37 protein-coding genes and 1 pseudogene (1 of these 38 running past the window's edge) are annotated in these 57671 nt (G+C 70.9%); 20 read left to right on the forward strand and 18 right to left on the reverse strand.

Annotated elements, in window-relative coordinates; all coding sequences use genetic code 11:
- Together SY2F82_RS05490 and SY2F82_RS05495 are read right to left on the reverse strand one after the other, a co-directional pair.
- Positions 1-1737 (reverse strand): type I polyketide synthase (locus tag SY2F82_RS05490; protein WP_200417828.1); only part of this gene is annotated, 1737 nt, incomplete at its 3' end.
- Positions 1738-1779: 42 nt separating this feature from the next.
- Positions 1780-15513, reverse strand: a complete 13734-nt coding sequence (locus SY2F82_RS05495; protein WP_236041201.1) for a type I polyketide synthase — start codon at positions 15511-15513, stop codon at positions 1780-1782.
- A 231-nt stretch (positions 15514-15744) separates the two neighbouring features.
- Between SY2F82_RS05495 and SY2F82_RS05500 the strand changes: the two genes are divergently transcribed.
- Together SY2F82_RS05500 and SY2F82_RS05505 are read left to right on the forward strand one after the other, a co-directional pair.
- The gene (locus SY2F82_RS05500; RefSeq protein WP_200417830.1) at positions 15745-16134 is read left to right on the forward strand and encodes a nuclear transport factor 2 family protein; all 390 of its coding nucleotides are present in this window, start codon (positions 15745-15747) and stop codon (positions 16132-16134) included.
- A 107-nt stretch (positions 16135-16241) separates the two neighbouring features.
- On the forward strand, positions 16242-17732 hold the full coding sequence (locus SY2F82_RS05505) for an aldehyde dehydrogenase (RefSeq protein ID WP_200417831.1): 1491 nt from the start codon (positions 16242-16244) through the stop codon (positions 17730-17732).
- Between the two features lie 77 nt (positions 17733-17809).
- Here the strand turns inward: SY2F82_RS05505 and SY2F82_RS05510 are convergent, their stop codons facing one another.
- The gene (locus tag SY2F82_RS05510; protein ID WP_308437747.1) at positions 17810-18973 is read right to left on the reverse strand and encodes a cytochrome P450; all 1164 of its coding nucleotides are present in this window, start codon (positions 18971-18973) and stop codon (positions 17810-17812) included.
- A 340-nt stretch (positions 18974-19313) separates the two neighbouring features.
- Here SY2F82_RS05510 and SY2F82_RS05515 point away from each other — a divergent pair, with 340 nt between their 5' ends.
- From SY2F82_RS05515 to SY2F82_RS05525, 3 genes are all read left to right on the forward strand, one after another.
- Positions 19314-20081 carry an SDR family NAD(P)-dependent oxidoreductase gene (locus tag SY2F82_RS05515; RefSeq protein WP_200417833.1) on the forward strand — a complete coding sequence of 256 codons (768 nt, stop codon included), beginning with the start codon at positions 19314-19316 and terminating at the stop codon, positions 20079-20081.
- Positions 20082-20353: 272 nt separating this feature from the next.
- Positions 20354-21538 (forward strand): acyl-CoA dehydrogenase family protein, encoded by a 1185-nt coding sequence (locus tag SY2F82_RS05520; RefSeq protein WP_200417834.1) that lies wholly within the window; start codon positions 20354-20356, stop codon positions 21536-21538.
- Positions 21539-21795: 257 nt separating this feature from the next.
- Positions 21796-23241, forward strand: a complete 1446-nt coding sequence (locus SY2F82_RS05525) for an NAD(P)/FAD-dependent oxidoreductase (protein WP_236041203.1) — start codon at positions 21796-21798, stop codon at positions 23239-23241.
- 57 nt (positions 23242-23298) lie between these two features.
- On the opposite strand, the gene SY2F82_RS05530 is transcribed toward SY2F82_RS05525, so the two are convergent.
- Entirely contained in the window at positions 23299-23820 is a 522-nt protein-coding gene (locus SY2F82_RS05530; protein ID WP_236041205.1) for a flavin reductase family protein, read from the reverse strand.
- Positions 23821-24161: 341 nt separating this feature from the next.
- On the opposite strand from SY2F82_RS05530, the gene SY2F82_RS05535 reads away from it, so the two are divergent.
- Together SY2F82_RS05535 and SY2F82_RS05540 are read left to right on the forward strand one after the other, a co-directional pair.
- On the forward strand, positions 24162-25748 hold the full coding sequence (locus tag SY2F82_RS05535; protein WP_236041206.1) for an aspartate aminotransferase family protein: 1587 nt from the start codon (positions 24162-24164) through the stop codon (positions 25746-25748).
- A 160-nt stretch (positions 25749-25908) separates the two neighbouring features.
- Positions 25909-26235 carry a helix-turn-helix domain-containing protein gene (locus SY2F82_RS05540; RefSeq protein WP_200417835.1) on the forward strand — a complete coding sequence of 109 codons (327 nt, stop codon included), beginning with the start codon at positions 25909-25911 and terminating at the stop codon, positions 26233-26235.
- A gap of 428 nt (positions 26236-26663) precedes the next feature.
- Here the strand turns inward: SY2F82_RS05540 and SY2F82_RS05545 are convergent, their stop codons facing one another.
- Positions 26664-29081, reverse strand: coding sequence for a BTAD domain-containing putative transcriptional regulator (locus tag SY2F82_RS05545; RefSeq protein ID WP_236041208.1), 2418 nt, complete (start codon positions 29079-29081; stop codon positions 26664-26666).
- Positions 29082-29846: 765 nt separating this feature from the next.
- Here SY2F82_RS05545 and SY2F82_RS05550 point away from each other — a divergent pair.
- From SY2F82_RS05550 to SY2F82_RS05580, 8 genes and pseudogenes are all read left to right on the forward strand, one after another.
- Entirely contained in the window at positions 29847-30248 is a 402-nt protein-coding gene (locus SY2F82_RS05550) for a DUF4440 domain-containing protein (RefSeq protein ID WP_200417837.1), read from the forward strand.
- Between the two features lie 384 nt (positions 30249-30632).
- Positions 30633-30755: a hypothetical protein gene (locus SY2F82_RS39480; protein ID WP_268980372.1), complete on the forward strand. Its 123-nt coding sequence runs from the start codon at positions 30633-30635 to the stop codon at positions 30753-30755.
- Between the two features lie 3 nt (positions 30756-30758).
- Positions 30759-32564 (forward strand): fatty acyl-AMP ligase, encoded by a 1806-nt coding sequence (locus tag SY2F82_RS05555; protein WP_236041210.1) that lies wholly within the window; start codon positions 30759-30761, stop codon positions 32562-32564.
- Complete coding sequence (locus tag SY2F82_RS05560) at positions 32561-33556, forward strand: beta-ketoacyl-ACP synthase 3 (RefSeq protein ID WP_200417838.1); 996 nt, start codon at positions 32561-32563, stop codon at positions 33554-33556. The genes SY2F82_RS05555 and SY2F82_RS05560 overlap by 4 nt, the downstream gene beginning before the upstream one ends.
- Positions 33553-35118 (forward strand): acyl-CoA carboxylase subunit beta, encoded by a 1566-nt coding sequence (locus SY2F82_RS05565; protein WP_200417839.1) that lies wholly within the window; start codon positions 33553-33555, stop codon positions 35116-35118. Before SY2F82_RS05560 ends, SY2F82_RS05565 begins: the two co-directional genes overlap by 4 nt.
- Before the next feature lie 62 nt (positions 35119-35180).
- Positions 35181-35411 carry an acyl-CoA carboxylase epsilon subunit gene (locus SY2F82_RS05570; RefSeq protein WP_200417840.1) on the forward strand — a complete coding sequence of 77 codons (231 nt, stop codon included), beginning with the start codon at positions 35181-35183 and terminating at the stop codon, positions 35409-35411.
- A gap of 14 nt (positions 35412-35425) precedes the next feature.
- Positions 35426-35723: pseudogene (locus SY2F82_RS05575) on the forward strand (biotin/lipoyl-containing protein); the annotation flags it as partial.
- Positions 35724-36126: 403 nt separating this feature from the next.
- Positions 36127-37836, forward strand: coding sequence for an MFS transporter (locus SY2F82_RS05580; RefSeq protein ID WP_236041212.1), 1710 nt, complete (start codon positions 36127-36129; stop codon positions 37834-37836).
- Positions 37837-38280: 444 nt separating this feature from the next.
- Here the strand turns inward: SY2F82_RS05580 and SY2F82_RS05585 are convergent, their stop codons facing one another.
- The 9 genes from SY2F82_RS05585 to SY2F82_RS05625 form a co-directional block, all read right to left on the reverse strand.
- Complete coding sequence (locus SY2F82_RS05585; protein WP_200417841.1) at positions 38281-39306, reverse strand: aminotransferase class I/II-fold pyridoxal phosphate-dependent enzyme; 1026 nt, start codon at positions 39304-39306, stop codon at positions 38281-38283.
- On the reverse strand, positions 39300-40316 hold the full coding sequence (locus SY2F82_RS05590) for a 3-oxoacyl-ACP synthase III family protein (protein WP_200417842.1): 1017 nt from the start codon (positions 40314-40316) through the stop codon (positions 39300-39302). Before SY2F82_RS05590 ends, SY2F82_RS05585 begins: the two co-directional genes overlap by 7 nt.
- A complete protein-coding gene (locus SY2F82_RS05595) occupies positions 40313-40963 on the reverse strand; it encodes an SRPBCC family protein (protein ID WP_200417843.1) in 651 nt (216 codons plus the stop codon). Before SY2F82_RS05595 ends, SY2F82_RS05590 begins: the two co-directional genes overlap by 4 nt.
- Positions 40938-42815: a thiamine pyrophosphate-binding protein gene (locus tag SY2F82_RS05600; protein WP_200417844.1), complete on the reverse strand. Its 1878-nt coding sequence runs from the start codon at positions 42813-42815 to the stop codon at positions 40938-40940. The genes SY2F82_RS05595 and SY2F82_RS05600 overlap by 26 nt, the downstream gene beginning before the upstream one ends.
- Positions 42791-43807, reverse strand: a complete 1017-nt coding sequence (locus SY2F82_RS05605) for a GlxA family transcriptional regulator (protein WP_200417845.1) — start codon at positions 43805-43807, stop codon at positions 42791-42793. The genes SY2F82_RS05600 and SY2F82_RS05605 overlap by 25 nt, the downstream gene beginning before the upstream one ends.
- A gap of 531 nt (positions 43808-44338) precedes the next feature.
- Complete coding sequence (locus tag SY2F82_RS05610; RefSeq protein ID WP_236041213.1) at positions 44339-44809, reverse strand: ATP-binding protein; 471 nt, start codon at positions 44807-44809, stop codon at positions 44339-44341.
- A 266-nt stretch (positions 44810-45075) separates the two neighbouring features.
- The gene (locus SY2F82_RS05615) at positions 45076-45480 is read right to left on the reverse strand and encodes a DUF779 domain-containing protein (protein ID WP_200417846.1); all 405 of its coding nucleotides are present in this window, start codon (positions 45478-45480) and stop codon (positions 45076-45078) included.
- Entirely contained in the window at positions 45480-46997 is a 1518-nt protein-coding gene (adh, locus tag SY2F82_RS05620) for an aldehyde dehydrogenase (RefSeq protein WP_200417847.1), read from the reverse strand. The genes SY2F82_RS05615 and adh overlap by 1 nt, the downstream gene beginning before the upstream one ends.
- A gap of 134 nt (positions 46998-47131) precedes the next feature.
- Positions 47132-48370, reverse strand: a complete 1239-nt coding sequence (locus tag SY2F82_RS05625) for a GAF domain-containing protein (protein WP_200417848.1) — start codon at positions 48368-48370, stop codon at positions 47132-47134.
- 224 nt (positions 48371-48594) lie between these two features.
- Between SY2F82_RS05625 and SY2F82_RS05630 the strand changes: the two genes are divergently transcribed.
- The 3 genes from SY2F82_RS05630 to SY2F82_RS05640 are packed head-to-tail and all read left to right on the forward strand — an operon-like array spanning position 48595 to position 51911.
- Positions 48595-49869: an iron-containing alcohol dehydrogenase gene (locus SY2F82_RS05630; RefSeq protein WP_200417849.1), complete on the forward strand. Its 1275-nt coding sequence runs from the start codon at positions 48595-48597 to the stop codon at positions 49867-49869.
- Between the two features lie 10 nt (positions 49870-49879).
- Positions 49880-51256, forward strand: a complete 1377-nt coding sequence (locus SY2F82_RS05635) for a histidine kinase (protein ID WP_200417850.1) — start codon at positions 49880-49882, stop codon at positions 51254-51256.
- The gene (locus tag SY2F82_RS05640) at positions 51246-51911 is read left to right on the forward strand and encodes a response regulator transcription factor (protein ID WP_200417851.1); all 666 of its coding nucleotides are present in this window, start codon (positions 51246-51248) and stop codon (positions 51909-51911) included. The genes SY2F82_RS05635 and SY2F82_RS05640 overlap by 11 nt, the downstream gene beginning before the upstream one ends.
- Positions 51912-51974: 63 nt before the next feature.
- On the opposite strand, the gene mftM is transcribed toward SY2F82_RS05640, so the two are convergent.
- The 4 genes from mftM to mdo all read right to left on the reverse strand — a co-directional run bounded on the left by mftM (position 51975) and on the right by mdo (position 57053).
- Positions 51975-52901: a mycofactocin oligosaccharide methyltransferase MftM gene (mftM, locus tag SY2F82_RS05645; RefSeq protein WP_200417852.1), complete on the reverse strand. Its 927-nt coding sequence runs from the start codon at positions 52899-52901 to the stop codon at positions 51975-51977.
- 43 nt (positions 52902-52944) lie between these two features.
- Complete coding sequence (locus SY2F82_RS05650; protein WP_200417853.1) at positions 52945-54480, reverse strand: VWA domain-containing protein; 1536 nt, start codon at positions 54478-54480, stop codon at positions 52945-52947.
- 15 nt (positions 54481-54495) lie between these two features.
- Positions 54496-55686: a MoxR family ATPase gene (locus SY2F82_RS05655; protein ID WP_200417854.1), complete on the reverse strand. Its 1191-nt coding sequence runs from the start codon at positions 55684-55686 to the stop codon at positions 54496-54498.
- Positions 55687-55760: 74 nt separating this feature from the next.
- Complete coding sequence (mdo, locus tag SY2F82_RS05660; RefSeq protein ID WP_200417855.1) at positions 55761-57053, reverse strand: NDMA-dependent methanol dehydrogenase; 1293 nt, start codon at positions 57051-57053, stop codon at positions 55761-55763.
- Positions 57054-57498: 445 nt separating this feature from the next.
- Here mdo and mftA point away from each other — a divergent pair, with 445 nt between their 5' ends.
- Both mftA and mftB read left to right on the forward strand, forming a co-directional pair.
- Positions 57499-57606 carry a mycofactocin precursor MftA gene (gene mftA / locus SY2F82_RS05665; RefSeq protein WP_200417856.1) on the forward strand — a complete coding sequence of 36 codons (108 nt, stop codon included), beginning with the start codon at positions 57499-57501 and terminating at the stop codon, positions 57604-57606.
- 11 nt (positions 57607-57617) lie between these two features.
- A protein-coding gene (gene mftB, locus SY2F82_RS05670; protein ID WP_236041215.1) for a mycofactocin biosynthesis chaperone MftB crosses the window boundary here: on the forward strand, positions 57618-57671 show its 5' portion. The gene runs 273 nt beyond the window's last position; only the first 54 of its 327 coding nucleotides appear in the window; the start codon lies at positions 57618-57620; its stop codon lies off the right edge, out of view.

Consider the following 57671-nt stretch of genomic DNA (forward strand, 5'->3'; position numbering starts at 1 on the left):
CCCCATACCCGGCCGTTGCGCCCCCTGACCGGTGAACACGAACGCCAACCCACCACCACGCCCCACCGAGCCCCGCACCAGGCTCCCGGCCCTCTCACCACCGGCCACAGCCTCCAGACCGGCCAGCAGATCCTCACGACCGGACCCGATCACCGCCGCCCGCTCCTCCAACTGCGCCCGACCCACGGCCAGCGAGAAACCCACATCCACCGGGCCCAGCTCCGCCCGCCCGGCCAGATGGTCCCGCAGCCGGACCGCCTGCGCGCGCAGCGCCGCCTCGTCCCGGCCCGAGACGAACCACGGAACGACCGGCAACGGCCGGGTATCCGTCGGCGGCTCGTCCGTCGCCTCGGTCACCGCCTCCTCGATGATGAGGTGGGCGTTGGTCCCGCCAAAGCCGAAGGAGGACACTCCCGCGCGGCGCGGACGGCCCGCCTGCGGCCAGGGCCGGGACTCGGTCAGCAGCCGCACCGCCCCCGCCTCCCAGTCGACATGCGGGGACGGCTCCTGCACATGCAACGTCCGCGGCAACGTGCCATGCCGCATCGCCTCGACCATCTTGATCACACCACCGACACCCGCGGCGGCCTGCGCATGCCCGATGTTCGACTTCAACGACCCCAACCACAACGGCCGATCCACCGGCCGGTCCCGCCCATACGTGGCCAACAGCGCATGCGCCTCGATCGGATCACCCAGCCTCGTGCCCGTCCCATGCGCCTCCACCACATCCACATCAGCCGAAACCAGCCCCGCATTGGCCAGCGCCTGCCGGATCACCCGCTCCTGCGACGGACCATTCGGAGCCGTCAACCCATTGGACGCACCGTCCTGATTGACCGCCGAACCACGCACCACCGCCAACACCCGATGACCATTGCGCCGCGCGTCCGACAACCGCTCCACCAGCAGCAGCCCCACACCCTCCGACCAACCCGTACCGTCCGCCGCCGCCGAGAACGACTTGCACCGCCCGTCCCGCGCCAGACCACGCAGGCGGGAGAACTCGGTGAACGCCACGGGGGTGGACATGACGGTGACACCGCCGGCCAGGGCCAGGTCGCACTCGCCCCGCCGCAGCGCGTTGGCCGCCAGATGCAGCGCCACCAGCGACGAAGAACACGCCGTGTCCACCGTCACCGCAGGCCCTTCGAACCCGAAGGTGTAGGCCAGGCGCCCGGCCGCGATGCTGCCCGCGCTCCCGCTGAACAGATAGCCCTCGAAGCCGTCCGGCGGCAGGAAGGCGCGCGAGCCGTAGTCGCTGTACATCACCCCGGTGAAGACGCCGGTGGCCGAACCGCGCAGGTCGGCCGGGTCGATGCCGGCGTTCTCGAGGGTCTCCCAGGCCGTCTGGAGCAGCAGCCGCTGCTGCGGATCGGTCGCCACCGCCTCACGCGGCGACATCCCGAAGAACTCCGGATCGAACCGGTCCGCGTCATACAGGAAGCCACCCTGCCGCGTGTACGACGTACCCACACGCTCCGGATCCGGGTCGTACAACCCCTCCAGATCCCACCCCCGATTGTCCGGGAACTCCCCCACCGCATCCACACCATCGGCCACCAACCGCCACAACCCCTCAGGCGAACCCACCCCACCCGGAAAGCGGCACGCCATACCGACGATCGCGATCGGCTCGTGCTCTTTCTCCTCGACCTCCTGCAGGCGCCTGCGCGCGTCGCGCGCGTCGGCGATGGCCCGCTTGAGGTAGTCGCGAAGCTTGTCTTCGTCAGCCACGTGCTCTCAGCTCTCCGGGATGGGATGGACGGCGGGTCAGGGTCAGTCGAGATCGTCGACGAGGGCGAACAGCTCCTCGTCGGTGGCGGAGTCCAGGTCATGGCCGGACTCGGTCTTCCCTGCGGTGCCGGGGTCGCTCGCCTGGGCGATGCCGATCAACTCCCGCAGCCGTGCGGTGATCTGTTCCTGGGACCCGTTGCGGTCCCCGTCCGCGACGGCTCGCAGTGCGGCCTCCAGCCGGTCGATTTCCTTCAGGACGACCGTGACCCCGGAGTCGGAGGACGTGTCGTCCGGTGTCAGTTCCGCGGCGAGATGGGCGGCGAGCGCGGCGGGGGTGGGATGGTCGAAGGCGAGCGTGGTGGGCAGCCGCAGTCCGGTTGCCGCGCCGAGCTGGTTCCGCAGTTCCACGGCGGTCAGGGAGTCGAAGCCGAGGTCCAGGAAGGACCGGTCGTCGTCGAGGTCGCCCGGGTCGCCGTATCCGAGTACGGCCGCCACCTGGTTCCGTACGAGGTCCGCCAGCGCCCGTTCCCGCTCGGCGGAGGACAGCCCGGACAGACGCTGCGCCGGCGGTGCCTCGGCAGGCGCGACGGCCTGCGCGGCGCGACGGCGCGACGGCGCGCGGACCAGGCCCCGGAGCATGGGTGCCGGCTCCTCGTGTCGCCCCAGGGCGGTCGTGTCCAGCCGGGTGACCACCACGGCCGCCTCGCCCGCGGTGAGGCTCGCGTCGAAGAGTTCCATCGCCTCCTCGGAAGCCAGCGGGCGCAGACCCAGCCGGGCCAGCCGCCGCAGATCGGTGTCACCGAGGTGGCCGGTGAAGTCGCTGGCCTGGTCCCACAGTCCCCAGGCCAGCGACAGGGCCGGCAGCCCCTGACCGGCACGGTGGGCGGCCAGCGCGTCCAGGAACGCGTTCCCCGCCGCGTAATTGGCCTGCCCCGCCGTCCCCAGCACACCCGCGACGGACGAGTACAGGACGAAGGCCGACAGGTCGTGCCCGCGGGTCAGCTCGTGCAGGTTCCACGCCGCGTCCACCTTCGGCCGCAGCACCCGCTCCAACTGCTCCGGCGACATCCCCGCCACCACACCGTCATCCAGCACACCCGCCGCATGCACCACCGCGACCAGCGGATACTCGGCGGGAACACCCTCCAGCACCCCCGCCAACGCCTGCCGGTCAGCCACATCACACGCGGCGAACACCACCCGCGCACCCAACCGCTCCAGCTCCGCACCCAACTCCCGCGCACCCGGCGCCCGGGACCCACGACGACTCACCAGCAACAGACGACGCACCCCGTGCTCCACCACCAGATGCCGCAGCAGAACAGCCCCCAGCGCACCCGTCGCCCCGGTCACCAGCACCGTGCCCCGATCCCACGAAGCAACCGCACCACCCTGCCGCGCCACCGGGACCAGCCGCGGCACCAGCAACCGCCCCTGGCGCACCGCCACCTGCGACTCCCCACAAGCGACCGCCCCACCCAACAGCCGCTCATCGACCACATCCAGATCCACCAGCACGAACCGGCCCGGATTCTCCGTCTGCGCCGACCGCACCAAGCCCCATACGGCGGCCTGCGCGGCATCGGTGACGCCCTCCGAGCCCGCGGCCACCGCACCCCGCGTCACCAGCACCAGCCGCGAACCGGCGAACCGCTCCTCGGCCAACCACCCCCGCACCAGGCGCAGCACATCGTCCACGACCGCTCGGGTCCGCCCGGCCACGTCGGGGGCGTCCGCCGACGACGGCAACCGGACCACCACCGTGTCCGGCACGTCCTGCGGCAGCGCCGTCATGTCCGGGACCGTGTCTGCGTCGCCCACCACCGTCCACCGCGGCCTCTCGTGCGCGTCGGGCGCCGGCAGCGCGGACCACTCCACCCGCAGCAGGCCGTCCCGCACGTGCTGCGCGGCGGCGACCGCCTCACGCAACGTTTCTTCCCGCAGCGGCCGCAGGACCAGCGCGTCCACGGAGGCGACCGGCGTGCCGGCTCCGTCCGCGACGGTCAGCGTCACCGACTCGGTGCCGGTGGCCGACATCCGCACCCGCAGAGCCGTGGCACCCACGGCGTGCACACGTACTCCCTCCCAGGCGAACGGCACGACCGCCGGCCCGTCCCCGCCCGTCACCGCGGGAAGCAGCGCGTGCAGTGCGGCGTCCAGCAGCGCGGGGTGCACCGCGCAGCCGGCCGTGTCGTCGGGCAGCGCATCCTGCGGCGCCACCTCGGCGTACAGGTCCGCTCCGCTGCGCCAGAGCCGGCGCAGTCCGCGGAACGCGGGTCCGTAGCCGTAGCCCGCCTGGTCGAGCCGCTCGTAGGCTCCGCTCAGGTCCACCTCGACCGCGTCGGCGGGTGGCCACACCACCAGAGGGCCGGACGCAGGTTCGGGAGCGGTCTCGGGGGTGAGGAGGCCCGTCGCGCAGCTGGTCCAGGATCCGTCACGGTCCGCCTCTCCTTCGTGCCGGGCATGGATCTCCAGCGGGCGGCGGCCGTTCGCGTCCGGTTCGCCCACGACGACCTGCACCTGCACGCCGCCGCGCTCGGGCAGCACCAGCGGCGCGGCCAGGTCCAGTTCCGCGACGACCGGGCAGCCGACCTCGGTGCCCGCCCGTACGGCGAGTTCCAGCAGGCCCGTGCCGGGGAGGACCGCCACACCGTGCAGGGCGTGGTCGGCCAGCCACGGGTGGGTGTCGAGCGAGAGCCGACCGGTCAGCAGGCAGGCGTCGCGGTCCGCGACGGCGACGGCGGCGCCCAGCAGCGGGTGGTCCGCCGCGTTCAGACCGAGTCCGGCGGCGTCGGCGGCCGGGGCCGGCGACGGCAGCCAGTAGCGCTCGCGCTTGAAGGCGTAGGTGGGCAGGTCGACACGCCGTCCGCCGGGGAACACCGCCGTCCAGTCGAGGCGGTGACCGGCGAGGCTGAGGCCGGCGAGGGCGGCGGCGACGGTGCGGGTCTCCGGCCGGCCGGCGCGCAGGACAGGGGTCAGGGTCGCGCCGTCCTGGGTGAGGCATTCCTGTGCCAAGGCGGTGAGCACTCCGTCGGGGCCGAGTTCCAGGTATGTGGTGACACCGGCGGCCTCGAGGAACCGTACGCCGTCCTGGAAGCGGACGGCCTCACGGATGTGGCGGGCCCAGTAGGCGGGCGACCTCAGCTCGTCGGGGGTGGCGAGTTCCCCGGTGACGTTGGACACCACCGGGATGCGCGGCCCCCGGAACGTGACGCCGGACAGGGCCGCCCGGAAGTCGTCCAGTACGTCGTCCATGTGGGGGGAGTGGAAGGCGTGGCTGACCGACAGCCGTGTGGTCTTCCTGCCGCGGGAGCGCCACAGGGCGACGAGGGCATCGACGGCCTCGGCGTCCCCGGAGACGACCGTGGAGCGGGGGCCGTTGACGCCGGCGACGGCGACCGCGTCGCCGTGGCGCGTCAGCGTTTCGCGGACTTCCGACTCGGCGGCCTGGAGCGCCGCCATCGCCCCTCCCTCACGGGCCGCCTGCATGAACCGGCCGCGTGCGGCGACCACGGCGCACGCGTCGGCCAGATCCCACACTCCGGAAAGGTGCGCCGCCGTGACCTCGCCGATGGAATGGCCGAGCAGGTAGTCGGGGACGGCTCCATGGTGTTCGAGCAGCCGGTACAGGGCCGTCTCGACGGCGAACAGCGCGGCCTGGGTGAAGGCCGTCTGGTTCAGCAGCTCCGAGTCCGCGGAGTCCGGCGGGGCGAAGAGGACCTGCTGGAGGGGGCGGGACAGCACCGGGTCGAGGTGTGCGCACACGGCGTCGAAGGCGGCTGCGAACACCGGCGAGTTCCGGTACAGGTCGCGGCCCGTGCCGAGGCGCTGACTGCCCTGCCCGGTCAGTAGGAAGGCGGTGCGCCCCCGCAGTGGGCCGGCTCCCGCGCCGCGCGGCCTCACGGTGTGTACGACGTCGGCGGTGGTGTCCCCGCGGGCCAGAGCTTCCAGTCCGGCCAGCAGTTCCTCACGACCGGCCCCGATCACCGCCGCCCGCTCCTCCAACTGCGCCCGGCACGTGGCCAGCGAGAAACCCACATCCACCGGGTCCTGCTCCGGCCGTCCGGCCAGGTGGTCCCGCAGCCGGGCCGCCTGCGCGCGCAGCGCCGCCTCGTCCCGACCGGAGACCAACCACGGAACCACCGGATCAGCGACCGCGGACCGCTCGGCAGCGGCAGCGGCAGCGGCGTCGGCGTCGGCGTCGGCGTCGGCGTCGGCGTCGGCAGGGGGGATGTCCTCGGTGGCGGGCTCGGCGACGGGCTCCGGGTCGCCCTCTTCGATGATGACGTGGGCGTTGGTTCCGCTGATGCCGAAGGAGGACACTCCCGCGCGGCGCGGACGGCCCGTCTGCGGCCAGGGCCGGGCCTCGGTCAGCAGCCGCACCGCCCCCGCCTCCCAGTCGACATGCGGGGACGGCTCCTGCACATGCAACGTCCGCGGCAAGGTGCCATGCCGCATCGCCTCGACCATCTTGATCACACCACCGACACCCGCGGCGGCCTGCGCATGCCCGATGTTCGACTTCAACGACCCCAACCACAACGGCCGATCCACCGGCCGGTCCCGCCCATACGTGGCCAACAGCGCATGCGCCTCGATCGGATCACCCAGCCTCGTGCCCGTCCCATGCGCCTCCACCACATCCACATCAGCCGAAACCAGCCCCGCATTGGCCAGCGCCTGCCGGATCACCCGCTCCTGCGACGGACCATTCGGAGCCGTCAACCCATTGGACGCACCGTCCTGATTGACCGCCGAACCACGCACCACCGCCAACACCCGATGACCATTGCGCCGCGCGTCCGACAACCGCTCCACCAACAGCAGCCCCACACCCTCCGACCAACCCGTACCGTCCGCCGCCGCCGAGAACGACTTGCACCGCCCGTCCCGCGCCAGACCACGCTGCCGCGAGAACTCCACGAAGGTGGTCGGTCCCGACATCACCGTGACGCCGCCGGCCAGGGCGAGGTCGCACTCGCCCTGCCGGAGCGCGTTGGCCGCCAGGTGCAGCGCCACCAGCGACGAGGAACACGCCGTGTCCACCGTCACCGCAGGACCTTCGAACCCGAAGGTGTACGACACCCGGCCGGAGGCGACGCTCGAGAGGTTCCCGGCGAGCAGGAAGCCTTCGAACTCTCCGGGGGCCTTCGGCAGCCGGGAGGCGTAGTCGTCGTACATGGCGCCCGTGAAGACGCCCGTGGAGCTGCCGCGGAGCGTATGCGGGTCGATGCCGGCGTTCTCGAGGGTCTCCCAGGCCGTCTGGAGCAGCAGCCGCTGCTGCGGATCGGTCGCCACCGCCTCACGCGGCGACATCCCGAAGAACTCCGGATCGAACCGGTCCGCGTCATACAGGAAGCCACCCTGCCGCGTGTACGACGTACCCACACGCTCCGGATCCGGGTCGTACAACCCCTCCAGATCCCACCCCCGATTGTCCGGGAACTCCCCCACCGCATCCACACCATCGGCCACCAACCGCCACAACCCCTCAGGCGAACCCACCCCACCCGGAAAGCGGCACGCCATACCGACGATCGCGATCGGCTCCGCCGAGGCGACGGCGGCCCGTACGGCCTGCGACGTCCGGTCCGAGACCTGCCCGTACAGGTGGTCCGCCAGCGCGACGGGCGAGGGGTGGTCGAAGACGGCGGTGGCGGGCAGCCGCACGCCGGTCCGGGTGCTCAGCCGGTTGCGGAGCTCGACCGCTCCGAGGGAGTCCAGGCCGATGTCCTTGAACGCCCGTTCGGGGTCGACGCCGGCGGGGGCGGCGTGCCCGAGCACGTCGGCGACCACGGTGCGGACCAGTTCGAGCACCTCGACCGGCCGCTCGTCCTCGGGCAGGGCGGCCAGTTCCCGGGCCCACGCGGTGCCGGCCTGCTCGGGGCCGCTCGTGGCGACGGTCCGGCGCGCGGGAGAGGTGGCGGGGCCGACCGGGCCGCGCAGGAGCGGGGGCATCGGATCCGTTCCTGCGCCGGGCCCGGTCGGGTTCAGGAGCGCCGGCACGAGCAGGGCATCGTCGCCGCCGGCCAGCGCGAGGTCGAACAGTGCGAGGCCCTGTTCCGGGGTGAGCGGGGAGAAACCGGCGCGGGTCCAGCGGGCGAGGTCCGCGTCGCCGAGGGTCGCGCCCATGCCGTGGCTGCCGTCCCACAGGCCCCAGGCCAGGGACACGGCGGGCAGGCCGTGCGCGCGGCGGTGGGCGGCGAGGGCGTCGAGAGCGGCGTTGGCGGCGGCGTAGTTGGCCTGGCCGGCGGTGCCGATGAGGCCGGAGACGGAGGAGAACAGGACGAACGCGGTGAGCGTGAGGTCCTGGGTGAGCTCGTGCAGGTGCCGGGCCCCGTCCCACTTGGGCCGCATGACGGCCCGTAGCCGGTCCGGCGCGAGGGATGCCACGGTGGCGTCGTCGAGCAGGCCCGCGGTGTGCACGACGGCCGTCAGCGGGTGGCTCGCCGGTACGCGCGCCAGGAGGCCGGCGACCGCCTCGCGGTCGGCGATGTCGGCGGCGGCCACCGTCACCTCGGCGCCCAGTGCGGTCAGTTCGTCCACGAGTTCGCGGGTGCCCGGCGCCTCGGGCCCGCGGCGGCTGCACAGCAGCAGGCGGCGTACGCCGTGAGTGGTCACCAGGTGCCTGGCCACCAGGGCGCCGAGGCCGCCCGTGCCCCCGGTGACGAGCACGGTCCCTGAGGCGGCGAACGGGCCCGGTGTCGCCGTCTCGGTCGCGGATCGCTCGGGGTGCACGGTCGGCCGGTGCGGGGCGCGGACCAGGCGGGGCACGTGCAGCCGGCCGTCGCGGACCGCGATCTGCGGTTCTCCGGTGGCCAGCGCCCGGTCGAGCGAGGCGTCGTCGGCCGTCTCGTCGAGGTCGACCAGCGTCAGCCGGCCCGGGTGCTCCGACTGCGCCGAGCGGATCAGCCCCCACACGGGCGCGGCCGCCGGATGCGGCACGTCCTCGCCCGGCATGACGGCGACGGCCCGCGGGGTGACCACGGCGAGACGGACGTCGGCCAGTCGTTCGTCCCGCAGGAACGCCTGCACCAGCCGCAGAACGCGCAGTGTCTCCCCGGCCGTGTCGCCGCCGACGTCCGCCGCTCCGGTGCCGACGCGCACCACGGCGACGTCACTGCCGCCGGCTGCCGACAAGTCCGGTGCGTCGCCGGAGAGTTCCATCCAGGTCGGGGCCTGTGACGCCGGGGCCGGCACGGTGGGCCAGTCCACGACGTACAGCGGTGCCGGGCCGCCGGCCGCATGGGCGATCCGGTCCCGTGCCACCGGGCGCAGTGTCAGCGAGGCCACGGCGGCGACCGGATCGCCGGTGGAGTCCGCGAGGGTGAGCGCGGCGGTGCCGGTGCGCGCGTCGGTGGAGATCCGTACGCGCAGGGCGGTGGCCCCCACGGCGTGTACGGTCGCACCGGACCAGGCGAAGGGGAGCCGGAGCTCGCCCGGCTCCATGCCGTCCGCCCCCTGCAGCACGAGGGGGTGGAGCACGGAGTCGAGCAGGGCGGGGTGGACGGCGAACCTGGTGGCCGCCTCCTGCTGGTCACCGGGCAGCCGCACCTCCGCGTACAGATCGCCGTCGGCGCCGCGCCACAGGGCGCGCAGGCACCGGAAGGCGGGCCCGTAGTCGTACCCGGCGTCGGCGAGCCGGTCGTAGACGCCGGTGAGCGGCTCCGGCCGGGCCCCTGCGGGCGGCCACTGGCGCAGCCCCTCAACGGTGCCGGCGGTGGCCGTGACACCGAGCGCGCCGGAGGCGTACCGGGTCCACTCCCGGGGCCCTTCGCCGCCGGTGTCGGGGCAGGCGTGCACGGTGAACGGGCGGAGACCGGACGCGTCCGGCGCGCCCACCACGACCTGGACCCGCACCGCTTGACGTTCCGTCAGGGCGAGCGGTGCCTCCAGCGTGAGCTCCTCCACGTGGGGCGCCTTCGCCCGGTCGCCCGCCGCGACGGCGAGCTCCAGGAAAGCCGTGGCGGGGACGAGGACGGTGCCGCCGATCGTGTGGTCGGCCAGCCAGGGGTGGTCACTCACCGACAGCCTGCCGGTGAGCACGAGTTCGTCCCGTCCGGCCATGTCGACCGCCGCACTGAACAGCGGGTGCCTGGAGGCGTCCAGGCCCAGGGTGACCGGGTCGCCGCCGGTGTGCGGTGCCAGCCAGAAGTGCTCGCGCTGGAACGGATACGTGGGCAGCTCGACGGTGGTGCCGCCGGGGAAGAAGGAGGCCGCGTCCAGCGGCCCGCCGGCCGCGTGGGCCCCGGCGAGCCCCGCGACGAGGGTGTCCGCCTCGGGGCGGCCGCGGCGCAGCAGCGGGACCACGGTGACCGGCTCGTCGGCGAGGGTCCGTTCGGCCAGGGCGGACAGGACCGCGTCGGGGCCGGCCTCGATGAACACCGTCGCGCCCTGTTCCCGCAGCGTGCGGGTGGCGTCGGCGAAGCGTACGGCCTCCCGGATCTGCCGCGTCCAGTAGTCCGGCGAGCGCAGTTCCTCCTCCAGGGCGAGCCGCCCGGTGAGGGTGGACACCACGGGAATGGCCGGAGCGTGGTACGTCAGGGCGGCGGCGGTCTGCCGGAACTCCTCCAGCACACCGTCCATGTGCGGGGAGTGGAAGGCGTGGCTGACCGTGAGCGCCCGGTGCCTGCGGCCGCGGGCCTCCCACTCGGCCGCGATCTCGGCGACTGCCTCGGCGTCGCCGGAGATGACCACGGCGTCGGGCCCGTTGACGGCGGCGATGGCGACGGAGCCGCCACGCCCGGCGAGTCCGGCCGCGATCTCCTCCTCGCTCGCCTGCACGGCGACCATGGCCCCGCCCTCCGGGGCGGCCTGCATCAGCCGGCCCCGGGCGGTGACCAGGCGCGCCGCGTCCGCCGCCGACCACAGGCCCGCGACATGGGCGGCGGCGAGCTCGCCGATCGAGTGGCCGGCGACGAGGTCGGGGACCACACCGTGGTGTTCGAGCAGTCGGTACAGGGCGACCTCGACGGCGAACAGGGCCGGCTGGGCGTAGGCGGTCCGGTGCAGCAGCCCTGACGCCTGGTCGGCCGCGTCGGCGAACAGGACCGTGCGCAGCGGCCGGTCCAGGTACCGGTCCAGTTCCGCGCACACCGAGTCCAGGGCTTCGGCGAAGACGGGGTACGCCTCGTACAGCTCCCGGCCCATGCCGAGGCGCTGGGCCCCTTGCCCGGTGAAGAGCAGCGCCGTACGGCCGGCGCGGGCGGCGCTGCCGCGGACCAGACGCGGGTGGTGCTCGCCCCGCACGAGGGCGTCCAGTCCGGTCAGCAGGTCGGCCACGCGCGTGCCGGTGACCACGGCCCGCTCCTCGAACGCCGTACGGGTCGTGGCCAGGGAGAGGCCCAGGTCCAGCGGGCCCACCCGGGGGTTGTCGCGGAGATGGCCGCGCAGCCGTCCGGCCTGGGCGCGCAGCGACGTCGTGTCCCGGCCCGAGATCACCCACGGCACCGGCGTGGCCGGTTCGGGTGCGGGGCGGGCCGGAGCCGGGTCGGGGTCGCCCTGCTCCACGATCACATGGGCGTTGGTGCCGCTGATGCCGAACGACGACACGGCCGCACGGCGTGGACGGTCGCCGCGGGGCCACGGCCGTGCCTCGGTGAGCAGTTCCACGGCGCCGGAGGACCAGTCGACGTGCGGGGTGGGCTCGTCCACGTGCAGGGTGCGCGGGAGGGTGCCGTGCCGCATCGCCTGCACCATCTTGATGAGCCCGCCGACACCGGCCGCGGCCTGCGCGTGCCCGATGTTCGACTTCAGCGAACCGAGGAACACCGGCTCGGCGCCGCCGCGGTCCTGCCCGTACGTCGCGATGAGGGCCTCGGCCTCGATGGGGTCGCCGAGGGCGGTGCCGGTGCCGTGCGCCTCGACCGCGTCGATGTCCTTCGGCTCGAGGCGGGCGTCGGCGAGCGCCTGGCGGATCACCCGTTCCTGCGAGGGGCCGTTCGGGGCGGTCAGGCCGTTCGACGCGCCGTCCTGGTTGATCGCCGTCCCGCGGATGACGGCCAGGACCCGGTGCCCGTGGCGGCGGGCGTCCGACAGCCGTTCCACCAGGAGCAGGCCGACGCCCTCGGCCCAGGAGGTGCCGTCGGCGGACGCCGCGAAGGACTTGCTGCGGCCGTCCGAGGCGAGTCCGCGCTGGCGGGAGAACTCGACGAACATCCCCGGCGCCGACATCACCGCCACACCGCCCGCCAGCGCCAGCGAGGTCTCTTTGGAGCGCAGGGAGCGCACCGCCATGTGCAGCGCGACGAGGGACGAGGAGCAGGCCGTGTCCACGGTGACGGCCGGGCCGGTCAGGCCCAGCTGGTAGGCGATGCGGCCGGACATGACGCTGGCGGTGCTGCCGGTCAGGACGTGGCCGTCCACTCCGTGGCCCGCTTCGTGCATCCGGGGTCCGTAGTCGAGGACGGTGCCGCCGACGAACACACCCGTGCGGCTGCCGTGCAGCGACCGCGGGTCCAGCCCGGCGCGCTCGACGGCCTCCCACGCGGTCTCCAGCAGCAGCCGCTGCTGCGGGTCCATGCCCAGCGCTTCACGGGGTGAGATTCCGAAGAAGGCGGCGTCGAACTCGCCCGCGCCGTCCAGGAATCCCCCTTGGTCGACGTAACTGCCGCCGGGCCGGTCGGGGTCCGGGTCGAACAGCCTCTGGTTCCAGCCGCGGTCGGTGGGGAACGGGGAGATCGCGTCGACGCCGTCGGCGACCAACCGCCACAGGTCCTCGGGGGAGGCGACGCCGCCGGGGTAGCGGCAGGCCATGCCGATGATCGCGACGGGCTCGCCGTCGTCACCTGCCGCCGCCACCGCATCGTCCGTCACGGCGCTGTCGCCGGTTCCCACCAGCCGCGCCACGAGGTGGTCGACCAGGGCACGTGGGGTCGGCCAGTCGAACAGTAGTCCGCTGGGCAGCCGCAGTCCCGTGGCGGCGGAGAGGGCGTCCCGCAGCTCCACCCCCATGAGTGAGTCGAAGCCCAGCTCCTTGAAGGTGGTGTCGAGTCCGGGCTGCTGATCCGTTTCCGCGCCATGGCCGAGCACCGCGGCGATGTGCGCGAGGACCGTGTCGGTCACCGTGCGGCGGCGCTCGGCCTCCGGCAGCGCGTCCGGCCGCTCACCCGGTGCTCCTGTCGCCGGCGGCGTGCGGGTCTCGTCCTGCGGCGTCGCGGCGGCGGGGGCGGTCTGCGGCAACGGCGCGGTGGGCCGGCCGGCGCCGTCCAGCCAGTGCCTCCTGCGCTGGAAGGCGTACATGGGCAGGTCGGTGCGGCGGGCGCCCGTGCCCTCGTACGCCGCTGCGAGGTCCACCCGGCCGCCGCGCACGAACACCGTGGCGAGCGCGGCCACCAGGCTGCGCGGCTCGGAGCGGCCCGCCCGGAGAGCCGGCACCGCGACGGCCGCCTCCGCGTCGTGCACGCAGGCGTCCACCATCGCCGAGCACACGCCGTCGGGGCCGAGTTCGAGGTAGGTGGTGACACCCTCGGACTCCAGCGTGCCGACCGCTTCCCGGAACCGCACCGGCCTGCGTACCTGCTCCACCCAATAGTCCGGGGCGCACAGCTCCTCGGCCGTCGCGAGGGCGCCGGTGACGGTGGAGACGACCGGCACGCGCGGCTCGCGGAACTCCAGCGTCCGCACCACCTCGCGGAACGGCGCCAGCATCGGCTCCATCAGCGGGGAGTGGAAGGCGTGCGAGACCTGCAACCGTTTGGTCCTGCGCCCCCGGGAGGCGAGTTCGGCGGCGATCTCGGCGACCGCGTCGGCGGCGCCCGAGACGACCACGGCGGTGGGGCCGTTGACCGCGGCGAGACCCGCCTCGTGCGCGAAACCGGCCAGCAGCGGGGTGACCTCCTCCGCGGTGGCCTCGACGGCGACCATCGCGCCACCGGCGGGCAGGGCCTGCATCAGGCGACCGCGGGCCTCGACCAGTCGTGCCGCGTCTGCCACGGAGAGCACACCCGCGACGTGGGCGGCGGCTATCTCGCCCACGGAGTGCCCGGCGAGCAGGTCGGGCAGCACGCCCCACGACTCGGCCAGCCGGTACAGCGCCACCTCGACGGCGAACAGGGCGGGCTGGGTGTATCCCGTGTCGTCGAGGCCCTCCCCGGAGGAGATCACGTCCCGCAGCGGGCGCGGCAGCAGCGGATCCAGCTCGGCGCACACCTCGTCGAACGCCTCGGCGAACCTCGGGAAGGCCTCGTGGAGTTCCCTGCCCATGCCGGCGCGCTGACTGCCCTGTCCGGTGAAGACGACACCGAGACGCCCCGGCCGCACCGTGCCGCGGACGACGCTTGCGGAGGGCCGTCCCTCGGCCAGGGCGCGCAGCCCCTCCAGCAGGCCGTCGCGTCCCTCGGAGATCACGACCGCGCGGTCGGGGAACGCCTCGCGGGTGGTGGCCAGGGACCACCCGATGTCGACGGGGTCCGGCGCCTGCTCACCGGACGCGAAGCCGTGCAGTCGTCCGGCCTGGGCGCGCAGGGCGTCCCCGCCGCGCCCCGAGACCGCCCACGGCAGGATGACGGGGGACAGCCTGCGGGGGCTCGGGGCGTCGGCGGGGACAGTTCGGGGGGATTCCGCCACCACGACATGGCAGTTGGTGCCGCCCATGCCGAACGAGGAGACGCCGGCGAGCAGTCGGCGCTCCGGATGGGGCCAGGCGGTCAGCTCCCGCTGGACCGAAAGGCCGAGTTCGGCGAACGGGATCCTCGGGTTGGGCGTGGAGAAGTTGCGGCTGGGCGGCAGCAGGCGCCGCTCGATGCCGAGCAGCACCTTCAGCAGCCCGACCATGCCGGCCGCGCCTTCCAGGTGCCCGACGTTGGTCTTGGCCGAGCCGATCAGCAGCCGGTTCTCCGCGTCGCGTCCGCCGCCGAGGACCGCGCCGAGCGCCGCGGCCTCGATCGGATCGCCGACCGGGGTTCCGGTGCCGTGCGCCTCGACGTACTGCACCGTGCGCGGGTCCACTCCTGCCCGCTCGTACGCCTGACGGATCACCTGTTCCTGGGCGGTGCCACTGGGTACGGTCAGGCCCGGGGTGGCGCCGTCGTTGTTGACCGCGCTGCCGAGGATGACGCCGCGGATCCGGTCGCCGTCCGCGAGCGCCCGCCGCAGAGGTTTGAGGACGACCACGCCGCCGCCCTCACCGGGCACGAACCCGTTGGCGCGGGCGTCGAAGGCGTAGCTCTCGCCATCGGGTGAGAGCGCGCCGAACCTCTCCTCGGTGACCGTGTTCTCGGCCAGGATGTTCAGGTTCACCCCGGCCACGATCGCGGCGTCGGCCTCCCCGCCGCGCAGGCTCTCGCAGGCCAGGTGCACGGCGACCAGGGAGGACGACTGGGCGGTGTCCACCGTGAGGCTCGGTCCGTGCAGATCCAGGAAGTACGAGACCCGGTTGGCGATGATCCCGCGGTTCAGGCCGGTCATGGTGTGCTGGGTGACGGCCTCGGTGCCACTCTGGTAGAGCAGGTTGCCGTAGTCGTCGCGGAGGGTGCCGACGAACACGGCCGTACGGCTGCCGCGCAGGGTCCCCGGCACGATGCCGGCGTCCTCCAGCGCCTCCCAGGCCAGTTCGAGCACGAGCCGCTGCTGAGGGTCCATCACGGCGGCCTCGCGCGGGGAGATCCCGAAGAAGGCCGCGTCGAAGTGGCCGACCTCGTCGAGGTGGCCGCCCCGCCTGCCGTGCGGCCCCTCGCCGAGCGCGCTCGCACCGCTGCTGAGCAGATCCCAGAACGCCTCCGGGCCGGACGCCATCGGCAGTCGGCAGGATATCCCGACGACAGCGATTTCCTTCATTCCCGGACCCCCAAGGAACCGATAAAAAACGGGTACACGCATGCTCGAAGTGCTCGACAGTCTTGCCGAGGCGGCTCCAACGCCCGGTAACACACCGGTAATCCGTCATGGCCGAAGGAAAGATGAGCACAGCATTGCCCGGAAATGAGAACGCGGTGAAGGAGGCCGGATAGATTCGGGCAGCGCTCACATCCCGGCTTCGACACCAAAGAAAGTGGGAGCAACCTCGACATGTCCAGTACCCTCGAACAACTCACCCGTGACGCCGAAGAGCACGGCAAGCGCTACGTCGAGGCGTTCAACGCCGGCGACATCGACACCCTCAACGCGATGTACACCGAGGACGCCATCTCGGTCTGGGAGCCCGGCAACCCGCTCACCGGCAAGGACCGTGAGGCTTCTCTGGCCGAGTTCATCGCGCAGAAGCCGAGGATGACCGCCACGCTCCGCGAGTCGCACGTCACCGGCAACACGGCGCTGCTCGTGGTGGACTGGGCCATCGACATCTCCACACCGGAAGGCGACGAGCACCTGGAGGGGACGGGGCTCGACGTCCTGCGCCTGGGTCCCGACGGGAAATGGCGATTCGCCATCGACAATCCCTTCGGCGAGACAAGGTAATCCACTGGTCATTCGGTGGCCATGGTGCGGGCGTCCCGCACCATGGCCATGTCGCCGTGCATTCGCGTTCCGTCTCCCGTACTGATCGCACCGTGGAGTGGCAGCCAATGACGTCATCCGAATCCACACTCGGCCCGAAGGCCGCGGAATTCGTGAACCGCTCGCACCGTCTCTACACAGGCGGTGCCTTCGTCCCTGCCGCGGACGGCAGGACCTTCCCGACGTACGACCCGTCCACCGGCCGGCGCATCACGGACGTTCCCTACGCCGGCCCCGCCGACGTCGATGCCGCGGTGTCGGCGGCGCGCTCGGCCCTGGACGGCGCCTGGGGCTCCCTTCCCGCGCTGGTGCGCAGCAGGATGCTCACCAGACTCGCCGAACTGATCGAGGAGAACGCCGCCGAGCTGGCCGAGATCGAGGCACTGGACGGCGGCAAACCCGTATCGGTCAACGAGGTCATGGACGTCCCCGCCGCGATCGAGCACTTCCGCTACTACAGCGGCTGGCCTACCAAGATCGAGGGCGAGACGATCCCCGTGCACCTGCCCGACACCCTGTGCTACACGCGCAAGGAGCCGGTGGGTGTCTGCGCCCAGATCATCCCGTTCAACTATCCGCTGATGATGGCCGCCTGGAAGGTGGCGCCCGCGCTGGCGGCGGGCTGCACCGTGGTGCTCAAGCCCGCCGAGCAGACTCCGCTGTCGGCGCTCCGCCTCGCGGAGCTGATCGAGGAGGCGGGCTTTCCGCCGGGCACGGTGAACATCGTCACCGGCGACGCGGGCACCGGTAGGGCCCTCGTCGACCACGAGGGCGTCGCCAAGATCGCGTTCACCGGATCCACCGCGGTCGGCCGGGAGATCGCCGCCCGGGCCGGGACCGGACTGAAACGGGTCACGCTGGAGCTGGGCGGCAAGAACCCGAACATCGTGCTCGCGGACGCCGATGTCGAGGCCGCGGTCGCCGGGGCGTTCAACGGCGTCTACTTCAACAGCGGCCAGTCCTGCATCGCCGCGTCCCGGCTCTATGTGCACCGGAGCCTGTTCGAGGAGGTCGTCGGCCGGCTGGCCGAAGCCGCCGACAAGGCCCGGGTCGGCCCCGCGCTGGACCGTGCCACGCAGTTCGGTCCGCTGGTCTCCGCCGAGCAGTACGACCGGGTCCGCGGTTATCTGCTGGACGGGCTCGAAGCCGGCGCCTCCCTGCGGGCGGGCGAGGTTCCCCCGGCATCGCCCCAGGGCGGCTACTACGTCAGGCCCGCGTTGTTCACCGGTGCCACACCGGGGATGCGCATCACCCGGGAGGAGATCTTCGGGCCCGTGCTCGTCGCCGCTCCGTTCGACGAGGTCGACGAGGTGGTGGAGTACTCCAACGACACGCCGTACGGGCTGGCCGCCGGCGTGTGGACCCGAAGCCTGGGCCTGGCGCACACGCTCGCCGCCCGGCTGCAGGCCGGCATGGTCTACCTCAACTCATGGGCCTCCGGCGACCCGGGCGCCCCCTTCGGCGGAGTCAAGGCCTCGGGTATCGGCCGGGAGATGGGCCGCACCAACCTGGACGCCTACCTGGAGACCAAGACGGTCTGGACCTCGCTGGGCAGCTGACCGACGAACCGGCCGGGACGCCCCCTGGCACCTCGGTGTCAGGGGGCGTCCTCGCGTGCCCGGCCGTGCGGCGGGGATCAGGCGGCGACCTTCGAGCGCGTGTACACCGGCAGCGACACATGCCCGTTGGAGACGAACGACTCCAGCGGCAGGAGCTTGTCCGCCGGCTCGGCCAGCGCCAGGTCCGGGAAGCGGTCGAACAGGGCGGGCAGCGCGACCTGCGCCTCCAGCCGGGCCAGCGGCGCGCCGAGGCAGAAGTGCACTCCGTGCCCGAAGGACAGGTGATCGCCACGGGTCGGCCGCGTGATGTCGAAGTCGGCCGCCGTGGCACCATGGACCTTCGGATCGCGGCCGACGCCCGCGAAATTGACGAGAATGGCGTCGCCCTTCGCGATCGTCACGTCCTCCAGCTCGATGTCGTCGACGGCGTACCGCAGCGGAAGGCTGCCCAGGGGCGACTGAAAGCGCAGCGTCTCCTCGATGGCGTCCTCCCACGAGGCACGGCCCGTGCGCACCAGCTCGAGCTGGTCGGGGTGGGTCAGCAGGGCGCAGACCGCGTGCTCCAGCAGATTCACCGTGGTCTCGTGCCCCGCGGTGTACATCAGGAACACGGTGTCGAGCAGCTCCCGCTCCGACAGGCCCGCGCCGTCCCCCTCGTCGCGCACCGCGATCAGGGCGCTGGTCAGGTCGTCTCCCGGCGTCTCGCGCTTGTGGGCGATGAACTCCATCGCGAGGGTGTAGAGCGCCATCTCGTTGGCCCGCGCCTCTTCCTCCGAAGAGGCGGTCTGGAAGATGGCGGCCATCATGTCCGTCAGCTTGACGCGTACGTCGTCGGGTATGCCGAGCAGCTCGGAGATCACCCTGGTGGGCAGCGGGTAGGCGAACTCCTGCCGCAGGTCGAGCGGTTGGTCACCGGGCGCCGCGGCGATGCCGTCCAGCAGCTCGGCGGTGACGGCCTCGATGCGCGGGCGGAGCGCCGCGGTGCGGCGCGCCGTGAACGCCTTGGCCACCAGCCTGCGCAGCCGGGTGTGCTCCTCACCGTATGCGGTGATCATGTTGCGGTCCTGCACCCAGATGGCCAGGGGCCAGGATCGCGCCAGTTCTCCCTCGCCGTTCTCCCAGGCCGGCCAGTGGCGGTAGGCGTCGCGCGAGACGCGGGCGTCGGTCAGCAGTCGCTTGACGAGGGCCTGGTCGGTGACCGACCAGGCGGGAACTCCGCCGGGCAGTTCCACCCGGGTCACTGGTCCCCTCTCACGCAGAAGAGCTGCCTCCCCGTGTATGTCACGCCCTGTGGGATCAATGGCGAACGGGCAGGATGGATTGGTCACGGCGGTCTCCCAGGCTCGCGAGCCGAACTCATTCGGTGAACGCAGGTTCTATGCAGGGTGCATTCAGACTACGGAGGGCCTGTAATCGGCCGCTCACGACCTGGTCTTGGCCTTGACTCACTTACCTCGAGGTAACCACTGACTTATATGTTCGTACTTGTGACCACCTGCTTCCATGAGTGAGCCTGTGGTGGCGACCGGAAGCCAGTTCTCGGCTCATCGCGTTCCGCACACCAGTTTCTGAGGGGATTTCATGAGCACGTACGCGGGCAGGAAAGCTGTCATCACCGGCGGAACCATCGGAATGGGCCTGGCCACGGCCAAGGCTCTGGTCGACGGCGGCGGCGAGGTTCTCGTCACCGGGCGGAACGAGAAGAACCTGGAGGCCGCTCAGGCGGAACTGGGCGCCAAGGGCCACGTCGTACGCTCGGACACGGCCGTTCTGAGCGACATCGAGGAACTCGGCGGAATCGTCGAGGAAAAGCTCGGGCAGATCGACCTGCTCTTCATCAACGCGGGCTTCGCTCAGCCCGGCCCGTTCGGTCATGTGACCGAGGAGCTTTTCGACGCCACCTTCAACGTCAACGCCAAGGGCGCCTTCTTCACTGCCCAGCGTCTCGCACCCCTGGTCAAGGACGGCGGCGCCATCGTCTTCACGACCTCCATCGCCAACGACTCCGGCAACCCGGGCATGGGCCCCTACGCCGGAGCCAAGGCCGCGGTGCGGGCGTTCACCAAGGTCATCGCGGCCGAGCTGCTTCCGCGGAACATCCGGGTCAACGCCGTCAGCCCCGGCTTCATCCACACGCCCACCGCGGGTATCACCGGCGCCACCCCGGAAATGCTGCAGGCGTTTGAGAAGATGGGTGACCAGATCACCCCGATGCGCCGCCACGGCTCGTCCGACGAAGTCGCCCAGGCCGTCCTGTTCCTCGCCTTCGAGGCCACCTTCACCACGGGTGAGGAGCTGAACGTCGACGGCGGCCTCGGACAGCGCGTCAACCGGCCGCAGGGCCAGTAGGACAGACATCCCCCGCCCGCGGGAAAGCCTCCTCGCCGTGCGCCCGGACCCACTCCGGGCGCACGGCCATTTTCGTGTGCGGGGCACGCAAGTATGGCCGATTACCGCCGCTACGTGCGTCGACGCATCGCCGAGAACTGCCGGTTACCGGGCCATGACCGTTTCGGGGTGCCGTTCTGCGAGGCTGCAGGCGTTACCCCTGACGGGCTCCGGCTGAGCGGCGGAACGCTGCTCGCGAATCCCGTGGCGCGTCGACGGACAAGGAGACGGAATTGGCCGCGCAAGCAATTGACGTCGCATCCGTACTGGCTGCTGTTCGCGAAATAGTCCCCAAGCTGCGGGAGAACGGACTCGAGGCTGAGGACCGGCGCTGGCTCCCGGACGAGAATGTCGATCTACTGGAAAAGGCCGGCGTGTTCCGCATGGCCACGCCGAAGGTTTTCGGGGGACTCGAGTTCTCGGTCGCCGACCAGGCCGCGGTGTTCGCGGAGATCGCCCGTGGCGACGTTTCCACCAGCTGGATCGCCAGCGTCTGGGTGTCGAGCGCCTGGATGATCACCCTGTTCCCGGAGGAGCTCCAGAAGGAGATCTTCGCGACCCCCGACGTGCGCATCTCCGGCGGGTTCACCCCCTCGGGCGTGCTGACCCCGACCGAGGGCGGGTTCGTCCTGAACGGCTCCTGGAAGTTCAACTCCGGATGCCGCGGCGCCCAGTGGAACATCGCCACGTCGCTCGTGCAGCACCCGGACGGCAGGACCGAAGAGGCGATCGCGCTGGTGCCGATGCGGGAGTTCACCATCGAGGACGACTGGAACACCTCGTCCGTCGCCGCGACCGGCAGCTGCACCTCCACGGCCACCGACGTCTTCGTGCCGGCCCACCGTGTCGTGCCGACCGACCCGGCCGCGTTCGAGGCCGCCCTGGCCCAGCTGCCGGAGGACTGGCAGCCCACCGGCCGTGAGTACGGCCTCTACAGCTACATCATCTCCCAGGGGGTGGCCACGTTCCTCGGCGCCGCCCGCGGTGCGCTGGAGCTCTTCCTCGACCGGCTGCCGGGCCGAGGCATCACCTACACCTCCTGGACCGACCAGAAGCAGCACCCGCTCACCCAGATCCAGGTCGCCACGGCGGACGCCAAGATCTCCGCGGCCGAGGCCCTGATGCACCAGACCTACCAGACCCTCCAGCGGCGCGCCGACGCCGGCGAACAGCCCACGCTGGAGGAGAAGGCAGCCGTCCGCGGCCACAGCGCCTACGCGGTGCAGCTGGCCAAGGAAGCGGTGGACGTGCTCTACAACGCCAGCGGTGCCACCGCCATCCAGCGGCGGGTGCCGATCCAGCGGTTCCACCGCGACATCCAGGGTCTCGCCCTGCACGGCATGATCCTGCTCACTTCCAGCCTCGAAGTCCACGGCCGCGTCCTGCTCGGCCTCGACCCCGACACCCCACTGCTCTAGGGCCCGGCCTTCGGATCAGCTCGGCGTCGCCGGGGTCTGCCTCACGCTCCCCCACCGCCTCCACGGCGTGGGGCACCCCCAGCGGCGTCGTCGTCGGTCGCCGACTCCCACCTCGCCTTGCGGCTGTACGCACAGACCCCGCCCGGCGGGCTGAAAAGGGCTGTTCGTCACGGCCGGCCTGATCCGACAGGCAGACCCCGACCCGATCCGAGCCCTCCTGCTCCCGGTGCGGAGGGTGAACCACCGAAGGAAGCAACGTGAACAGAGACAAACGCCTGCCTCAACTCCCCAGCCGGCGACCGATGTCGCGCCGGACCGTCCTGAAGGCAGGCGGCCTCACGGCACTGGCAGCCACAGCGACGACGGTTCCGGCCTTCGCCGATGGCACCACGTCCGAGGCGACGACGAAGGACGTCATCGTCATCGGCGCCGGCTACGCCGGCGTCACGGCGGCCCGCGAGCTGAAGGCCAAGGGACTGCGTCCGGTGATCCTCGAGGCCCGTGACCGCATCGGAGGCCGGACCTGGACCAGCACCTTCCAGGGCCAGCCGATAGAACTGGGAGCCCAGTGGATCGGCCCGGCGCAACCCCTGGTCAACGCCGAGCTCAAGCGCTACAACATCGGCACGCTCACCGGGACCCCGCCCACCCGCATGATCATGCCGTCCAGCGCCGGCTTCAAGGCGTTCCCGCCCGACGAGGTCGACACGCGGTTCGGCGCGCTCATGGACCGGCTCTTCGAAGGCGCGCAGGACCTCTTCCCGAAACCCACCGACCCGCTGTACCGCAAGGACCTGGTCAGCGCGGTCGACGGGATGTCGCTGCGGGACCGCCTGAATCAGCTGCGGTTGTCTGCGGAGGACGAGAGCTGGCTCAGCGGCACGACCGCCGGCTACTCGGGAGGGACCAGCGACATCGGGGCGTACACCGCCCTGGCCCAGTGGTGGTCGCTGGCCGGCTACAACCTGGCCGGCTACGACGCCGCCATGTCCCAGCGCCTCTCGGGCGGTATGGTCGGCCTGCTCCAGGCCATGCTGAATGACGCGGATGCCGTGCTGCACCTGAACTCCCCCGTGATCTCGGTGGCCGACGACGGCACCCAGGTGCGCGTCACCACCCGGTCGGGGAAGGTGTACAAGGGGCGGGCGGCCGTGGTCGCCGTGCCGGTGAACGTGTGGAAGACCATCAGCTTCACCCCGGGTCTGCCGCAGGTGCACCAGCAGGCCACGGCCCAGGGCGTCGGGGTCCCGCACGCCACCAAGGTGTGGATGAAGGTCAGCGGCGTCTCCGACCGGGTGATGGCGCAGGGCCAGGAAGGGACCACGTTCACGACACTGCTCTCCCAGGGAAGCGTGACGGGCGGTCAGCTCATGGTCGGCTTCAACGGCCTGCCGGCGCTGAACGGCTCCGACCGCGCCGCCGTCGAGGCGGCCGTCCGTGTCTTCCTTCCGGAGGCCAGTGTCGTGGAGGTCGTGGCGCAGGACTGGGCCAAGGACCCGTACGCGCTCGGAGGTTGGGCCCTGAGGCGCCCGGGGCAGCTGACCACCCAGCTGCCCGCCATCCAGCAGCCGCAGGGCCGCGTGGCGTTCGCCTCCGGGGACATAGCCAGCGGCTGGGTCGGCTTCGTGGAGGGCGCCATAGAGTCGGGGCTGCGTGCCGCGCAGCAGGTGCTGAGGCTGACGGGATACAGCGTCGCGGCCTGAGGCGACAGTGAGGAGCCGGTTCCCCGAACCACGAAGGGGAACCGGCTCCTTCACGTTTCAGCGGGTCGTGGTCGCACCGGCGTGGAAACGGCCGTCGAAGAAGAGCAGCCCCTGCCGGCCGGGCCCCCGTGTCGAGTCCAGGACGGCGCCGATGAAGATCGAGTGGTCACCTGAGTCGTAGAAGTCGGCCAGCTCGCACTCCAGCCAGGCCAGCGCACCGGAGAGCAGGGGTGCTCCGGTGCGCGGGCCCGGCCGCCAGTCCACCGATTCGAACTGGGAGGCACCCAGCGGACGCGACTTGTCCGCGAAATGGCGCGCCAGGTGCTCCTGGTCGGCTCCCATGATCGAGACGGCGAACCGCCGCTCGGCGCTGATCGCCTTGTGCATGACCGCACTGTGCGCCACGCAGCAGAGCACCTGCGGTGGTTCCAGCGACACCGAGCTGAAGGCGTTGGCGGTCATGCCGTGCAGATTGTCCCCGCCGACGGTCAGCGCTATGACGCCGGTGGCGAACCGTGCCATGACGTCGCGCAGTGAAGAAGGCGCCAAGGTGGGCGTCGAGGGCCCCTTGTCGGACATGTCATCCTCCCGTAGTCCCCGGATTCCCGGATCGCCTGCACGCAGTTCCTGGAGGGAGGCCACCCGGTCATGCGTGGTCCGGCTTCCCGCAGACGGCGGGCCGTTCCGCCCCGAAATTCCGAACAGAGTCGCACGACAAGATATCCGCGGAACGGAACGGCAGTACCCATCCGCAGGTCATCCCCCGCTAATGTCAGGTGGCGACGTCCGCGCTTACCGCGACGTGACCGCCGATTGACGGCCCTCTCTTATGCCGCCCCTAGAGTCGGAGTGATGCGGACAGGACCGCCGTCACGGTCCGAGCGCAGCAGACCGCCACTCACGGATGAAAAGAGGCCCGCATGAACTCAGCGTCATCCGAAACAGAACTCGCCGAGCCTCAGATGCTCGATTTCCTTTCGTTCCTCGGGATCGACGTCGAGTACGTCCGCGGCGAAGGCAATACCCTGTACTTCATCGACGGGGACAACCGTGAAGTACCGGTTCTCGACTACGCGGGTGGATACGGGGCCCTGGTGCTCGGCCACAACCATCCCGAAATCCTGGCCGCCGCCAGGGAATTCCTGGAATCGGGAACACCCGTGCTGGCACAGGCGTCCCGCCAGCCCTGGGCCGGCCGGGTCGCCACCACGTTGAACCGGATCATCCAGCGGGAGTTCGGCGGCGAGGAGCCCTACTACGCCGTGTTCTCCAACAGCGGTGCCGAGTCCGTCGAAGTGGCGCTGAAGCACGCGGAGTTCGACCGTGTGATGAAGGTCCAGGCGCTCACCGCGGAAATCACCGCGCACATCGACAGCGCCCGGTCCGCGGTGGGCTCGGGCGAGGCGACGGTACCCGGCAGCTCCCTTCGCGCGGTCGGAGCGCAAAGCGGTGCCGGCGCCGCGGAATCCTTCGAGAACCTGGTGACCGAGCTGGTGCGCCGCAACGCGGAACAGGCTTCCAGGCCACCGGTCTTCCTCACCCTGGAGGGGTCCTTCCACGGAAAGCTGGTGGGCAGCGTCCAGCTGACGCACAACGCCTCCTACCGGCATCCGTTCTCCGCGATGGCCGCGCAGGCCCGCTTCCTGCCCTTCGAGCAGCCGCAGGCCGTGGCCAAGCTGACGGAGGAGGAGCGGGCCACCGTGTTCGACGTGGCCGTCGAGGCCGGCGAGGTCCGGGTCGTCGAGCGCCCGTTCCCGGTCTTCGCCGCCTTCGTTCTCGAAGTCATCCAGGGCGAGGGCGGGATCAGGGTGGTCTCGGAGGAGATGGCCCGCGCGGTCCAGCAGGCCTGCGAGGCGGTCGACTGCCCCGTCGTCGTGGACGAGATCCAGAGCGGGATGGGTCGCACCGGGGCGTTCTTCGCCAGTTCGCTGATCGGGCTGAAGGCCGACTACTACACCCTCGCCAAGGGGCTCGGCGGTGGGATCGCCAAGGCCGCGGTGACCCTGGTGCGGGAGCGCCGGTACCGCAGGGAGTTCGAGCTCGTGCACAGCTCGACCTTCGCCAAGGACCCCTTCTCCACCGCGATCGCCCACCGCACACTGGAGATCACCGAGTCCCGCGACGGCGAGGTCTACCGTCTGGCCCGCGCCGCGGGCGACCGACTGCTGTCACTGTTCGCCTCGCTGCGCGAGGAGTTCCCCGATGTGATCAAGGACGTGCGCGGCAAGGGCCTCATGCTGGGGCTCGAGTTCCACGACCGGTCCGGCTCACCGGCCGCCGGCATCCGGGACGCGGCCGCCTCCGACATCCTCGGTTACGTCATCTCCGGCCACTTGTTCCGCGTGCACCGAATTCGCACGTTCCCGACCGCCAGCGCGGTGAACACCCTGCGCTTCGAGCCGTCGGTCCACCTGAACGAGGCGGAGATCGACCGTCTTCGGACGGCGCTGCGGGCGCTGTGCAGCGTGCTGCGGGACGACAACGAGCAGGCATTGTTCGGCGGCTGACCGCTCGGCAACGCACCACCGACCTCGTTGGTTTTCGGCCAGTTATGCGGCCATTGCAGGGAGGCTGCATTCAATTGGGCATTGCTCTGCGATACCCTGACAGCCGGTGGTTTTACCTGCATTCGAACGGGCCGCCTGGGACGATGGCAGGGGTGGGAAAATGAGCGTGCGGGCGCGACCGGGCTACTGTGGTCTGGATGCCGCGATGGAAGTCGTCAGTGGTAAGTGGAAGGTTCTCATCCTCTGGGCTCTCCGCCACCAGTCACACCGGTTCGGCGCGCTGAAACGGCTCGTGCCCGGTGTCAGCGAGAAGGTGCTGATTCAGCAGCTGCGCGAGCTGGAGGCCGACGGGATCGTCCTGCGCACGACGTTCGACGAGGCGCCGCTGAGAGTGGAGTACTCCCTGACCGACCGGGGCGTGGCGCTGAACGAGGCGCTGGAACCCCTCGGCGCCTGGGGCAGGGAGCACCTCCCGGCCAAGGTCTGAGGACCTGTGCCACCTGGTGTCCGGGGACGTCGATGACGGGCGGCACGTCTTGAGCGGTCCTTGAAGTGGGCGAGGGCCTCCGGCTTCGGTGCGGACTGGGAAGTCTGCGCCGACGCTCAGGAGGTCCTCGTCGTCCCGCCGTGACGTCGCGCCGGCGACTGGCAGGCTGCTGTCCGGGCCGGTCTGCCGTCGATCACAACCGGTCGTTGCTCAGGGCCGCGGAGCCCCTCCGGGTCAGCCACACCACCGCAGCCCGCCGGGCAGCGCGCTACCGCCGGCACAGGGCAGCGGGCATGCATGAGCGCTGCCCCAAGCCCGTGGAGCAGGGCGCCCCCACTCGCCGCACGACACCACCGGGGCCCGAAGCTGAACGCTCCGGGCCCCGGTATACGGGGTGGGGCGGCCGGTTCGGGCCGCACCCTCTCCGGTCAGCCGGCCACCCAGCAGGTGCCGCCGGAGTTGAACGTCCCCGGCGGGTGCATGGAGAGCAGTGAGCGGAGGTACTGCCGCCGGTCGCCCTGCCTGTCTCCGATGGTGACCCGCAGTGCCCTGCGGAACCACTTGGCGGGGCTGGTGGTCCTGGTGTCGTCGTCGCCGGGCTCGGCCCGCAGCAGGGAGTCGAGCAGCTGGTCGACGGCCGCGTCCGACAGCGGTTCCAGCGTCAGCGTGGTCACGTGGCGCTTCCCGCCTCCCCACTCCGGGCGCAGCCGGAGCAGCTCCGGGCGGGCGGTGGCCACCACGAGCAGCGGGACGCCGGCGAAGTCCGAGAGGCCGGAGACGAAGTCGAGCAGGGCGTCGTCGGCGCGGTGAAGGTCGTCGATGAGCAGGACGAGCGGCCGTTCGAGCGTCGTGCGGCCGAGGAACCGGCCCCAGGCGCCGAGTTCGTCCTCGGTGCCGGAGAGGGGGTGCTGGGCGGCGTCGGGGTCGACGAACTTGATGAGGCAGTCGAGCAGTCGGCGTACACGTTCCTCGTCGTCGGTCAACCGGGTGACGGTGTTCACGAGCTTCTCCCGGGCGACGGGGGGCGCGTCGGAGGGCTCGACGCGGCACAGCGCCCGCACCAGCTGCCGCTGGAGAGCGAAGACGCCGTCCTCGGCGGAGCCGGGGGCGTGGCCGATGGTCATGCGGGCCACCTGGGCGCGGGCCGCGATCGTCCGGGCGAACTCGGCGAGGAAGCGGGTCTTGCCGCTCCCCTCGTCGCCCAGGACGGTGACCAGGTGCGGGGTCGCCCTGTGGCGGGCCCGCTCCAGCAGGTCGGTCACCAGCGAAAGCTCGAACTCCCGCTCAACGGTGGGCACCTTCAGATGTCCGAAGTAGTCGCGACGTATACCGAGCAGCTTCCAGTGGTGTTCCTCGCCTCCGTCGTCCGCGGCCAAGTACTCGATCATGGCCTCGGTAGCACGGCGTGTGCTGTCGCACGCCCGTATCTCACCGGCCTGCGCGCACGAGAGCAGCAGGTCGCAGGTGCTCAGCAGCCTGCCCGTGATGGAGGACGGCTGGTCGCGGTCGTCCAGGTGGTACCGCAGCAGCGCTTCCCCGGTGGCGACGGAGGCCTGGAAGGAGAGGGTGCCCCCGGTGCCCGGCCCGGCTCCGGGGAAGGTCGCGGTCTGGAGCCCGTCGCGGACAGCGAGTGCGGCAAGCACCGCCCTCTCGGCGTCGTCTCCGCCTCCGCTGTCCTCGCCGGTGCTGAACAGCGCCATGCAGACCGAGCCGATCGCGGCCGTGACGACGCCTCCGAAGTGCTCGATCCTCCGGTGCACCCACCGCGACATGTCTTCCAGCAACTCGTCCACCGCGCCCGAGTCGCCCTCGACGGTGCCGGTGTGGAACTGGGCGCGTACCAGCAGCACGCTGACCAGGCGGCGCCGGGTCGTGGGAGGTTCCGGAGCGATCCTGGCGGTGACGTAGCGTCTGGCGTCCACCGATACCGCGGCCGCCACCGGCTCACGGTCGGACGCGGGGACCGGCGCCGGGAGGGCCTCCTCCCACCGCGGTGCCTCGCCGGTGGCCGACTCCGGCTGGTGAGCGTCCAGGTCGGGAACGGGCAGCTCCTGCGCGGCGGTCAGCGGCGAGGGCCCCTTGCCGTCGGCGATCACCGGCGTCTGCCGGCGCGCGCCCCGACTGCCGCTCTCACCGGGGGCGTTGAGGGTGTGGTCGTGATTGAGGATGGCCTGCTGGAGCTCCTGCAGTTCACGACCGGGTTCCAGTCCGAGTTCCTCGACCAGCGTCGAGCGCACCCGGCTGTACACGTTGAGCGCGTCCGCCTGGCGGCCGCTGCGGTAGAGGGCGAGCATGAGCTGGCCGCAGGACCGCTCCCGCAGGGCGGTGTCCTCCACCATGGTCTCCAGCTCTCCCAGCACCGCCTGGTGACGGCCCAGCGCGAGTTCCGCCTCGAAGTAGTCCTCCATGGCGTCCAGGCGGGCGTTCTGTACCGCGGACAGTTCGGGCCAGGCGATGCCGGCCTCGGCCAGGTCCGCGAGGGCGGGTCCCCGCCACAGCTCCAGCGCTTCGCGTAACAGCCGGGCGGCCACGTCGGGGTTGCCCGCGGCGAGCGTCTCCCGCCCCTTCTCCACCTTGGCCTGGAAGCGGAACAGATCGATGGCGTCGGGGTCTACGGTCAGTCTGTAGCCGGGGGGCTGGGTCACGAGCGACACCGGTGCGGCATCGCTCTGCGCCGACGTCAGAGCCCTGCGCAGGCCCCACACGGCGTTCTGCAGGATCTTGCGCGCCGATGTCGGCGCATCGTCAACCGGCCACAAGGCGTCCAGCAATTGGCTGGTCGAAACGACGCGGTTGGCCCGTATGAGCAGGTAACCGAGCGTCGCCCTCTGCTTGGTACCGCCCAAGTTCAGAGACCGACCGCCGTCCGAGGCCTCCAGAGGCCCCAGAACCCGAAACTGCACAACTCCCCCTAGTCGCTGGCAAATGACGCATTGATCGACTGAAGCCTCAGGTCGTCACGTTCGCGGCATGATCAGGTGAGGTGCCCCCCATTCCGTACAGTGAAAACGCTTTTATTGAATCGTCCTCGTCGCGCAATGGACCAACAACTGTCCTGGAGGCGGATAGGACGCGATATCGGCTGGTGAGTTCGGTCTCTTGACGACGTCTTCACTTGATCCCAGCCCGATGAAAGGGCTTTCAGATCTCCCTGTGCCCGGCGATCACAGATGGCTGAACAACTGGAGTGTTACATTCCAGAAACCTCCGCGCGGGCCACTCCCCGTGTCGCCAGACCCTGGGGGCCCGGCCGCATGACGATCGACACCGCTTCCGCAGCCCCTTCCCCGTGTATCACCAGGCCGACCCTAAGGTAGTCGCGGACCCGAAGGTAAGTACTGACTTTCAGGTAACCGCCTACCCAGAGGTAAGTGACAGCGATGACCGGCCACGCGGGTGGCGTTTGCGACGGGGAACGCCGGCGGGCGGCCCGCAGGTCGGCGCCTTCGCAAAGGCGCGTCTCCATCGGCGGGTAATCGTCAGGTCATCCATCCGTCAGAGAATGTCACGTTACCGTCCCGTGACCGCGCGCAGTGCGAATTCTGCGAGGATTCGCAAAGCCCGAATTCAGCCGCCGGCCCACGCACAAGGAGAGCGAGAGTATCATCGCCATGACCCAACTCAACGAGTTCGAGATTCCCGAGGACCCCGACAAGCAGAACGAACTGTTCGTCCGCATCTTCAACTCGGGCGACGGGGCGCTCTACGACTCCATGTACACCGCCGACGCGATCTCGAACATCTCCGGCGCCCCGCTGACCGGCCAGGAGCGGACCGCGTTCTTCAAGGAGTTCCTGGCCTCCGGCCCGACGATCGACTCCCGGGTGCTCCAGGCGTACACGAGCGGCGACACCTCGCTGCTGATCGTGGACTACTCACTCGACGTCCCCGGCCCTGACGGGCAGACCATGCACATGCACGGCACGTGCACCGACGTGCTGATCCGTGACGAGAACGGCGACTGGCGGCTGGCCATCGACCGCCCGGTCCCGGACCAGGAGCACGCCGCCTGAGACACACCTTCGAACGACCGCCTCCCTGCCGGCTGGGATTTCTCCCCGGCAGGGAGGCACTTTCTTTTCGGGTCGGCCGGAATACGAAGACCGGCCGGACGGACGAGAGCCGGCGGTTACCGCCGCATGACTGCCCCCAGGGACAGTAAAGAGAGCGCCGGCGTTCTCTCGGCGGCAGCCTGAAATCCGGTGCCCCATCGCATCGCACCTGTGACTTCACGGAAAGGACGCGCCATGGCCGACCGAACTGATATCGCGCCGGCGAACAGGGGCGGTTCCGGAGTGGGAATCGGGACAGAAAACAGCGACCGGACGGCAGACGACCAATTCAGGCCACCGTCGGCCTTTTTCAGCCCCGCTTCCTCCGGGGAAACGGACGTGCGCATGATCCCGACCCGACAAGAACTGCTGCTGGCCGCCCTGATGCCGTTCTCCAAACTCCCCGCTTCATCCGCAGAGACGCCGTCCGGACCCGAGACAAGGACCGGGCTGGACAAGGAGATCTGATTCATGACCCCCACCGGACTGGATCCGCACATGGACGAGTTACGCACGCTGGCCGACGCCCTGCGGCTGCGCAGCGAAAAGCAGCCCGACGAGACGGCCTACGTCTTTCTGCGCAACGGTGAGGAACCGCAGGAGACGATGACCTACCGGGAACTCGAGGCCGCCGCGCGTCTGCGGGCCGCGGCGCTCACCGCCGCGGGACTGTCCGGCGGGAGCGCGGTGCTGCTGTACCCCTCGGGTCTGGAGTTCGTACGAACCCTTCTGGGCTGCATGTACGGGCGTGTGGCCGGCGCCCCGGTGCAGGTGCCGCGGCGCCGCGAGGGCGTGCTGCGGCTGCGCCGGATCGCCGATGACGCGGGGACCTCAACCGTCCTGACGACGACCGAGGTCGTGCGCGACCTGGAAGAGCGCTTCGGCGACCTTCCGGAACTCACCGGACTCAGGCTGCTGGCCACCGACGACCTGAGGACGACGACCGGCCACGACGGCGCGGCGGCGGAACCCGTCCCCGGCCCACGGCCGGAGGACATCGCCCTGCTGCAGTACACCTCGGGCTCCACCGGGGACCCCAAGGGCGTCATGGTCAGCCACGCCAACTTCCTCGCCAACGTTGTCGAGACCGACGAGCTGTGGCCGTGCGAGCCGGACGGCACGGTCGTGAACTGGCTGCCGCTGTTCCACGACATGGGCATGCTGTTCGGGGTGGTGCTGCCGCTGTGGGCCGGAATTCCCTCCTACCTGATGGCTCCCGACTCGTTCATCCGCCGCCCGGCCCGCTGGCTGGAGGCCATCTCCCGGTTCGGGGGCACCCACGCCGCCGCGCCCAGTTTCGCCTACGAACTCTGCGCGCGGGCAGCCGCGGAGGGCAAGACCACCGGTGTGGGCGATCTGTCCCGCTGGCGCGTCGCCGCGAACGGCGCCGAGCCGGTGCGCTGGAGGACCATCCAGGCCTTCACCGCCGCGTTCGCCTCGCACGGCTTCGCCCCCGAGGCGATGTGCCCCGGCTACGGCCTCGCGGAGAACACGCTCAAGGCCACCGGCAGCTCCCGGCATGTGCTGCCCAGGGTGCTGTGGCTGTCCGCCGACGCCCTGTCCGAGGGGCTCGCCGAACCGGTCGGCGAGTCCGCCGAAGGCGCGGTTCCCGCGGTCGGCAGCGGCGGCACGGTCTCCCGCACCAGGGTGCGGATCGTGGACCCCGGCACCCGGCGCGCCTGCCCGGACGGCCGGGTCGGCGAGATCTGGATCAGCGGCCCCTGTGTGGCGGGCGGTTACCGGGGCAGGCCGGAGCTGAGCGAGACCGTCTTCCGCGCCCGCGTCGCGGACGACGAGCACGGGGACGGCACCTCGGAAGACACGTATCTGCGCACGGGCGACCTGGGCTTCCTGCACGCCGGTGAGCTCTACGTCACCGGACGGCTGAAGGACGTCATCATCCGCCAAGGGCGCAACCACTACCCGCAGGACATCGAGTTGTCCGCCGAACGCGCCGCACCGGGCCTGCACCCGAACTGCGCGGCCGCCTTCTCCCTCGACGACGGCGAACAGGAACGGCTGGTGGTGGTCGTCGAGGCCGACGGCCGGGTGCTGAAATCACTGGGCGCCGAGGGGCTGCGCGAGCGCGTGCACGCAGCCGTCCGGGAGGAGCACCGGCTCACGCCGGACGACATCCTCGTCGTACGCCGCGGCACGCTGCCCAAGACCTCGAGCGGCAAGGTGCAGCGCCGGGCGTGCAGGCAGCGCTACGCGAGCGGGGAGCTGGCCGCCCTGACCGCGCCCGCGGCCGTCGGCACGGGCGGGGAGGCGTCATGACCCGGCTTCGTGTGCCCCGGCACCACACGGGCTCCCGGATTCTCGGTGTCGGCGTGTACCGGCCGACACGGGTGGTCGGCAACGACGAGATCTGCGCCCGCATCGATTCGAGCGACGAATGGATCCGCAGGCGGTCCGGCATCGTCACCCGCCACTTCGCCGGCCCCGACGAGACCGTCATCACCATGGCGGCCGAGGCGGCCCGCAAGGCGATGGCCCAGGCCGGCACCGACCCGGACGACGTGGGCATGGTGCTGCTCGCCTCGATGTCCTTCGTGGAGCAGGCTCCGGCCGCCGCACCACGCGTCGCCCGGTCGCTGGGAATGCGCGCCGGAGCCCTTGACGTCAACGCCGCCTGCGCGGGCTTCTGCTACGCCCTGGAGCTGGCCGGCACCCTCGTCCGCACGGGGGAGGCCCGTAACGTCCTGGTGATCGGCTCGGAGAAGATGAGCGACATCATCGACCCCGAGGACCGCGGCAGTGCCTTCCTCTTCGGGGACGGAGCGGGCGCCGTCGTCGTCGGCGCCGCCGACGAACCCGGTATCGGACCGGTCGTATGGGGCTCCGAGGGAGAAGGCCACCGACTCATCGCCCACGACGGTTCCTGGCTGGACGCCCGGCACGCACCCGGGACCTGGCCGACCCTGCGCATTCAGGGCCCGGAGGTGTTCCGGTGGGCGACCCGCGTCGTGCCCGGGATAGCGCGGCGCGCGCTGGAGGCAGCCGGCCTCGACGTCACCGACCTCGCCGCCTTCATCCCCCACCAGGCCAACGTCCGGATCATCGATTCCGTCGCCAAGGCGCTGGGTCTCGCGCCCCACACCGCCGTGGCCAAGGACCTCGTACGGGCCGGGAACACCTCGGCCGCCTCGATCCCGCTGGCCATGGACGACCTGCTGGCCCAGGGCCGGCTGACCGCGGGCGATCCCGCCCTGCTCGTCGGCTTCGGCGCCGGACTGACGTACGCCGCCCAGGTGGTGACGCTGCCATGAGCGAGATCACCACCGCGGCGCGGCTCGCGGAGCTGGAGCGGCGCCGAGCGACCCAGGCCGGGCCGTACGACCCCAAGGCGGTGGAGCGCCAGCACGCCAAGGGCAAGCTCACCGCCAGGGAGCGTATCGACGCACTGCTCGACCCAGGTTCGTTCGTGGAGTTCGACGCGCTGGCCCGGCACCGCAGCCACAACTTCGGCATGGAGCGCGAGCGGCCGTACGGCGACGGTGTGATCACGGGCCACGGAACCGTCGACGGCCGGCAGGTGTGTCTGTTCGCCCAGGACTTCACCGTCTTCGGCGGCAGCCTCGGCGAGGTGTACGGCGAGAAGATCATCAAGGTGATGGACTTCGCCCTGCGCACCGGCACGCCCATCATCGGCATCAACGACTCCGGCGGCGCCCGCATCCAGGAGGGCGTCGTCTCGCTGGCCTACTACGCCGAGCTCGTCAAGCGGCACGTGGCGGCGTCCGGCGTCATCCCGCAGATCTCCCTGATGACCGGTCCCTGCGCCGGAGGGGCCGTGTACGCGCCGGCCATCACGGACTTCGTGGTGATGGTGGAGGGCATCTCGCACATGTTCGTCACCGGGCCCGAGGTTCTGCGCACCGTCACCGGCCAGGAGGTGGACCGTGAGGTGCTGGGAGGCGCCCACAGCCACAACGCCGTCTCGGGCAATGCGCACTACCTGGCCCACGACGAGAAGGACGCCTTCGAATACGTCAGGCTCCTGCTGAGCTACCTGCCCTCCAACAACATGGAGGACCCCCCGGTCTACGCCGCACCGGGCCAGGAGGCCATGACCGAGAGCGACCTCGCGCTGGACACCCTCATCCCCGACGACCGCAACCAGCCCTACGACATGATGGGCGTCGTCCACGGTGTCCTCGACGACGGCGAACTGCTCGAGGTGCAGCCTCTGTTCGCCCGCAACATGATCTGCGGTCTCGGCCGCGTCGACGGGCGCAGCGTCGGTGTCGTCGCCAACCAGCCGATGCACATGGCCGGCGTGCTCGACATCGACGCCAGTGAGAAGGCCGCACGCTTCATCCGCATGTGCGACGCCTTCCACATCCCCGTCCTCACGTTCGTGGACGTCCCCGGCTTCATGCCGAGCGTCGAGCAGGAGCAGAGCGGCATCATCCGGCGGGGCGCGAAGCTGATCTACGCGTACGCGGAAGCCACGGTCCCGATGGTCACCGTGGTGACCCGCAAGGCCTATGGCGGCGGCTACGGCGTGATGGGCTCCAAGCACCTGGGAACGGACGTCAACCTGGCCTGGCCCACGGCCGAGATCGCCGTGATGGGCGGTGACGGCGCGGTGAGCGTGCTGCACCGGCGCAGACTCCAGCAAGCGAGCGATCCGGAGGCCGAACGCGTCCGGCTGCGCGAGGAGTACGAGGCCACGCTGTGCAACCCGTACGTCGCCGCGGAGCGCGGTTATGTCGACGCGGTGATCATGCCGCACGAGACACGCGCCCAGGTGGCCGGGGCGTTGCGGGCCCTGCGGGACAAGCGCGTGACACGGCTGCCCCGCAAGCACGGGAACATTCCGCTGTGAGCGGCCCGGCTCGTCGTCCGGCGGACGACGTCGCGGAGACTGCGGGCGGACCGTCTCCTGACGTGCGGGTGGTGCGAGGGCGTCCGTCGGCCGAGGAGCTGGCGGCCGCGCTCATCGTCATCCGCACGCTCGCGGTCGCCCGGACCTCGGACACCGGGCCCGGGGACGGACCGGCGGGAGCCCGGACCGCCCCGGGCGTCCCCGGCATCCGCCCGCATCGGCTCACCGGACTGCGCGGCCCCCTCGCCCTGCCGCGCGGCCCGGGGGCCTGGCGGCGAAGCGGGTGGCTGTGACGGGAGTGATGACCGGCGGAAGTCATCGCGGCACGGGCCTGGCGGCCGGCGCGAAGCGAAGCGGCGCGCGACCCGCACAGCCGGGCCGGTGGCCTCCGGTGACACCCTCGCCTAGCCGATGCAGGGCACGATCGTGAAGGTCGCGGTCGAGGAAGGCCCGGAGGTCGAGGAAGGCGACCTGGTCGTCGTCCTGGAGGCCATGAAGGTGGAACCGCCGCTGAACGCCACAAGGCGGGCACCGTCAAGGGCCTGAGCGCCGAGGTCGGCGCCTGCATCACCTCCGGCGCCGCCATCTGCGAGATCAAGGACTGACGTCCGCGGGCCGCCGCACAGGTGTGGCTGTAAGCCGCCGTCACGCTGAGGACGCATCCGTGGGATGCACGACGTGAGCCCTGACGGCCGTGGCCCGGTACACGTCCGCCACGGCCGCCACCGCTGTCGCGCACTGCGCGAAGCCGGCGTGGAGCCGGGGGGACTTGGCATCGGGTCTTTCCATGGTTGAGAGCCCCGGGTACAAGGTCACGTTTCGGCATCCCCGTACGCACCTCTAGGCCGTACCGACTGGTCGGTACTAGCCTCTGCGCACATCTTCCCCGAACACAGAGACCCGGGATTCGACCCAGCAGGCCGAAACAGCGCTCGCGCCTCGCCGCAAGACGTGCACTGCCCGCACCCACCGCACCGGGCCCTCTGGCCCGAACGCAGGAGCCGCCGCATGACTGCCATGCCCGCTTCGCCCGACGACACGCAACTGGGACCGACCGACACCGGCACGCCGGAAACAGCCGGCCGCGCCGCCCGGCTGTGGCGTCGCGAGTTGGACCACTACCCCGCCACCTCACGCCGCCTGGCGTACCTGGCGATCGTGGTGTTGACCACCGTGGTCCTGTACTACGCCCTCTACGTGCAGTACGCGGTCGCGACGTCGATCATCACGCACTTCCACATGACCTACAGCTATTTCGTGTGGGTATCCGTCATCGGCAACGCGGTCGGCGCGTTCGCCTCGCTCGTGGCGGGCCTCGCCGACCGCTGGGGCCGGGCCAACATGGTGGTCTACGGCCTTCTCATCGCCGCCCTGCTCAGCCTCCTCGCCCTGCCCAACGCCCCGGACAAGGGCACCTACCTGGTGCTCTTCGCCTGCCTCAGCTTCATCGAGGGCATCGTGCTCGTGGCCACGCCGGCACTGATCCGGGACTTCTCCCCACAACTCGGCCGAGCCACCGCAATGGGCTACTGGACCATGGGCCCGGTCATCGGGAGCCTGGTCGTCACCGTCGTCACCAGCAGCACCCTGTCCTTCGCCGGCTGGCAGGACGAGCTGCGCTACTCCGGCTGGGCCGGGCTTGGCGTCTTCGTTCTGGCGCTGGTGGGGCTGCGCGAGCTCTCGCCCCGGCTGCGTGATCAGATCATGGTCAGCCTCCGCGACCGCGCGCTGGTCGAAGCGCGGGCCAAGGGCATGAATCCGAGGACGGCCGCAGAGGGCCACTGGCGGCAGATGCTGCGGCTGGACGTCGTCGGCTCGGCCACCGCTGTCAGCCTCTTCCTCCTGCTCTACTTCGGCGCTGTGGGAAACTTCGTCGTCTATTTCGCGGCGACCTTCGGCTACAGCGAGCAGCGCACCAACGGGCTGGCCAACTGGTACTGGGCGGCCAACGCGGTCGCGCTGGTGGCGGCCGGGCTGGTCTCCGACAAGCTGAAGGTGCGCAAGCCGTTCATGGCCGCCGGCGCCATCGGTTCGATCGCGGTCACCACGCTCTTCGCCCTGCACGCCACGGAGCAGCGCACCGGTTACTACACCTTTGCCGCACTGTTCGTCGCCATCGGTGTGTTCACCGGCGTCACCTACGCACCCTGGATGGCGAGCTTCACCGAGACCGTCGAGAAACACAACCCGGCCGCCACGGCGACCGGTCTGGCCGTATGGGGATGGATCATCCGCGCGGTGGTCGCGATCTCCACAGCGTTCGTCCCGGTCGTGGTCACGTCGGCCACGCCACTGGTCGAGCATGGTGCCCAGGTGAAGGCCGCGAGCGTCCAGGCCGCCCCCGCTCTGGCCGTCATCGAAGCGCACCCGCGGCTTTTCGCCGAACTCGAGGCGTACCCTCCGAACGCGGTCCCGCCGGCACTGGCCGCTCGGGCGGTGCGCGAGGTCGGGGCCGACGATCTGGCCACCGTGCGCAAGGCCCAGCCGCACTTGGCGGTGCTGCAACGCTACGGATCCCAGGTGAAGAGCGCCGCGGCCCAGGGGCCGGAACAGTGGCGCACCTGGTGGCTGATCTGTGTGGCCGGACAAGTGTTCTTCCTGCCGTTCATCTTCGTCATGGCCGGCCGTTGGAACCCGCGGAGGGCACGCGAGGAGGCAGTGGAGCACCAGCGCGCCGTGGAGCGTGAACTGGCGGCCCTCGCCGATCAGGGCGACTGATCCCACGGCCACCTGCCGGCCTTGGTGGGCAGCGCAAGGGCTGCCCACCAAGGCCGTGGCTCGGCGATCGCGCCGTGCGCACGCGGCTATGCCGGAACCCGTACGAGCACGGACAGAGGTCCGCCTCGCCGACGGTCCCAGCCGCACGCCGGCTGTGCCGGCACCACGTCGAGCGTGTCGAGGTCTTCCTCGGCGCGCAGCGTCTCGCCCACTGGCGGACGAGTCGGTGGGGAGGCGGCGTCGTTACACCCCGAGCACCAGCCGCTCCAGCGCCGCCCGCGCCCGCGCGTCGGACTGTGCCCGGGCCGTGACCGCAACCGCGAGCTCCCGTGGCAGCCTGGCACACGTCGACCTGACCGACCGCGGTGAACTCCGCGATGTCGCTGCAGAATTCACACACCTCGACGCTGAGCCGCACGCCGACGGCGACGCGCGGTCACCCGCTCACCGGTCCACGCCGCTTTCCGCCGGTGCCAGGACGGACAGCACCGCGTCCCCGTCCTCCGGACGGCCGACCGTCAGCCGTATGCCCTCCGCGGGCCAGTGACGGATGTGGATCCGCGCGGTGTTGAGCGCGTGCACCGTCCGGTCGGTGCCGGTATCCGGCCCGGCCGCGAGCCAGAGGAAGTTGGCTTGGCTGGGCAGGACGGGCAGCCCGTACCTCGCGAGCCGGCGGTGCAGGCGTTCCCGTTCGCAGATGACGGCGTCCACGCGTGCGGTGAGCTCCTCGCCGGCCTCCAACGTGGCCTCGACCGCGGCGGCGGCCACGGCGTTGATGCCGTAGGGCAGTTGCTGCTCCCGTATGCGTGACACCAGACGGGGATCGCCCAGGCCGTAGCCCACCCGCAGCGCGGCCAGTCCGTAGGCCTTGGAGAAGGTCCGCAGCACCAGGAGGTTCGGCCGGCCGGCCAGCAGGGGGAGGCTGTCGGGAGCGGCGGGGTGGCGCACGAACTCGATGTACGCCTCGTCCAGCAGCACGGTGACACGCTCCGGTACGCGGGCGAGGAACTCGGCGAGCTCAGACGCGGTGACGAGGCTGCCTGTCGGGTTGTGCGGATTGCAGATCACAACCACGCTGGTGGTCGCGTCGATCGCCCCGGCCAGGGCGGCCAGGTCCTGTCGCCCGTCGGGAAGCAGTGGCACGGGAACCGGCTCGGCGCCCGCCATGGTGGCCAGCATCGGATAGGCGTCGAACCCGGGCCAGGCGTACACCATGCGGTCGCCCGGCCGGACCACGGCCTGGAGGAGTTGGAGCGCCACGCCCACCGAGCCGCTGCCGACCGCGACGGCGTCGCCGTCCACACCGCACCAGCCGGCGATCCGCCGGGCCAGTCGGTCGGGGTGGAACGGGGGGTACCGGTGGGCCCGGTCGGCGGTCGCCCGGATCGCCTCCTGCACGGACGGCAGCGGTGGGTAAGGGCTTTCGTTGAGTCCCAGCAGGCGCGGGGACGGGAACACCGCGGTCACCATCCCTGCCCCCAGCGGATCGCGGCGGCGCCCGCGTAGTCCCCGGCGTGGGCGAATCCGGCCAGCACCACCAGGTCGCCCTCCCGGATCCGCTGGGAGCGGATCGCGTCGTCGAGTGTGATGGGCATCGCGGCGCCGAAGAGGTTGCCGCACCGGTCGAAGGTGTCGGGGTGGCGCTCGACGGGCAGGCCCAGGGCGTCGCGCCAGTTGCGCAGGAAGGTCCGGTTGGGCTGGTTGGTGATCAGGGAGTCGATGTCGGTGGTCTTCCCTCCCAGGCGACGGAACAGGTCTCGTACGACCTGCGGAACCAGGCGGTTGCCCCGCTGAAGCACGTTGGTGACTCCGCTCTCGGTGAACCCGATGTGGACTTGGGCTTCACCGGCCTCCCAGTACTTGCGCCCGTCGTGGCGCACCATGGTCATGTCGCCGGCATGGGCGGCGATGTGCCGACTCTCGATCCCGAGCACAGGGGCGTGTGCGGAGGTTGTCACATAGCCGACTCCGCAGCCGTCGCCCGGGATGGCGGCCTGGGACAGACCGCGCACCTGCGACTGCGTGAACAGCTGGCCCGCGGCGCTCTGTGCGTTGCAGATCAGGGCCGTGCGGGCGTCGCCGTCGAGCAGGATCTGCCGAGCCAGGTCGAGCATGTGCACGAAGGAGGCACAGCCGGCGTTGGCCACATCGATCAGCCACCGGGGCGCCAGACCCAGCCGGCGCGCCACTTCGGTGCCGGCGCCCACGAAGGGCTGGTCCGGCAGTTGGCTGTGCACGAGCAGGACGTCGACGCGGCGGATCGCCGCGCGGCCGTGCCGTTCGATCAGCGGCTGGACGGCACGCTCGATCATGTCCGCGTTGGTCTCGCCGGGGGCCACGTGGTGGCGTGACGGGGGGACTTTGAACATGGGGCTGTGGCGCAGCTTGTCCTCCGCCGCCGGGTGCTCGGTGAAGAAGGCGGCGGGTACGGGATCGCCGGGCAGATAGGTGGAGACGTCGGTCAGACTCACTGACGTCATCGGGTCACCTGCTTGGCCGGGGAGGTGCTGACGGGAAGACCGTTGCGGTGCCGGTGCTCGAGAATCGCCTTGAGATTGTGCATTTCGAGGGTGTGACCGGCGTAGAACAGGTCCCAGTACTCACCCACCCAGCGCCGGTCGGGGTGCGGTGCCAGGTCCGGGTGAGGATTGCGGCGGTAGTACGGGTGGCGGCAGTTGGTCCAGGTGATCACCGATCCGGGGCGGCCGAGGACGAGGGCGGCCGGAACCACCCTCATCAGGTAGACCATCCACAGCTCGTCGCCCTGGTCCCAGGCACAGTGGTAGTCGACGGTCATCGCGCCGGGGTGGGCCTCGGTCCGGCAGTAGATCCGGGTGCCTTTCTCCAGCAGGTCGTGGCCCAACCACAGCCCCGGTGTGCCCGCGGGCTCGAACCCCCGCAGGCTGCACGTCCACTCCTCGAGGTGGTGGCCGCGGCTGAGATAGTCGTACGTCACCTCCGGCGGGCAGTCGACGTACTCCTGGATGGTGCAGTACTCGCCGTAGACCTGCTGGTGCGGGTAGACGTCCGAGGTCATCTCAAGGCAGCGGGCGGCCAGTTCCTCCGGGCTGGTGTTCTCCACCCGCACGAGGCCCGGGATGTCAGCCAACCTGGATCGGTCGGTCATGGGTGTTTTTCTCCTCATCATGGATCGGCCGGTGTCCGGGCGCGTCGGCGGCGCCCGCACCGGCTGCGGAGGCGGTCAGAAACGGCTGGAACGGTGGTGTCTCGCGGTGGTCGAGGTCCACGGCCACCAGGGCCGGCCCACCGCAGTCGTTGCTGTGCAGCAACGCGGATCGCAACTGTGCCGGGGTGCCGGCCGAGGCGACGCGCAGCCTGGGGAACATCGCCGACGCGCCGGCTGCTATGCGGGACGGGTGAAAGACGTTCTCGAGGCGGGCGCCGCCTTGGAAGAGCTCCTCGCGCGTGACGCACATGGCGTGCGCGTTGTTGTTCAGGATGACGAAAGTGACCGGCGCGCCGTACTCGACGGCGGTGTGCATCTCCATGCCGTGCATGAAGAACGCGCCGTCACCGGCCACCACGTACGTCCGTCGGCCCGTGGCCAACGCGGCGCCTGTCCCGGCGCCGAAGGTGTAGCCCATGCCTCCCATGCCCACCGCCACGACGAAGCGTCCGTCACGTGGGGCCGGCAGAGCGTGGATGGCGGCGGCCCCCACGTTGCCGGCGTCCACGAAGACATGGGCGTCCTGTGGCAGCGCCTCGGCGATCGCGCCGATCACCGAGGTGTAGCCGAGGGTCGGAGCGGGATCCGGAGCAGGGCGCAGGAGGGACGGCGGGTGATGGGCCGCGCAGGCCGGTGGCCGCGGTGACAGGCGGCGCTCCAGCGTCCGCAGGGTGTCGGCCACCGGCCCGAGCAGGGGGATTCCCGGCACGAAGGGCGGCTCCGGATCGACGCAGACCACGGGCATCCCGGTGAGCAGCGACTCCAGTCCTCCCCGCGCCAGGACGGGCAGGCGGGTACCCACCAGCAGGCAGGCGTCGGCGCGGCGCAAGCAGTCCTCGACCTCGGGATGGCCCATGACCCCAGCCACGCCCACGAAGCGGGGACTGCGGTTGTCGTAGACGTCCTTGGCGTCCGGGGACACAGCCACGCAGGCGCCCAGGTGCCGCACCAGGCCGGCCAGTTCCTCGCGCGCCCTCGTCCCGGCCGCGCCTTCGCCGGCGATCACCATGACGTGGGAGGCTTCCTCCAGCACGCCGACCGCCTCGCCCAGGCAGGCGGGATCCGGCTGTGGGCCGGCGGACGCGTGAGGCGTCCCTGCCCGCTGCGCCGCCCTGCCCGCTCCTCTCACCGCGAGGGGTGTGTGCGCCGCCGTGCGTTTTCCCGAGGTTCGCGCGGCGCTCGCGGATGCTCCGGTGTTCGCGGGTACCGCGGATCCCGTGACCGCCGGCACCTCGAGATGTGCCTGCTGGGCGTCCTTGGGCAGGAGCAGCACGACGGGGCCCCGGGGCTCGGTCTGCGCCACGGTGATCGCGCGGGCCAGCAGCCCGGGGATCGCGTCGGGTTCGGTCACCCGGGCGCAGAAGCGTGAGACCGGTGCGAAGACGTCCAGGGCGTCGAAGGAGCCCGCCTTGCCGCTGGAGTCCTGGAAGGCGCCCCGGCCCTCCTGAAAGGTGGGCGGCTGTCCCACCAGGGCCAGTACCGGGATCCGCGAGGCGTGGGCCTCCGCCAGTCCCGGAACCAAATTCATCGCACCGCCCCCTGACGTGGCTGCGACGACGCCGAGGCGCGCGGTGGTCCGGGCATACCCGTCCGCCATGGTGACCGCGGAGAACTCGTGTTTGGCCACGACACCGCGGATGCGGCCGGGGGCCCGGTGCACCGCTTCGTACAGGTCCTCGATGTTGGCTCCGCCCACGCCGAACACGTACCGGACACCGATCCGCTCCAGTTCGCCCGCGACGTAGTCCACGAGACGCATCCGGCAGGTCATGCCGACCTCCGTTCCGCCCATGGCGGCTCGACGGTCGGGCCGGAGTGCGTCCGCAACTGGAAGTGGTGCCGATACTGTGCGGGGGTGAGACCGACGACGGCGGCGAATGCGCGCAGGAACGTCTCGATTGCGGTGAATCCGCAGCGGCTCGAGACCTGGCGCACCGAGAGATCGGTCGCCTCCAGGAGTTGACGGGCCCGGGCGATACGTAATCGCCGCACGTACTGACCCGGTGTCATCCCCACCGCCTGCGCGAAGACACGGGCGAAGTGACGTGGACTCATATTCGCGCGTTCCGCGAGTTCGGACACCGGCAGCGTGCGATGGAGGTTCTCCTGGATCCAGTCCTGAAGGGACCGGATCGGCTCCTGATCGGTCAGCTGTGTGTCAAGAATCATGCTGAACTGCGTCTGGCCACCGGGCCGTTTGAAGTACAGCACCAGGTACTTCGCCACCTCAAGTGCGCACGCCGCCCCCAGGTCGTCCTCCACCAGGGCCAGGGCCATGTCGATACCGGTGGACACCCCCGCCGAGGTGATGTAGGGGCCGTCCCGGACGTAGATCGGCTCGGGATCAACCGTCACCTCGGGGTAGCGACGCGCCATCTGCTCCCCGAAGGCCCAGTGTGTGGTGGCCCGTCGTCCGTCGAGGAGACCGGCCTCCGCCAGCAGGAAGGCGCCGCCGCACACGGAGGCCACGCGTCGGGACCGTGCCGCGGCGCGCCTGATCCACGTGACGAAGGACGTGTCCGTCAACGTCTCTTTGAGGCCCGGTCCACCGGGCACGATGAGGGTGTCGATCTCCCCCTCCGCAGCGTCCAGGGGGTCGGTCTGCACGACCAGGCCCGCAGAGGTGGCCACTGACGGAGAATCAGGGGAAACGCACTGCAGACGGTAGGCGCTCGCCTGCTCGGCCATCAGTCGGTTCACCGTGTCGAAGACTTCGAGCGGTCCGCTGACGTCCAGGGTCTGGGCACCGGGGTAGACCACGATAACAACACGTCGTTGTCTCATGGTCACAGCCTGTTCCCAGCGGAGGACCGTCCACAATGACGGGCTGTTGACCATTCCTGCCACGCGCCGGGTTCACTGCGCTGACCGGGCAAAAGACTCCAGGCGAGCGCAGGGTGAGACACATCACGGAAGAGGCGAGACATACGAGCCGGCCGAAGGCCACGGCCGGGCGGGCGAGGCAGCGGCGGCCGGCGAGCCGCAGGCAGGTGGAGTTCCGACTGCGGCGAGGCAGTAACGGCGAAGGGATGAAAACGTGCCCCGGCCACGAGCTGGAAGCGGGTACCGATGCCGGTTCCCCCGCTCTGATCCATCGGCCGATGCATCGCTTTCACCGCCCGCTGCGGGACCTCGACGGACGGACCGACCGCCCACAAACCGAGGAGCCTCTGCGTCGGCCGGACTACATCCGTGCACCCCCCCGGAACACACCGTCGTCGAAGCCCCACACGGCCACCGGCCGGCGCCCGTCCTTGATGCTGACTGGATCGTGCCAGGGACACGCGTGACAAGCTCGAGCCGCACGGCGTCGTCTCAGGCTTCCGCTGTTGCCGTGGGCAGGGCCACGCTGACCCGGCGTCCGAGTGGACCCTGGTCGACGCGGACCTCCTGGGCCAGGAGTGCGACGATGGGCAATCCTCGGCCGTGCTCGTCGGGGTCGGAGTCCTGGGTGGTGCGCGGCCGGACGGGCGCGCCGGAGTCCGTCACTGAGATCCGCAGGAGCCCGGCGTGCAGGGACAGTTGCACCGTCATGTCGCACCGACCGTGCTCAGCAGCGTTCGCGGCGAGTTCCCCGACGACCAGTTCGGCCGATGCGCGGTCCGCAGACGGGAGCCGCCACTGGGCCAGCACTGCCGCGACGCCACGGCGTGCCACCGGAACCCAGGGGATCTCCGCGGGCAGCGCAAAGACGGCCTGGTGGCCCGGCACCTGCCGGGATCGGGGGCGAACAACGGCCGGCCCGGTACTCGGCCGGGTCTTCGCCCAGAGGGTGGGGGTGCTCATGATCGGCCCTGGTACTTACTGGAAGGGACGTGATGCTGGGGCTCTCCCGACGGCTTCGGCAAGAAAGCCGCCCCGGTGCTGCGTCACTTCTGACGCTATGCGGTTGTGTGTCGCTTCGTAGCTGGGCGACGAGGCGCGCGTAGCCCCTCCTTACGGAGGGGGCGGCACCCTGCGCCCGGTGGAGCAGGTGCGGGGCCGGTCCAGCAGGTGTCCGGCCCCGCGGTCACCACCGCCTGCGCCGCGGCAGTTGTCGTCCACGGCCGGTGTCATCCCGCCGCGTCGGCCCCTGTGGGCAGTGGTGGTTCCGCCTCCATGCGCTCCCACTCGTCGTCCGTGAAGACCCGGGAGCGGATCAGGAAGCGCACGCCCTCGGGGGCTTCGAGGGAGAAGCCGCTGCCGCGGCCGGGGACGACGTCGACGGTGAGATGGGTGTGTGACCAGTAGGCGTACTGGTCGGCGCTCATCCAGAACGGGGTGTCGTCGGCCACTGTGCCGAGGAGGACGTCCGAGCCGCCGACCCGGAACTCACCGCGCGGATAGCACATCGGGGCGCTGCCGTCGCAGCAGCCGCCGGACTGGTGGAACATCACCGGCCCGTGCCGGGCGGCCAGCCGCCGCACCAGGTCCTCGGCGGCCGGCGTCAGCTCGACGCGCCTGGTGCGGGTGCCCATCAGAAGAACCCGAGCTTCTGCGGGGCGTAGCTGACCAGCAGGTTCTTCGTCTGCTGGTAGTGGTCGAGCATCATCTTGTGGGTCTCGCGGCCGATGCCGGACTTCTTGTAGCCGCCGAAGGCCGCGTGCGCCGGGTAGGCGTGGTAGCAGTTCGTCCACACCCGGCCGGCCTTGATCTCCCGGCCGAGGCGGTAGGCGGTGTTGCCGTCCCGCGTCCACACACCGGCTCCGAGGCCGTACAGCGTGTCATTGGCGATCTTGAGGGCCTCGTCGACCGAGTCGTACGTGGTGACGGAGACGACGGGACCGAAGATCTCCTCCTGGAAGATCCGCATGTCGTTGGTGCCGCGGAAGATCGTCGGCTCGATGTAGTAGCCGCCCTCCAGTCCGGCGACCGTACGGGGGGTGCCGCCGGTGAGGAGTTCGGCACCCTCCTTCTTGCCGATGTCGATGTAGGAGAGGATCTTCTCGTACTGGTCGTTGCTGGCCTGGGCGCCGATCATGGTCTTCGGGTCCAGCGGGTCGCCGCTGACGATGGCCTTGGTGCGGTCGACGCAGCGGGCCATGAACTCGTCGTAGATCGACGAGTGGATCAGGGCGCGGGACGGGCAGGTGCACACCTCGCCCTGATTGAGTGCGAACATCACGAAGCCCTCGACCGCCTTGTCCAGGAAGTCGTCGTCGGCGGCCATCACGTCGGGCAGGAAGATGTTGGGGCTCTTGCCGCCCAGCTCCAGCGTGACGGGGATGATGTTCTCGCTCGCGTACTGCATGATCAGGCGGCCGGTCGTCGTCTCGCCGGTGAAGGCCACCTTGGCCACCCGCGAGCTGGAGGCCAGCGGTTTGCCGGCCTCGACGCCGAAACCGTTGACGACGTTGAGCACGCCGGGCGGAAGCAGGTCCGCGATCAGCTCGACCACCAGCAGCAGGCTGACCGGGGTCTGCTCGGCCGGCTTGATGACCACGCAGTTGCCGGCGGCCAGCGCGGGCGCCAGCTTCCAGGCGGCCATCAGGATCGGGAAGTTCCACGGGATGATCTGGCCGACCACGCCCAGCGGCTCGTGGAAGTGGTAGGCGACCGTGTCGGCGTCGATCTCGGCGATGCTGCCCTCCTGGGCTCGTACGACGCCCGCGAAGTAGCGGAAGTGGTCGATGGCCAGCGGAATGTCCGCGGCCAGCGTCTCGCGCACCGGCTTGCCGTTCTCCCACGTCTCGGCGACGGCGATCTTCTCGAGGTTCTCCTCGATCCGGTCCGCGATCCGGTTGAGGATGCGCGCGCGCTCCGTGGCGGAGGTACGGCCCCACGCGGGCGCGGCGGCGTGCGCGGCGTCGAGGGCGAGCTCCACGTCGGCCGCCGACGAGCGGGCGACCTCGCAGAAGGTCTTGCCGGTCACCGGCGTCGTGTTCTCGAAGTACCGGCCCTCCACGGGGGCCACCCAGTCGCCGCCGACGAAGTTGTCGTAGCGACGGGCGAAGTCGACGATGCTGCCCTCTGATCCTGGCTGCGCGTACACCATGGCGGCTCTCCTCGGGGGATGGTGAGTGCGGGGTCCGACGGCCCACTCCGTCGTGACGCCGTTCACTCTCGCCCCGGAAGGTTGGCGCCGGGTTGGTGGTGACGGAGCCTGCCGGACCGTCCGTCGGCGCAACCTCAGTAGCGCAGGGCGGTGGCCAGCCGGCCGGCCGCGATCGCGCGGCGGGTGTCGCTCTGGCCGAGCAGGTGCAGCGCGTGCTGGTGCACCTCCACGTCGTACGTGGCCCGTTCGCCGTAGCACAGGGCGTGCTCCGGGCGGCTGCTCGCCAGCACCGCCTCCCGCACGGCCACTTCGATGTGCGTGCGCCACTCCTCGATGCCCGGTGCCTCCGACCGGGGCAGCAGCGGGCCGCGGTACAGACGCAGCGCTGTCTCCACGTCGCCGTTCTTCAGCGCGTGGAGTACGTCGGCGGCGTCGCAGGACACGGGTGTGGTCAGCGCGTAGCGACGGTTGGCGATGCCGCCGCCGAGGGCCCGGCGCAGGTGCGAGATCTCCGCCTTGAAGGTGGAGGCCGTGACGGCGCGGTCACCATAGAGGGCCGCACGGAGCCGTTCCGGTGAGAAGCCGTCCGGTTCGAGCGCGAGCAGGGTGAGGATCTCCAGTTGCCGGGGCCGCAGGGGTAGTGGCTCACCGTCGCGTGCGACCTGTTCCGCGCCCAGGCAGTGCAGGCGCACCCGGCTCGGAACTCCTCGGGTCTGGCGGGGCGGCTCCGCACTCAGCCGGGCCTCGATGGTCGACACGAGCGTGCGTACGGTGGACATGGCGAGGGGGTGTGAACGGTCCCAGGTGGTGGACATGTCCAGGACACCGAGGACGCGTCCGTCCGGAGCGTGGATCGGAGCGCAGTAGCAGACCCAGCCGTGGAGGGCCGTCACCAGGTGCTCGGCGGAGAAGACGGAGCTGGGACGGCCCGTGCGCAGAGCGAGGGAGAGGGCGTTGGTGCCCATGGCCTGCTCGTCCCATCGTCCGCCGGGCGCGAAGTTGACGCGCTCGGCCCTGCGGCGCATGGTCGGACCGCCGCACGTCCACAGGATGGTGCCGGACTCGTCGGTGACCGCCGTGACGAACCCGGCATCGTCCGCGATGCTGTGCAATTCGTCCCTGAGGTCGTCGACCGGCGGGCGGAGCGGCGACGCGGTCCAGCGATGGTGCACGGCGTCGCCGCCGGTGACGGGCGCGCTGTCCCGGCCGGGATCCACGCTTGTCAGCGAGCGCACCCAGGACTCGGCTACCTCGTGGCGCACCCTCTCGACACCGTGCGGCTTCGACTCCGCGGTCCTCAGCCGCGGCACCAGACGGGCCCATTCGCTCTCCAGCGTGGCCCGGCGCCTCATGAGGTCACTGCGCTGTGACATCTTCTTCCCCTACCGTCGAACGGGGACAAACGATTATTGTCCGCAATGACCGCGCCGACGCACCTGACCGGTCGGGCCGGTCTCCCCTGTCCGATCGGATAGGTGCGGCGCCCTGGACCGCACGCTTAGCTTGGTCTTCGCTTTGACGACAGTGTTATCGGCCAATCAGGCAGTAAAATCAAGGTTGCATATGCGTTGCGGGCTTCGCGCCCCCGGGAGGTCGCATGTCGCTCACGTCCGGCGCCGTGGTGAGCAGCGGCAATGATCCGAGCGCCGACTGGAGCCGCGACGAGTGCCAGTGCGAGCTGCTGGGACCCCAGCAGACGAACACGGAGGCCCTGCGCCGGTCGGCCCGGCTGGCGAAGTTCCATGTGCCCGAGATCGTGTTCGGGCCCGGTTCGCTGACCGAACTCGGACACTGCGCGCTGCGCCTCGGCGGCCGTCGGCCCTTCCTCGTCACCGATCCCGGACTGATGGAAGCCGGCTGGGCGGACGAGGCCGTCGGGCATCTCCGGCGGGTCGGCCTGCGCCCCGTGGTCTGGTACGACGTGACGCCCAACCCCAAGGACCACGAGGTCCAGGCTGCCTTCGAGCGGTACGCGGAGAGCGGCTGCGACGTGATCGTCGGGGTGGGCGGCGGCTCGGTCATCGACGCGGCCAAGGGCGTGGCGATCCTCTCCGGCAACGGTGGACGCATCCTCGACTACGAGGGCGTGGACCAGGTCGTCCAGCCCATCCCGCCCACGGTGATGGTGCCGTCCACGTCCGGCACCGGGGCGGACGTGTCCCAATTCGCGGTGATCACCGACACGGCCGAACACATCAAGATCACCATCATCAGCCGGACGCTGGTTCCGGAGATCTCGGTGATCGACCCACGGCTGCTGACCACCATGCCGGACTGGCTGAACGCGGCGACCGGCCTGGACGCCCTGACCCACGCCATCGAGGCGTTCGTGTCCCGGGCGCACAACCCGTTGACCGACTTCCACGCACTTCACGCCGTCGAACTGATCACCGCCAATCTGGTGCGCACCCAGCTGCAGCCGAAGAACTTCGGCGCCCGGCTCGCGATGGCCCAGGCGTCGCTGGAGGCCGGCATGGCCTTCACGAACGCCATCCTCGGTGCCACGCACGCCATGAGCCACCAGGTGGGCGGACTGCTGGACGCCCCGCACGGGGTGGTCAACGGCGTCCTCCTGCCGCACGTCATCCGGTTCAACGCCGAGGCGTGGCCGGAGCGGTTCGTCGCGCTGGGAGCGGCGGCCGGTCTGGCCACCACCGGGGTGCCTCCGCACGAAGTGGCCGAGCAATTCGCGGACCTGGTACGCGCGTTGGCGGACGACGTCGGTGTGCCGAAGGGACTGGCGAGCCTGGGGGTCGCGGAACGCGACGTGCCGGTGCTGGCCCGCACCACGTTGAAGGACGCCTGCATGGCCACCAACCCCCGGGACGTCGAGGTACCGCACGTCGAGAAGTTGTTCCGCGAGGCCCTGTGAGGCGATCGCAGTGAGCGTCCCTGAACGATCCCCTCAGCCCGCCGACCTGGGGGTGCTCACCGGACTGCGGTCCGGCAAACGGTCGTTCTACCCGGCGTACGTACGGTCCACCGAGCGGCTCGAGCGGACGGTCGAGGCACTCGATGGGATCTCCCGAGCCCTCGTGCGTACGACGGAAGGACCGCGCGCCCTGGTCGAGGCGGTCGTACGGACGGCGGCCGAGCATCTGCGCGCGCGCTGGCTGCTCCTGGCCGTGGCGGACGGCGCGCTGCGAGCGGCTCGGCCGCGGTTCCTGCTGTACGCCGACGACGTGCTGATCGACGACGAGACGAGGATGCCCGCCGAGGTGCGGGACCATCTGGAGCTGCTGCGCAGCCGTCCCTGGGAGGCCGGCACTCCCGAGCGGGGCCGGGGCTGGGTGCGCGCGCCGATGACCCTCGACGACGAGCCGGTCGGCGGGATCGCGGCAGCCCCGGGTGCGGGCGTCGAAGTGGCCGACACCGACCTGGCCATCCTGCGGGTCCTGGCGAACCAGGCTGCCGTGGCGCTGCACCACACGTTTCTGTTCCACGCGGCGACCGCGCTGCGAGGACGGGCCGAGGAGCTGTCCGAGGCGGCGCAGCGGCAGGCCAGGGACCTGGCCGCGCGCAGCGCAGAGCTGGCCGAGACGCAGGCCCGGCTGCTCGAGGCGATGCAGCGGCAGGCGCTCGACGACGAACGGCGGCGCATTGCGCGCGAGCTGCACGACAGTGTCTCGCAGTACGTACTCAGCGCGGGGATGACCGTCGAGGTGTGCCGGGCGGAGCTGGCGGGGTTGGGCGGGCAGGCCGCGGACATCGCCGAACGGCTGGCCACCGCCAAGGATCTCAGCCGGCAGGCCGTGGAGCGGCTGCGGGCCGCGATCTACGCACTCCACCGCACGTCCCAGGAGCCGGCCGGACCGCTTCCGGTGATGCTGCAGCGGCTGTCCACGGTGCACCTGACCACGGACCTCGACGTGCGGGTCCAGGTGGCGGGCAACCCGATGCCACTGCCGCCGGAGGCCGAGCAGTCGATCCTCCGGCTGACCGGAGAGGCACTGTTCAACTCCGCCACGCACGGCAAGGCGAGCCGGGCACTGGTCCGGCTGCGCTATCTGCCCGAGGCCGTCGTGCTGACCGTGTCCGACGACGGCGGCGGCGATCCCGCCCAACTGCGCCGCGCCCTGCGGCTGTCCAGGGCCACCGATCTGGCCGGCCGGCACCGTGGGCTGGCGAACATGGTCGTCCGGGCGGAGGAGCTCGGCGGCCGACTGTCCATCCGCCGGTCGGGAATGGGAGGCGTCCTGTTGCGGGTCGACGTCCCGCTGCCGGTGAAGCATGCTCAGGAGGCAGCGGATGACCACTGACCAGCGGACCACGGCTCCCACGTCGGCCCAACGGATCGTCCTGGTCGACGACCATGCCATCGTCCGGCATGGGTTGCGCTCGATCCTGGAGCGGGAGAGCGACCTGGAAGTGGTCGGGGAGGCGAGCACGGCCTCGGAGGCGGCTGCAGTCGTCGAGCGGGCCAATCCGTCGATCGTGCTGCTCGACCTGAAACTGTCGACGGCGGCGGACACCGAGGGTCTGGAGCTGTGTGCCCGGCTGACCCAGCGGCACCCTGGGCTGGCGGTGCTGGTACTCACCACGTTCCTCGACGACTCGCTGGTGGTGGAGGCGATCCAGCACGGTGCGCGTGGTTACGTCGTCAAGGACGTGGACACCACGGAGCTGCTGCGCTCGATCCGCGCGGTGGCCCGCAACGAGAGCGCCTTCGACTCCCACGCGGCCGCGGCGATGGTGCGGTCGATGCGTGTGCAGCCCGACCGGCCGAAGTTCACCGAACGGGAGCTCAAGGTGCTCAGGCTGCTCGCCCGCGGGCTGAGCAACCGGGAGATCGGTGAGCAGCTGTACATATCGGAGACCACGGTGAAGTTTCACGTCCGCAACATCATGCGCAAGATGGACGCGGGCAGCCGCGCGGAAGTCGTGTACGAGGCCAGCAAGATGGGCGTGATCTGACGACGGAGAGCCAGGACCGGCCCCACCGTTCCTGGCTCTCCGTCACTCGACTGCCCAGGCGGGTCAGCCGGGTTCGAGGACCAGCCAGCCACCGTGGTGGGAACCGACGGAGAACCGGTGGCCGGTTCGGCGGCCCAGTTCGGCGAGCTGGTCCTGGGTGAAGCACTGCACGTGTCCGTACGCGGCTGTCGGCTCGTCCTCGTACGGCACGGCCACGACCACCCGGCGCCGGGCCAGCCGCAGTGCCTCCTGTACGACGGTGTCGCCGTGCCCGGGATCCAGGTGTTCCAGTACGTGGATGACCGTGACGGTGTCCACCGAGCGGTCCGGCAGCGGCACCCGTGCCGCGTCGCAGGCCAGCGTGTCCAGTGGCAGACCCCGCTCGCGGGCCACGGCGTCCAGCAGACGCATGGTGCCCCACGAGAGGTCCGAGGCGATCACCGTGTGCCCGCGCCGCTCGGCCAGCAGCAGCGGCAGGAAGCCGAAGCAGGAGCCCAGGTCCAGCACCGTGCCCGGGGCCACCAGGTCGAGGGCGCGGCGGTAGACGGGCGCGAAGCCGGCGATCGACGAGTGGCCGGCCGGTTCCGCGGTCCGCCAGTGCCGCCGGATGCGGGCCAGCGTGTTGTCGTAGAACGTGGTCCAGGCGGGCAGCGGTCCGTCCACGCAGGAGCGCACCACCCCGGTGAAGACGCGCTCGAAGATGTCGCTGCCGGACAGCCAGCCGGGGGCGAAGAGCTCCTCGGCGAGCAGTCCGGCCAGGTCGTTGTCGAGCTGCTCGGGCCTCAGCGAGTGGCCCAGCTCGACGCGGCGGCCCCGGCGGCGCAAGGTGAAGTGCTGGGTGCGGACGATCCGATGCGGGATCGCGTCGTCCACGAAGAGGCCGTCGCGGACAACCCGGACCAGATGGTCCGCGTACAGACCGGGCGGGGTCGGAGCCAGAGGGTCGATACGCCGCGCGGCGATCGCGTTCCGAAGGCTGGGGACGCTCATGACGGCGGCTCCCTGTGACGGTGTGCGGGGGTGCTCATCGGTGTCATCGCCCGGTCGCCTCCGCCGCCATCCGGTGAGCCGTGCGCCGGAGTCCGGCGAGGTCGGCGACCACGTGGACGCGGTCGCAGTACGGCGCGTAGAGAGGCAGGTCGCAGGCGCCGAGCCCCCAGGAGTAGCGGGGTTCCGGGGTCAGCCAGATGGTCTGCCGCACCCTGCGCGTGATCTCCTCGAAGGCCGCGACCTGGGGATCGTTGCCGTTGCCGCGGCCGTCGCCCAGCACCAGGAGGGTGGTACGCCGGCCGAGCGCCGCGGTGTGCTCCGCCAGCAGCAGCTCGAACGTGCGGCCGTAGTCGGAGTTCGCGTCGACGTCGAGCAGGCCGCCGGCCGGGAGGCCGTCGAAGACCAGTCCGAGCGCCCGCTCCAGCGGGTGCTCGGCGAACAGCTCGGTGATCTCCGTCGGCGCGTCGACGAACGCGTACGAGCGGACCTGTCCGAACAGGGACTGCAGGCCGTGCACCAGATGCAGGGTGAACCGGGCCGTGGCCCGCACGGACAGCGAGACGTCCGTCAGGATCACCAGGCGCGGCCTGTCCTCGGCCCGGGTGACGGTGACGGGCCGGAACGGTACGCCGTCATAGCGCATGTTGCGGCGCATCGTGCGCCCCGAATGGACGCGGCCGTGCGACGTGTCGCGTGTGCGGCTGGTCAGCGCGCCGTGCAGGGAACGGCCCACCCGGCGCAGGGCCTCCTCCAGTTGGGCGCGTTCGTCCTCGTCGACCGTTTCCGGGCGGGCACGTTCGGCGATCCGGGCGGACTCCACGGCCACCGACGTGAGCTCGGCCAACCGGTCCAGGTGCCGCTTCAGCAGTTGGGGAAGGTTGTCGATGACGCCCGCCAACTGCTGCCGTAGCCGGTCGAGTTCCGGCCCTTCGACGCCGTCGGACTCGTCCGTGAGCCAGCCCAGGAGGGCGTGCTGCTGGGCGACGGTCAGCGCGGTGTCGAGGGGCTTCCCGGCGGCTGCGGCGAGCTGCCCGGGTATCCCGGCGCCGTGCAGCCTCCCGGTCTCGAGCTGAACGGACGGGCCGCCGTCCCGTCCGCCTGTGGCGCCGTCCTCGGACAGGACGATCTCGTCGGTCATCGAGGCCAGGTCCATCTTGTTGGCCTCCTGGTGCAGGTTGTACCGCTGGGCGAGGTCCTGCTGGTCGAAGAAGTCCCGGATGTCGGACGGCTTTCCGTGGCTGTGCCCCTGCTGCGGGGTCTCGGAGGGCTCGTCGGAGACGGTGAACGACTGCAGTTCGCCGGTGTCGGACAGGTCGTCGTGCTCATGGCTGTGGCCGTCGCCGTCGTCGGCCCCTTCCACCGGTCGCAGCGAGAAGAAAGCGGTGAACAGGTCGTCGAACAGTGCGTGGTCGCGCCGGTCCTTCACCAGTGTCATGCGCAGGGCCTCGCGCAGGGTCTCGCGTCGGTCGAGGACGCCGGGCTGGGCCGCCCCGCGCATGGCGTCCATGGCTTCCGACACAGAGACGCGCAGACCGAACAGCCGCAGCAGGCGGACGAATCGGTGCACGCCGGCTTCCATGCGGGCCTCCCCGTGTCAGTCGGTGCGGCGCCGGGCGACGGCGGCGAAGGATCGGGCACCCTGGCCGGTGCTGGGTGCGGGCCGGTGCGTCGGGCCGGGTCCGGGAGCGCCGTAGTAGCCCTCGTCGTGTCGGCCCTGGCGGTCCATGGCCGCCCGCACGGCAGGCCCGTCGATCTCGTCCGGCTGTCCGTGCCCGGGACCGTGGTGGTGGTCGTGACGGCTGTGACCGTCGTGGTGGTGCCCGTGAGGATGGCCGGGCGCGGGCAGGGTGCGGTTGGGGTCGACCAGGCGCGGCAGGACATCAAGCGCCCGCTGCAGATCCCGCTCGTATTTCAGGACCACGTTGGCGGTGTCGGCGAGCACCGCCGGGTCGAGTTCCTCGACGCCCAGCACGGCGAGGGTGCGGGCCCAGTCGACGGTCTCGGAGATGCTGGGGTTCTTGCGCAGCTGCAGCTCGCGCAGGCCCCGCACCACCTCGACCAGACGGCGGGCCGCGGCCTCCGGCAGTCCGGTGTCCTTGGCGCGTACGATCTCCAACTCCCGTTCGGCGTCCGGGTAGTCGAGGAAGAGATGCAGGCAGCGGCGCTTGAGCGCGGCCGACAGATCGCGGGTGCTGTTGGAGGTCAGCACCACGTACGGCGGGATCGTCGCGGTGAACGTGCCGATCTCCGGCACCGACACCTGGTACTCGGCCAGACACTCCAGCAGCACCGCCTCCAGCGCCTCGTCCGCCCGGTCGACCTCGTCGATCAGCAGCACCGCGGGCTGCTCGCCGCGCACGGCGTCCAGCAGGGGGCGGGGCGCGAGGAACCGGTCGGAGAAGAACACACTGTCCTGCTCCTCGATCCGCCGCACAGCGGAGGCCAGGTCGGGCGCGTCGGCCGTGAGGTCGCCGATCTTGTCCCGGAGCATCTGCGTGTACAAGAGCTGCTTGCCGTAGTCCCAGTCGTACAGCGCCCGGCTTTCGTCCTGGCCCTCGTAGCACTGCAGGCGCAGCAGTCGGCGCCCGGTGACGGCGGCGAGGGTCTTGGCCAGCTCGGTCTTGCCGACGCCGGCCGGGCCCTCCAGCAGGACCGGCTTGTCGAGTCTGGTCTGCAGGAACACGGTGGTGGCGAGCCGCCGGTCGGCGATGTAGCCGTGGGCGGCGAACCGCTCGACGACGTCGTCGACCGAGCCGAACGCGGGATTCTCGGGTGTGGCGGGCACGGTTCCTCCGTCCAATGGGGCGGGAGCGGGGGGCGACCTCCCTGTTCAGCCCCCCGCTCCCGGTCACGAGGTGCTCAGCCGAGCAGGTCGTCCAGGTCGCCGGTCATGCAGTGCTCGACGACCGGCCTGACGGTGTCGAACGTGCATTCCTTGGCGTTGCCCGGAGTGCAGGCGTCACCGAGGACGTGGTGGGTGATGCGGTCGACGTCGGCGGCGTCACCCTTGATCTCCTTGGCCTGCTCGTAGAACTTCGTCGGTCCCTGGCCGAGCCGGTTCTTGGAGTACGTGTCCTGCTGGACGTCGGTGAACTTCTCCGGGATGCCGACGTCGCGCAGCAGCCGGATGCCCGCGGCGAGCGCCGCCTCGGCCGCCTGGACCTTCGTCATGCCGTGCGTGTCCACGCCCATCGCCTCGGCGATGTCCGCGAACCGCTCGTAGTGGGCGGGCATGTTGAACGCCCACACCCGGGGCAGCGCGATGGCGTTGTTCAGGCCGTGGTGGGTGTCGTAGAACGCGCTGACCGCGTGCGAGATGGAGTGGATGATGCCCAGGCCACCGGAGTTGAACGCCTGCGCCGCGATGTACTGCGCGTACATCATGCCCTCACGCCCACCCAGGTCCTGACCGTTCCACACGGCCTGCCGCAGATGGCGTGCGGTCAGCCGGATCGCGTGCAGCGCGTTGCCCAGCGACGGCTGGAAGTTCAGCCGCGACACGTACGGCTCGGAGGCGTGCGCGAGGACGTCGAAGCCGCACTGCGCCGTGTAGTCCAGCGGGCAGTCGTAGTACAGGGTCGGGTCGTCGATGGCGAGCGTGGCCACCGAGGCGTCGTCGAAGGCCACGTACTTGTGCGGGTTGTCCGGGTCGGTCGTGGTGTCGGTGATGACATACGCCCAGGACGTCTCGGAGCCCGTGCCGGCCGTGGTGGACACCGCGATGTGCGGCGGGTTCTTGGGGTTCTCGGACTTGTTGAAGCCCTCGAAGTCGTTGACGTTGCGGCCGTCGTGCGCCACCGAGATACGGGCGCCCTTGCACGCGTCGTGGGACGAGCCGCCGCCGATCGACACGAACGAGTCGCACTTGTTCTCCTGGTACAGCGCCACGGCGTCCATGACGTTGTAGTCCTTGGGGTTCGACTCGACCTTGTCGTACACCACGACCTCCAGGCCGTGGTACTTCATCGACTCGACGATCTTGTGCACGGTGTCGCTGCCGCGCAGACCGGTGGTCATCACCAGGGTGCGCCGGAAACCCAGCTTCTTGGCCTCCGGACCGATCAGCTCGTGGGCGCCCGGGCCCATCAGCGCCCGCGGGAACGGGTGGAATTCCTTGATCGGGAATGGCTTGAGAAGTTCTTCGACCTGCATGTTCGCGACTGTCCTCTCCGCGCGGTGGACCGCGCGTCCTGCGTCGGCTGCTCTTGGGCGCCGCCGTCCGGGTGCCGCCCACCCTTCGGGCGAACGAAGCCGTGTGGGACGGCAGCGCCTGTCCGGCGTCGCAGATGTCCGGTGTGGAGCACGGACGTGCCGGACTTCGTGGCGTGACTCACCCTCCGGGAACGCGTCGCCGCGCGACACCGGCCGCACGGACGGCAGCTGGACGCGAACGGACGGGGTGTTGCCCTGCCCGATCGGAGGGGGAACGCGGCGGGCACCGGCCCCGGCGGGGCGTACCTGTCCGACCGGAGGGGGCGAGGGCGGCCGGAAGCAGGGCGAGACGCGGGGCGGCCGGCCGTAGCGTCGAGTACCGGCCGGTCACCACACGGTGCCGCCGATCCCCAACTCACCACCCCTTTCTGTCAGGAGGTTCGCCATGCCCGAGGACCAGATCCGTGCCGAGCAGGACACCACCGTCGAGGAGATGACCGAGGAGCTGCTCGTCGAAGAGGTGTCCATCGACGGCATGTGCGGCGTCTACTGAGGCCCGCCGCCATGACGTCCCCTTCGGCGACTCCGGCCGAGGCGCCTTGCGCCGACGTGATGTTC

This window comes from Streptomyces sp. Y2F8-2, assembly GCF_014905555.1.
GTDB classification, from domain to species: domain Bacteria; phylum Actinomycetota; class Actinomycetes; order Streptomycetales; family Streptomycetaceae; genus Streptomyces; species Streptomyces cynarae.

What these genes read in the sequence shown, in the direction of transcription:
- SY2F82_RS05495 (WP_236041201.1), bottom strand. Translation starts at nt 15,513, where the DNA reads ATGAAGGAAATCGCTGTCGTCGGGATATCCTGCCGACTGCCGATGGCG.
- SY2F82_RS05500 (WP_200417830.1), top strand. Translation starts at nt 15,745, where the DNA reads ATGTCCAGTACCCTCGAACAACTCACCCGTGACGCCGAAGAGCACGGC.
- SY2F82_RS05505 (WP_200417831.1), top strand. Translation starts at nt 16,242, where the DNA reads ATGACGTCATCCGAATCCACACTCGGCCCGAAGGCCGCGGAATTCGTG.
- SY2F82_RS05515 (WP_200417833.1), top strand. Translation starts at nt 19,314, where the DNA reads ATGAGCACGTACGCGGGCAGGAAAGCTGTCATCACCGGCGGAACCATC.
- SY2F82_RS05530 (WP_236041205.1), bottom strand. Translation starts at nt 23,820, where the DNA reads ATGTCCGACAAGGGGCCCTCGACGCCCACCTTGGCGCCTTCTTCACTG.
- SY2F82_RS05535 (WP_236041206.1), top strand. Translation starts at nt 24,162, where the DNA reads ATGAACTCAGCGTCATCCGAAACAGAACTCGCCGAGCCTCAGATGCTC.
- SY2F82_RS05540 (WP_200417835.1), top strand. Translation starts at nt 25,909, where the DNA reads ATGAGCGTGCGGGCGCGACCGGGCTACTGTGGTCTGGATGCCGCGATG.
- SY2F82_RS05550 (WP_200417837.1), top strand. Translation starts at nt 29,847, where the DNA reads ATGACCCAACTCAACGAGTTCGAGATTCCCGAGGACCCCGACAAGCAG.
- SY2F82_RS39480 (WP_268980372.1), top strand. Translation starts at nt 30,633, where the DNA reads ATGATCCCGACCCGACAAGAACTGCTGCTGGCCGCCCTGATGCCGTTC.
- SY2F82_RS05555 (WP_236041210.1), top strand. Translation starts at nt 30,759, where the DNA reads ATGACCCCCACCGGACTGGATCCGCACATGGACGAGTTACGCACGCTG.
- SY2F82_RS05560 (WP_200417838.1), top strand. Translation starts at nt 32,561, where the DNA reads ATGACCCGGCTTCGTGTGCCCCGGCACCACACGGGCTCCCGGATTCTC.
- SY2F82_RS05565 (WP_200417839.1), top strand. Translation starts at nt 33,553, where the DNA reads ATGAGCGAGATCACCACCGCGGCGCGGCTCGCGGAGCTGGAGCGGCGC.
- SY2F82_RS05580 (WP_236041212.1), top strand. Translation starts at nt 36,127, where the DNA reads ATGACTGCCATGCCCGCTTCGCCCGACGACACGCAACTGGGACCGACC.
- SY2F82_RS05585 (WP_200417841.1), bottom strand. Translation starts at nt 39,306, where the DNA reads ATGGTGACCGCGGTGTTCCCGTCCCCGCGCCTGCTGGGACTCAACGAA.
- SY2F82_RS05590 (WP_200417842.1), bottom strand. Translation starts at nt 40,316, where the DNA reads ATGACGTCAGTGAGTCTGACCGACGTCTCCACCTATCTGCCCGGCGAT.
- SY2F82_RS05595 (WP_200417843.1), bottom strand. Translation starts at nt 40,963, where the DNA reads ATGACCGACCGATCCAGGTTGGCTGACATCCCGGGCCTCGTGCGGGTG.
- SY2F82_RS05600 (WP_200417844.1), bottom strand. Translation starts at nt 42,815, where the DNA reads ATGGGCGGAACGGAGGTCGGCATGACCTGCCGGATGCGTCTCGTGGAC.
- SY2F82_RS05605 (WP_200417845.1), bottom strand. Translation starts at nt 43,807, where the DNA reads ATGAGACAACGACGTGTTGTTATCGTGGTCTACCCCGGTGCCCAGACC.
- SY2F82_RS05610 (WP_236041213.1), bottom strand. Translation starts at nt 44,809, where the DNA reads ATGAGCACCCCCACCCTCTGGGCGAAGACCCGGCCGAGTACCGGGCCG.
- SY2F82_RS05615 (WP_200417846.1), bottom strand. Translation starts at nt 45,480, where the DNA reads ATGGGCACCCGCACCAGGCGCGTCGAGCTGACGCCGGCCGCCGAGGAC.
- adh (WP_200417847.1), bottom strand. Translation starts at nt 46,997, where the DNA reads ATGGTGTACGCGCAGCCAGGATCAGAGGGCAGCATCGTCGACTTCGCC.
- SY2F82_RS05625 (WP_200417848.1), bottom strand. Translation starts at nt 48,370, where the DNA reads ATGTCACAGCGCAGTGACCTCATGAGGCGCCGGGCCACGCTGGAGAGC.
- SY2F82_RS05630 (WP_200417849.1), top strand. Translation starts at nt 48,595, where the DNA reads ATGTCGCTCACGTCCGGCGCCGTGGTGAGCAGCGGCAATGATCCGAGC.
- SY2F82_RS05640 (WP_200417851.1), top strand. Translation starts at nt 51,246, where the DNA reads ATGACCACTGACCAGCGGACCACGGCTCCCACGTCGGCCCAACGGATC.
- mftM (WP_200417852.1), bottom strand. Translation starts at nt 52,901, where the DNA reads ATGAGCGTCCCCAGCCTTCGGAACGCGATCGCCGCGCGGCGTATCGAC.
- SY2F82_RS05650 (WP_200417853.1), bottom strand. Translation starts at nt 54,480, where the DNA reads ATGGAAGCCGGCGTGCACCGATTCGTCCGCCTGCTGCGGCTGTTCGGT.
- mdo (WP_200417855.1), bottom strand. Translation starts at nt 57,053, where the DNA reads ATGCAGGTCGAAGAACTTCTCAAGCCATTCCCGATCAAGGAATTCCAC.
- mftA (WP_200417856.1), top strand. Translation starts at nt 57,499, where the DNA reads ATGCCCGAGGACCAGATCCGTGCCGAGCAGGACACCACCGTCGAGGAG.